Below are 57,671 nucleotides of genomic sequence, written 5' to 3'. Positions count from 1 at the left end.
GACGAGCTTCACCTTCTGCGCGCTCGAGATCCACACGTGCCCGGCGATGACCGGGATGTCGCGCGTCGTGAACACCGCGACGTCCGAGGGCGCGATGTAGCCGTCGATCCGCAGCGCAGGCGAGCTGTCCGACGTGCTCAGCCGCGCGCGGCCCGCCGCCGGATCCGCCGGGATCGCGCTCAGCGTCATCGGGACCAGCGCGCCGGTGAAGCTCGCGACCGTCCTGCCGCCGCTCGGCGCGTCATGCAGCCGGGCGCCCTTGGGCACCGGCGCCGTCCCCTTCAGCTTGCACGCCGGCCCCGACACCGCCTGGCCGACCGTCGCGGTCGCCTGCGCGGCCGCCCCCGTCACCTGCGCGGCCGACACCACCACCTGGGCGGGCTCTGCCTTCGCCTCGGAGACGGCCGGCGTGCCCGGGAGCCCCGCGCAGAGCACTCCCCCAAGAGCCAGAAGACCGAGTCCCAGAACGTCGCTTCTCATCCACTTCCTCCGACACAGGCCAGCAGCCCCGCTCGCGCGGCGAGCCCGAGCGCGGTCCCCACCTGTCGAGTCTCCCTGGAACCGCCGGCCTGCTCTGCGCGGCGGCGCACTCGCTGCGGGGCCGCCCGGCACGCCGAGCCGCCACTGCCGTTGGTCGGATCATCCTAGCGGATCATTCAGGCCTCGCCCGAGAAAGGTCCTCCGCCGCAGCGCTTCGACCGTTTCGGGTGTATGGAGCAGGGCGCCCGACGCGGCACGCGCCGGGTCGCCCGGCTGGACGGTACCTACCTCCCCGGGAAGCCACGCCATGCACGGATTCGATCTCGCCTTCGCCTCCCCCCGCAAGCTCCCCCGCGCCCGCGATCTGCGCGGCAACATCGCCGTTCTCGACATCGCCTTCGCCTCGGAGGCGGGGGGCAAGAGCTTCGAGACCGTCACGCTGCCCTTCATCCAGGACCTCGGGCCGCGGCTCGCCGCCTGGGTCGACCACCACGACAGCGCCCACCACGCGCGCTTCGCCGGCGACCCCCGCTTCGTCCTGTCGACCAAGGCCGAGCACGGCGCCTGCCCCGAGATGATCACGCCGGAGCTCGTCGCCCGCGCCGGGCGCGTCGACACCCTCGTCTGCCACGTCGACTTCGACGGCCTCGCCAGCGGCGCGAAGTGGATGCGCGGCGGCGTCGAGCCCTACCCCGGCTGCGACGACGACGCCCGCGCCATCGACACCCGCATCGGCGTCCCGGGCCCGGCCGCCACCCGCATGGACCGCGCGCTCCGCGCCCGCCCCCGCGATCAGGCCCTCTTCGGCCTCATCGTCCGGCACCTCGCGTCAGGCCTCTCCGACCCGTCGCTCTGGACTCCCATCGACCAGGCCGGCGCCGAGCTCGCCACCATGGAAGCCGAGACCCGCCGGATCGCGCTCCGCTACCAGCGCGTCGAGCCGGGCCTCGTCCTCGTCGACGCCTCCCAGCGGGGCGGGGCCTACGACAAGACCCTGCTCCTCCTCATCGGGCAGGAGCGCGCGCCCATCTCCGTCGTCGTCGACAACGACAGCATCACCTTCGCCGCCCGGTTCGACAGCGGGGTGAACTTCCTCGAGACGTTCAAGATCTCCGGAGGAATGCCGACCCGCATCTCCCTCCAGCGCTCCCGGCTCCAGGAGGCGCTCGTGGCCCTCGGGGTCAAGGCGACCGACGCGAGCCGGCTCGCCGCGACCCCCTGAGCCCGTCCTCACCGCGATCCCGCCGACATCGTTGACGCTGTGGGCCTCGACTGCTAGGGGGCATTGCAGATCTGCAATTTGCAATTCTGCAATGAACATCTGATCCGAGGCGTCACGTCTGCGCCGAGCGCGAGGGGGTATGGCAGCGACAAACTTGTCTTCGACGGCGAGCAGCGGTGTCGACGAGCTCCTGTTCCGGAACGACTCCGTCTCGCTCTGTCTGCTGGTCAATCGACGGCACCGGACGCTCCGCATCGTCGACTTCCGCGCGGGACCCACGCCGTCCAAGCGGAGCTTCGTCCTGTCGACCGCCAAGCGCGAGGGGGTCGAGAAGATCTTCACGCTGGTCGAGCGCGACGAGGTGCCGACGTGGACCCGCCTCGGGTTCACGCGGGAGGGGTCGATCCCCGGCTTTTACAAGCGCAGCGACGCCTGGATCCTCGGGGCGGTCGTGTCCGAGATGACGTCGCGGCTGTGCACGAGCGGCGACGGCGAGGAGGGCGGCGAGGGAGACGACGTCGCGGCCTCTCCGGCGGTCCTGCTCGCGGAGCGCACGATCGCCCGCGCGAGGCGGCTGCTCCGGGAGGCCGAGGGGCGGCCGCTGCCCGCGATCAAGATCGCGCCCGCGAGCGGCGTCGAGCTGCGGCGCGCGGTCGCGGCCGCGCAGCGGGCGGGGCGGGCGCTGACGGGCTTCGAGCCGTTCGGGCGCGACGCGGTGCGGACGGGCTACGTGCTGTCCGCGCGGGGCGGCTTCACGCTGCACGCCGCGTGGGAGATGCAGTCGTGCTTCGGCAACTCGTTCCTGGAGATCCTGTGCCCGCCGCGCCACGAGGCGGAGCGGCTCGCCACGACGGCCGCCATCGGCGCGCTCTGCGACCGCCTCGTCGAGGAGAAGGCCGTGAGCACGTTCACCTTCGCCCCCGCGGACGACCAGGAGCTGTGCGCCGCCCTCCTCGCGAACGGCTTCCGCCGCTCGGCCGTGCTGGCGCGGCACCTCGTCGTCGGCCGCGCCCGCAAGGACGCCATCCTCTGGGCGAAGAAGCTCGTCGCGCCTGAGGCCTGAGCCGCCGGCCCCGCGGGCCGGGCGAGGGCTACGGCGCGATCGTGACCTCGTAGTCCTCGATGACGGTGTTGGCGAGCATCTCGTCCGCCATCTTCTTCAGCCGCTGCTCGAGGTCGGGCGCGCTGCCGAGCGAGGGGTCGAGCTCTATCTCGATGAGCTTGCCCACGCGCACGCCCTTCACGCCGGGGAACCCGAGCGAGGTGAGGGCGCGCTTCACGGCGTCGCCCTGCGGATCGAGGACCTCTTTCTTCAGTCGGACGTTGACGACGGCTTTCACTGGCTTTGCTCCACGCGCTCTTCGCGCGACGCGATGGCGGTGCGCACCTGCGCCCCGCGACGATTCATGGGCGCGGCCGCGCCCGCCTCACGCCCCCAGGTTGCGCGGGATGCGCACCGCCGGGTCCTCGAGGTCGGGGACGAACGCCGCCCCGGTGATCCGCTCGAACGCCTCGATGTAGCGGCGGGACGCCTCGATCCGGACCTCGTCCGGGATCGAGGGGATCGGCCCGTCGCCCTGGAAGCCGCGCGCGGCGAGCCAGCGGCGCACGTACTCCTTGTCGAACGACTCCGGGTCCTCGCCGGCCGCGAAGCGCTCGCCGTAGGACGAGGCGAACCAGAAGCGGGACGAGTCGGGGGTGTGGATCTCGTCGATGACGACGATGTTCCCGTCCCGGTCCTTGCCGAACTCGTACTTGGTGTCGACGAGGATGAGCCCCTGCTCCGCGCACGCGCGGGCGCCGTGCTCGAAGAGCGCGAGGGCCATCTCGGCGGCGGCGTCGAAGTCGCGCGGCGCGATCGTGCCGAGGGCGAGGATCTCCTCGCGCGAGGCGGAGAGATCGTGCCCGCCCTTCGGCGCCTTGGTGCTCGGCGTCAGGATGGGCCGCGGCAGGCGCTCGTTCTTGCGGAGGCCCTCGGGGAGCCGGTGGCCGCAGAAGACGCGCTCGCCGCGCGCGTAGTGCGTCCAGATGCTGGTCGAGGTCACGCCCGTCACGTAGGCGCGCACCACCATCTCGACCGGCAGGGGCACACACTCGATCGCCTCGAGGACGTTCGGGTCGGGCTGGGAGATCATGTGGTTCGGCGCGACGCTCCGCGTGCGCTCGAACCAGAAGGCGGACAGCCGGTTCAGCACCTGGCCCTTCAGCGGCAGCGTGCCGAGCACGCGATCGAAGGCGCTGATGCGGTCGGTGACGACGAGCAGGCGGCGGCCGTCCGGCGTCGTGTAGCAGTCCCGCACCTTGCCCTCGTAGCGGGCGAAGGGGCCCGCGAGCGAGGTGCGTTCGAGCACCCTGCCGAGCGCGGTGCGCAGATCGTCCTCGGTGACCATGGGGCGCGGCTTACCCGGGCTCGCGGGCCGAGTCGACAGGTTTCGAAGACGCCGGCCGAGTTCCCTCCCCCGCGCCCGCCCTGGAGCCCCGTTGGTCTCCGGCCGGGGGGGTGGTAATAGGGCCGCCCATGGCAAACCGAAGAAAGATCGCCCTTATCGGCGCCGGCAACATCGGCGGGGAGCTCGCGGCCCTCATCGCGCGCAAGGAGCTCGGGGACGTCGTTCTGTTCGACATCCCGCAGAAGACGGACTTCGCGAAAGGCAAGGCGCTCGACCTCGAGCAGAACGGCGCCGTGCTGGGCTACGACGCCTCGATCAAGGGCACCTCGAGCTGGGCGGACTGTGCAGGGGCCGACGTCCTCATCGTCACGGCCGGCATCCCGCGCAAGCCGGGCCAGAGCCGTGACGACCTGGTCGCGACGAACCTGCCGATCATCCGCAGCGTGGCGGACGGCGCGAAGGAGCACTGCCCGAACGCGCTGGTGATCGTCATCTCGAACCCGATCGACGCGATGGTCTACGAGTTCAAGCGCCGCACCGGCTTCCCGCGCGAGCGCGTGCTCGGCATGGCGGGCGTGCTCGACAGCGCGCGCTTCCAGCTGTTCCTGGCGCGCGAGGCGAACGTGTCCGTGAAGGACGTGCGCGCGATGGTCCTCGGCGGCCACGGCGACGACATGGTGCCCATCCCGTCGGCGTGCACGATCAACGGCGTGCGCGCGACCGAGCTCATCAGCAAGGAGAAGCTCGACGCGCTCATCGCGAGGACCCGCAAGGGCGGCGGCGAGATCGTCCAGCTCATGGGGACGAGCGCCTACTACGCGCCCGCCTCGAGCGCCGTCGCGATGGCCGAGAGCTACCTGCTCGACCAGAAGCGGCTGCTCCCCGTCGCGGCCTACCTGGACGGCGAGTACGGCTACAAGGACATCTTCATGGGCGTGCCGGTCATCCTCGGCGGCAAGGGCATCGAGAAGATCGTCGAGCTGCCGCTGACCGCAGAAGAGAAGGAGATGCTCGCGAAGAGCGCGAAGAGCGTGCAGGGCATCACCGACGTGGTGAAGGCCTCGAGCTAGCGCCGGTCGCGCCGCCTGCGCTGGCGCGCCGCGCGTCACGAAGAGCACGGGCGGCAGGAGCGAAACGCGCGCCAGGAGCGGGAGGGAGAGGAGAGGGCGAAGGGCTCTCCCTCTCCCTCGGCGCTTCAGCGGTTCACATCACACCGCCGTAGAGGCCATCCAGCACGGCCGTCAGCTCGCGCCGAGGATCGCGGGCGAGCTCGCCGGGGCTCGCGCCGCCCGCCGGCATCTCGGCGGCCGCGTCGCCGTCCCCTGCAGCGATGTCGCTGATGCGCTGGCAGATCAGGTTCATCATCTGCCAGCCCTCGGTGAGCGCGCCCCGCAGCGGGCCGAGGTCCAGGCCGGGGAAGCCCTTCAGAAGGCTGTACCCGAGCTTGAAGTGCTCGGCGTCCACCTCGGCGTGCGTCGCGAAGTAGTCCGAGTCGGGGAAGATCTGCTGGGCCGCCGTGAGGAGGATGTCGGCGCAGCGCTCGATGACGAAGTGGACGAGGACCGTCCGCTCCTCGGTGGACGCCGAGCCCATCCGCTCGATGAACCAGGACGACGCCGCGGCGATGCCGCGGTCCCAGGACGGCGAGCTCCGCGGGTCGTGCATCCTGGAGAGCCTCCGGTTGTGCCCGACCTCGTCGGCCAGGTGGCGCTCGGCGATCGCGATGGCCCCAGGGTGCGACTCGAAGACGACCCTGGCGCACAGGACCTTCTGGAACGCGTTCGACCAGATCTGGAGCGCGCCGAGCATCCGCCGCTTCACGTCGTCCCGGAGGGCGCGCTCGGACCGGATGAGCTGCATCAAGGGGCTGCCCGCGAACTCCCGCGCGTGGACCTCGTTCTCCTCGACGAGGAGATCCACGGGGGACACGGCGCGATCCGGGGACGCCTCGTCCGCGCTGTCCTCCCGCCCGAGCGCAGCGCACAGACACGGCGTGTCCCACCGAGGCTCGCTTTCGTCGAGCTCCTCGAGATGGATGGATATCGCGGAGAGCCCGTCCGGCGCGCCGCCCACGAGCCCCTGCAGCCCGCCGGGAGGGACCATCACGACGTCTCCCGCCCGGACGCTGCTGGGCGAGTCCCCGATGACCTCGCCCGAGCCTTCGGTGACGACGATCATGCCTTTGCCGAGGAGCCCGCGAGGCCTGAGCGGCTGACCTTCGAGGAGGCGTACCCATCGCAAGGACAGGTGGCAGACTTCGGGCAGGTAAGCCGAGAGCTCCGAATGTTTCCGGAGCTCCTTGAACAGCCCCAGCAGGGTGCGCTCATCCGCCTTGAGAGACTCGATCGCGAGGATGTCGGCTGTGTTGACTACGCGCATCTACACGGTCCTCCGGGTCGACATGATGGTGCGTCGACTCTGCACGGCTTGATCGCCTGTGTCTAGATCACACTCGGGCATGAAGGCGAATCGCACGGGCCTGAAAAGGAAGAACTCCCGCGGTTCTTTTCATTCACGATTCCCGCTCCCTGCGCCGCTGCTTCTCAGCATCTCTATTTTTCTGCTCGTCTGTTTCTCTGCTCCTCTGCTCCTCTGCTCCCCTGCCCCTCTCCTGCCGTGATTCCGTGATTCCGCGATTCCGTGCGAGACCGCCATGTGTTGTGGCAGGATGCGTGCATGAGCCAGCCGCAGCTCGTACCCGCCATCCGCCGCGCCGCCGAGGCAGACCTGCCGGCGATCGTCCATCTCTTCTCGATCCCGGACGAGGGCAACGCGAAGACGGACCACCCCGGCCCGCCGCTCGATCCGCGCTACCGCGAGGCGCTCGCCGCCATCGCGGAAGATCCGAACAACGCGCTGCTCGTCGCGGAGGTCGAGGGGCGCGTCGCCGGCGCGTTCCACCTGACCATCATCCAGTACGTGGCGAACCGCGGAGCACGGGTGGCGCAGATCGAGAACGTCATCGTGGACCCGAGCCTGCGGGGCCGCGGGATCGGCGAGGCGATGATGCGATGGGCCATCGACGAGGCGCGGCGGCTCGGGTGCTTCCGGGTGCAGCTCACCTCGAACAAGGCGCGGCTGCGCGCGCACCGCTTCTACGAGCGGCTCGGCTTCGTGGCGAGCCACGAGGGGATGAAGCTGAAGCTGTAGACACGAGCAGCCGCGCGGCCAGCACGACCGCCACGGCACGAGGGGAGCCGCCTCAGCGGCCGCTCACGAGGAGCGGCTCCCCCTCGGCCCCGAGCAGCGACAGCGGGAAGACCTGCGCTCCGGCGAGCACGTCGCCGCAATAGAGCTCCACGTCGGGGCCGCGCAGCGGCAAGGCCGCGAGCTCCTCCAGCGTGACCCAGCGCGCCTCGAGCGAGTGCTCGTCCGGCTGGCTCTTCGGGGGCGTGGCGTCCCGAGGCCGCGCGAGGAAGATCACCCGGAAGCGCGCCTGCCAGGGGCCCGGGCTGTGCTCGATGCGCAGGATGCCCTCCAGCTCCACCGGGACGCCGGTCTCCTCGAGCGCCTCGCGCCGCGCCGCCTCCGCGAACGTCTCCCCGGGCTCGACGCGGCCCGCCGGCAGATACCAGAGCTGGTCGTGCTTGCGCTCGTGCACGAGGAGGAACCGGTTCCGGTGCCTCACCAGCACCACGGCGAAGCACCAGGTCGGGATGGCCGTGCGCGACATGATCGAACCTGCGACAGCTTATCCGGGGGCGCCGTTCGCCAGAAGGGGGGACGCGAGGATCACCCTGGCGCCGCGCCAGCCGGAGCCGCAGGCCCGGGGGGCTCGCTCGGCACCGCGAACGCGGCGATGGTGAGCACCGCCATGAGGGCGCCGAACACGAGGAGCCCCATGAACAAGGCGATCCCGGCGTGCAGCGCCACGGTGGCGACGACCCAGGGCAGCCGCGTGCGGCGCGGCCAGATCAGGAAGCCATAGCCGATCTCCACGAGCAGCACCGTCCACCCGGCGACCGCCGCGAGCCAGGGGGCGCCGGCGAGCCACGAGAGGTCGAACTGCCGGTATTCCGGCAACATGACCGAACGCCAGATCGCCTCGCCGTCCCACCACGCCTCGCCCGCTGCTTTTCCCAGCCCGCTGACGAGGTAAGCGAACGAGAGGTGCAGCTGCACCACGCGCAACCCGAGCCGGGCTGCCGGCGTGGGCCCTCCCCGCACGCGCCCGAGCCGGCGATCCATGGAGAAGGCGGCCTCCGAGGGCATCCAGAGGAGATAGAAGAGAAAGATGCTGGCGAAGCTGTCCACGCCATAGACGGTGGAGCTCGCCGTCGTCACCAGCATCAGGTGGGTGAGCCACGCCAGGGAGGCCGCGGCCCTGGTGCACCAACCGGCCAGGAGCGCGGCGAGGGCAACCACGTAGATCACCCCCGTGCCCACGATGACCGGATCCTCCCCGATCCCGAGCGGGGCAAGGAGCTCCACCGCCCAGCCGATGCGTGGCAGATCGGTCCTCGCGAACACGTCGCGCAGAGGCCCCTGGAGGATCCCGGACCGGCCGTAGAGCTCGAAGAGCGCGGGCGCGACGAGCGCCGCTTGAAGCAAGAGCACGGCCGCGAGCCCGATGCGGAGGGCCGCGAGCGGCGCCGCCGAGGCCGGCGCCAGCGCGAAGCGCTCGATCGCGCGGAGGACGCGCGCGGGCTCGCCGCCTGCGGCCGCCCCGCGGAGGCCGATCGAAGGGTCCTTCACCGCGCACCCCCGCTCGCCTCTCGAGAGGTCCGGAGCTTCGCGCGGATCATGAACTTCGCCTCGTACTGCAGGTTCCAGCTGGACCGCTTCCCCTCCCGGTACTCCCGCATCGACGGCAGATCGCACGTCTCCAGTCGGACGAGGATGCTCTCGGCCGCGGGGTGTCTCGCCATCACCTTGCCCGCCCACGAGGCGGCGATCGAGCGCTGGATCGTCGGGTCCTCCACGCTCAAGAAAGGCGTGATGAGGTTCAGTATCCGGATCTCCGTCTCGCGGCTGGCGCCCGACTCGAGGGCGTCGGTGAGGGTCGCACCGCCGGCATCCGAGACGTGAAAGCTGGCCCTGGGCAGCGGGGTGATGCTGTCCGCGAAGAAGGCATAGCCGCTCTCGGCCCCGGAGAGCGCGCCGTAAACCGCGAGCGCCCGCGCAAGCCAGCCGTCTCCCTCGGGATGGATCTGGAGAGCGCCCATGACGACGAGGCCTAGATGGCCCACGACGGCGACCAGGGCCGCGGCGTGACTCCGGCTGTTCCGCTTTCCCTCCATGCAGCTCCCTCCGGGTGTGCCCGCCTGCGAGCGCCCGCGAACCTGACCGACAAGAGCGAGACGGGGAGAGGGCCGCCCGTCCCGCTCTCCTGCCGCGGCGCCGGCGCCCTCGGCGATCCGTCCTGCCCCCCATCGGGCGTCCGCCGGCCGAGGGGGCGAGGCCCCCCATCGGACCGCCGCCGGTCATTGTCACCGCCAGTGCCCGTACCAGAGACCATGCCAATGACCGTGCCAGTGACCATGACCGTGCCAGTGACCATGACCGTGCCAGTGACCATGACCGTGCCAGTGACCGTGCCAGTACCCATGCCAGGGCCTGTACCAGTGACCATACCAGGACGCGTACCAGTGACCGTACCAGGGGCGCTGGCGTGCAGGACGAGCGTCGGCTGCATTCGCGGCGACGGGAGCTCGTGTTTCCGCGATGAGGACGAGCTCCTCGACGGGCGTCGTGGGTGAGGCCGAGGCGAGCTGCGCTGCCCCGAGGCATGCGAGCGGCGCGGCCAGCAGGCCGATGATGTTGATGCGCTTCATGTTCATCCCCCCGTGTGACCGCTGCTCATGACGAGCGCCGAACATGGCCGAGTGTCCTCAACACCCATGCAAGCCGCACGCCCCGGCTGCATCCGGCGGATGGTCGTCGCTTCCCCGATCTCGGGGCGACAATCACGATAAAGCGGAGCTCACGCACCTCGCCCGGCGCGCGGCTCGACGCCGACCGGCGACGGCAGATCCTGCGCTATTCCTGCGCTATTCCTGCGCTATTCCTGCGCTATTCCTGCGCTATTCCTGCCAAAGAACGCCGAGCTCGATCTCCACGGCGTCGAACGGCGCCGCGCGCACGGTGACGTCACCCTCCCACGCGCCCACGCGCGCGAACCGCCCACCGTCGATGCGGTAGACCTCCAGGAGCCGGAGCCGCGGGTCGATCAGCCAGTAGTGCGCCACGAGCTCGCGCGCGTAGATCTCCATCTTGTCGCGGCGATCGAGCGCCTCGGTGGACGGCGAGATCACCTCGCACACCCAGTCGGGCGCGAGGAAGATCGCCGCGTTCCGCATCGGGATCTGCGGCATCCGGTCGCGGCGCCACGCGGCGATGTCAGGGATCACGATGTCCGGATCGGTGCCGAGGTGCAGCTCGGGCTCGACCAGCAGCGCCCACCGGCCAGGCCCCTTGATGCCCCGACGAAATGGCAGGTAAAGCTCGCCCGCGAGCACCGACGTCACGTTGCGGGAGGACACGGAGGGCCGCGGCGTCGCGTGGAGGACGCCGTTCAGGACCTCCGCCACCTGATTCGGCGGCGTGTCAAGCACATCCTGGTACGTGGCGCGACGGGCGCAATCGGACATGGTCGGATGTTAGCATGCACGCCGCGCGCGGCGGCTCGCCAGGCGAAAATCCGTGAGCAGCCCCCCTCCGATCGCCGCGGGTTCGTTGTAGATTCCGCCGCCATGAGCGAAGCAGCCCCCTCCCCCACGCAACGCCCCCGTCCGCTCGTCCTCTGCATCCTCGATGGATTCGGCGAGCGCGAAGAAAAGGACCAGAACGCGATCGCCCTCGCGGCGATGCCGAACCTCGACGCGATCAAGCGCGACTCCGAGAAGACGCTGATCGGGACGAGCGGCCCGGACGTCGGGCTCCCGGTGGGGCAGATGGGCAACAGCGAGGTCGGCCACCTGAACTTCGGCGCGGGGAGGATCGCGCTGATGGACATCTCGCGCATCGACGTCGCGATCGCCGAGAACAAGCTCGGCTCGAACGAGATCATCGACCGGACGTTCCGGATCGCGCAGGACCGCAAGTGCCGGGTGCACCTCTTCGGGCTCGTCTCCGACGGCGGCGTCCACTCGTCGCTCGACCACTTCCTCGCGCTGATCAAGCTCGCGAAGTTCCACGAGGTGCCCCTCGTCCTGCACGCGTTCCTCGACGGCCGCGACACGCCGCCGAAGAGCGCGTGGGGCTACGTCGAGAAGATCGAGGAGGCGCTCCAGGGCATCGGCGTCATCGGCACCATCTCGGGCCGGTACTACGCCATGGACCGCGACAAGCGCTGGGACCGCGTCATGAAGGCCTACACCGCGATCGTGCGCGGCGACGCGCCGCGGGCCGACACGGCGTTCGACGCGATCCAGCAGTCGTACGCGGCCGGGAAGACGGACGAGTTCGTCGAGCCCGTCCGCATCGGCGACTATAACGGCATCAAGGGCGACTTCGTGGCCGACTTCGCCTCGCAGGAGCCCCGCTGGGAGTGGCAGGGAGAAGAGGTCGGCCTCTCCGTCAACTTCAGGCCCGACCGGATGCGCGAGATCTCGGCGATGCTCACGCGGCGGAACCTGCCGGCCGAGGTGCTGGAGCTCCTCTCGGACCGGGGCAAGCCGGTCTTCGCCTTCCAGGAGAACTGTTACAGCGGCATGACCGAGTACGACGCGGCGCTGAAGCTGCCGGTCGCGTTCCCGAAGGACGAGGTGACCGAGTCGTTCCCCGAGGTGATCGCCCGCGCCGGGCTCACGCAGCTCCGGTGCGCGGAGACCGAGAAGTACGCGCACGTCACGTACTTCTTCAACGGCGGCCGCGAGGAGACGTTCCCGGGCGAGGACAGGAAGCTCGTGCCCTCGCCGCGCGACGTCGCCACCTACGACAAGAAGCCGGAGATGAGCGCGGCGGGCGTCGCGAGCGAGGTCGTGGCCGCGATCAAGAGCGGCAAGTACGACTTCATCCTGGTGAACTTCGCGAACCCGGACATGGTCGGGCACACCGGCATCCTCGAGGCCGCCATCCACGCCAACGAGGCGGTCGACAAGGGGCTCGGCGCCATCGGGGACGCCGTGCGCGAGGCCGGCGGCGCGCTGATCATCACCGCGGACCACGGCAACTGCGAGCAGATGAAGGACGAGCACGGCAACCCGCACACGGCCCACACGCTCAACCCGGTGCCGCTCTACTACCTGAACAAGAACGACCCCGGCATCGTGCTCCGGTCCGGTGGCCGCATCTGCGACGTGGCGCCGACGATGCTCGAGATCCTCGGCCTCCCGCAGCCCGCGGCGATGACGGGGCGCACGCTCCGCGTCCGACAGCGGTAAGTGGGCGCCGACCAGAGGCAGCTCGGCCCGTACATCCTGCGCGAGGCCGTCTCGTCGCGGGCGCTCACCGTGACGTACCGGGCCGAGCACGCGGGGCTCGGCCGGGCGGCGCTGATCAAGACGCTCAAGCCCACGGTGTCGGCCGCGAGCGCGTTCGCGGCCGGCCTCGAGCGCGAGGCGAAGATCCTCGCGCGCATCCGGCACCCCAACATCATCGACATCCACGACTTCCAGCGCGACGAGGACCGGATATGGCTCGTGCTGGAGCCGCTCTCGGGGCCGACGCTCGCGGCCCTGTGCGCTCGCGCTGGCCGCCTCGAGGAGGGCGCCGCGGCGGCCATCGCGCTGGAGATCGCGCGCGGCCTCGGGCACGCGCATGAGCGGGGCGTCGTGCACCGCGAGCTGCGCCCCGAGCGCGTCATCGTCACGCCCGCGGGCGGCGTGAAGATCCTGGAGTTCGCGGCGGCGTCCGACGGCCGGCAGCCCTCGCTGCCAGAGCCGTTCGAGGGCAGCGACACGTTCGCGCGGCCCGACTACATGGCGCCGGAGCAGATCCTCGGGGCGGAGCCCGGGCCTCAGGCGGACGTGTTCGCGCTCGGCGTGGTGCTGTTCGAGATGCTCACCGGCGTGCGCCCGTTCGACGAGCCGAAGGCGGGGCCGGAGGATGCAAATCGTACGTCGAACCGCGCGTCGAACCGCGCGTCGGGCGCGCCCGGCGCGCCGCGCGAGCGCGACGAGGACCGGTGGGCCGAGGGCAGGGCCGTCGCCCACCGGATCCGCAACGCGCCGCCGCAGCCGCTGCGAGGGCTCGTGCCCGACGTGTCGCGCGGCCTGGAGCGCGTGGTGCTCCGGTGCCTCGAGAAAGAGCCGGAGCAGCGCTACGACAACGGCCGCGCCGTCGCGGACGCCCTGGCCGAGGAGCTCGCGGAGCGCGGCCATCCGCAGCCGCGCGCGCTCATCGCGAGGGCCCTCGCGGCGGCCAAGCTCGGCGGCGACGAGCTGCCGCCCGCGCAGGCGCCCTCCGCGCGCCCCGCCGTCGAGCAGCGCAGCGCGCCGTCGCTCGCGCCCGACGTGGGGCGGCTCGTCGGCATCTTCGCGCTGGTCGTCGCGGGCGGCGCGCTCATCGAGCTCAGCCTCCGCCAGCACGACGCCGCGGAGCCGCCCAGCGCCGAGGTCAGGCAGCCCGGCGCGCACTCGGAGGAGCGCGGCTACCTGAAGGTCCTCGCCAGGCCGTGGGCGGAGGTCGTCATCGATGGGGAGCTCATCGACGTGACGCCGATGGCGCGGGCGATCCCGCTCCAGGCCGGACGGCACTACGTCACGTTCCGGCACCCGAACGCGCCCGAGGAGAAGCGCACGATCACCGTCTCCGAGGGGCAGACGGTCACGCTCGACGTGAGCATGCGGATCGATCGCAGCGCGATCGACGCAGGCGCGCCGCCGGTGGAGGACAGGGACGCGTCGCCCTGACGGCGGCGCCGGCCGCCCACCTACACGGCGCCGCCCCCCACCCCCGCGCCGTTTGCGCCCCCCGCGTCTCCCTCGCCGCTCGCGCCGCCCGCGCGGCGGCGGAGCGCCTCGAGCGCGAGGAGCGGCCGCTCCCGCTTCTCGTGCAGCTCGCCGAGGCACGCGCCGCTGCCGCGCTCGAGCGCACGGCAGCAGTCGGGCCGCACCTCGTAGATCGAGCACAGGAAGCGGCCGTGCTCCGCGTCCAGCGTGAGCGCGGCGCAGCGGCCGTCCTCGATGCGCATGTAGCAGCGGTTGCCGATGAAGCGCGTGAGCCCCCGCGCGCGATCGTCCATGCGATCGTGGTCGCAGCCGAAGACCCGGACGTACTCCGGCAGGGCCGAGAAGCAGCAGGTGCCGCACGCGGTGCACTCGGGGACGACCACATCCCCCTCGCCGCGCGCGCCGCCCGCGCGCGCCGCGCCCCGCTCGCCCTTGCGCGTCAGAGCCGGACCTCCACGTGCGTCCCGCGCTTCAGATCGTCGAGCCACTTCTGCTTGGCCTTCGTCATGATCTCCGCCTGCAGCCGCTGGAGGACCTCCGGGCGAGCCGCCTCGAGCGTCGTGAAGCGGGACGGCTGGCGGCTCAGGAGCTTCATGACCACGAACGCGTCGCCCGCGCGCATCGGCCCGGTCACGCCGCCCGGCTCGATCGCCATCAGCGCGGCCTCGAGCTCCGGGGCCATCACCTCGCGCTGGCCGGTCGCCGCGGCCTGCGTCCCCTGCGGCGCGCGGACCCCGAGGTCGCCGCCCTCCTCGCGGGTCGCGGTGTCGTCCGAGAACTGCCGCGCGAGCGCCGCGAAATCCTCCCCGCCGCGCGCGCGCTCCGCGAGCGCGGCGGCGAGCGCGCGGCGCTCCTCGACCGCCTCGGCGCTCGATCCGGGCAGGACGCGCAGGACGATCCACGCCGGGTGGTAGTCGCGCCGCCGGCGCTCCTCGCGCACCAGCCGATCGAAGGCGGACCGCACGTCCTGCTCGGTGATGCGCACGCGGCCCTTCACCCGGAGCTGCAGCATCTTGCCCTCGAGGATCTGCCGGCGGATCTCGTCGCGGTACTCCTGCTCGGTGAGCCCCGAGCTCGCCCGCGCCGTCCGGAACAGCTCCTCGACCGTCATCTGCTCCGCGGCCGCGATGTTCCGGAAGGCGTTCTCGATCTCCTCGGAGGTCACGCGGACATTGGCCTTCTCGGCGGCCTGGCCCTCGAGCTCCTCGTCCACCATCTTCTGGAGGAGATCGCGGAAGACCTGGGACTCGGCCGCCGCCTGCTGCGCGCCCGGCGGGACCCGGGCCTGGATCTGCAGCAGGAAGGGGCGAGCCCGCTGCCGCAGATCCGAGAGCAGGATGGCGCGATCGCCTACGACGGCGACGATCCGCTCGCTCACGACCGCGTGGGCGAGCGGCGAGGCGAAGGCGGCGGCGGCGACGAGCCCGGCGAGGGCGAGGCGGAGCGGAACACGCATCGCGCGCCTCTACCACTGGGCCCCAGGCGGTTCCACGCGTTTCCGGCCCCGCGCGGCCCGGGTTGCCCCGGACTCAGCCGGAGCCGGGGTACACCGTCCGACGGGAGGCGCGCTCGCGAACGGCCTCGCGCGCGAGCGCGTCGGCGCGCTCGTTGAGCAGCACGCCGGCGTGCCCCGGCACATACACGAGGCGCGCGCGCGGCCGCGCGGCGAGCGCGCCTCGCAGCGAGGCGATGAGCTCGGCGTTCGCCTTCGCCTTCCACCCCTTCTGGAGCACGCCGATCGAGTACTGGCTGTCCGTGTGGATGACGATGGGCCGCCCCGGCTCGTCCACCTCCTCGAGCGAGCGGAGGATGGCCGTCAGCTCGGCGATGTTGTTGGTCGCGGTGCCGAGGAACTCGCTGCGCTCGATCCGCCGGCCGCCGTCGATGATCACCACGCCGAGCCCCGCGGGCCCCGGGTTCCCCGAGCACGCGCCGTCCGCGTAGACGATGACAGCCCCTTCCGGGACGGGCGCCGCGCCGGCCTCCCCCCGCGCCGGCGCCTTGCGCTGCGCGCGCCCGGCAGGCGCCGGGGCGGCCGCGCCCCCCTCGGGCTGCTCGCCGGCGCGCGCCTTCACGACCGCCTCCGCAGGCCCACAGGTGTCGTCGGGCAACACCTTCGGGTCGACCACGGTCAGGTTGTCGGCGCGCGCCTTGTATCTGCGGCCGTCGTGCGGCTTGTAGCGGATCTCGACGCCGCCGCCCTCCTCCGCGACCAGGGCGCCGGCGGCGTCGGCGCGAGCATAGACGGATTGACCTCGAAGCGATGCGCGGACCCAGGGCACGAGCGCACCCTGGCATGGATCGAAGGCCGCCGGTACGGGAGACCACGCCAGGCGAGCCCGGCCGATCGGGCCGGCCGGGCGCGGCCGCGCCTGCCCGCGCCTACCCTGATTGCAGCCCTCGCGACGCGCACGGCGGACAGCGTGGCGGACGGCGCGCGCGGCCGCGCCGCCCTGCGATCATCGGTCGATGCAGAGCGCGAGGGACCACGCGGTCAGCGTACCGGAGTCGGACCCGGCGTCGTCCCCGACCCGGAGCGTCCACGCGCCGTTCGCCGGCCCCGAGAGGAAGGCCGCGAACGACGACTCCGGGCGGAAGCAGCCGCGGAACGGCGCCATCGCTCCCGTGACCGCGGTCGCGCAGCCCATGTCGAAGACGGTCCTCCGGTAGTTGTCGCCGGAGCCGCCGTTGTCGCTCGACACATCGACCGTCGCGCCAGCCGGAGAGGTGAGCGAGATATCGAGATCTCCGTCGAACGAATGCGCGATGTCGAGCTCGAGCGTCACGCGCCGGATCGCGCCCCTCGAGACGACAGGGAGGACGCTGGCAGCGACGGCGCGATCCGTGACCGTCTTCGGGATGTCCGTGGACGACTGCACCCACAGCACCTGCCCGGGCGAGCACGCGCCGACGGCATCGTCGCAGCCGAGCGCGCAGTCCGGGTCGGCGCAGTCCGTCTCGCCGTCGAGGTCATCGTCCGCCGCGTCGCCGCAGTTGCGCTCCTTGGAGTACGTGCACACGCTCGGCGTGCCCCGGCAGGTGTACCGCGCTTCCACGACACAGCTCGCGCTGCAGCCGTCGCCGCTCGACGTGTTGGCGTCGTCGCAGCCCTCGACGCCGTCCCGCACGAAGCCGTCGCCGCACCTCGCGGCGCGACAGGTGATCGGGCAGCCGTCGGCGCTGTCGGCGTCGCCGTCGTCGCACTCCTCGCCGGCCTGGATCGCGCCGTCGCCGCAGCCGTCGAGGAGGCACCCTGGGCTGCACCCGTCGCCCGCGTTCCGGTTCCCGTCGTCGCACGCCTCGACGCCGGCACGGACGAACCCGTCCCCGCACACCGCGCGCGCGCAGCTCGTCGGACAGGCGTCGGTGTTGCTCGCGTTTCCGTCGTCGCACGCCTCGACGCCGGCGCGGACGAACCCGTCCCCGCACGAGGCGGCGACGCACGTGGTGAGGCACGCGTCCGTGGTGCTCGTATTGCCGTCATCACACGCCTCGGCGGCGGCGTTGACCACGCCGTCGCCGCAGACCGGCGCGGCGCAGGTGCCTGCCGAGCTGCACACGTGGCTCAGGCAATCGCGCCCGGCGGCGCAGCGCATTCCGGCGGCGCACCCGACGCACGCGGGGCCGCCGCAGTCGATATCGGTCTCCGCCCCGTTCCGGGCGATGTCGGTGCACGACGGGAGGCACGTCGTCCCTGAACAGCGGCCGCCCAGGCAGTCGCCGTCCGCGGCGCACGCCTTGCCGGTGGCGCAAGGCGAGCACGCCGGTCCGCCGCAGTCGACGTCGGTCTCCGCCCCGTTCGTCGCGCCGTCGGTGCACGACGACGCGCGGCACCTGCCGTCCGCGCAGATCCCGCTCCGGCAGTCCGCGCCGGTGAGGCAGGCCTCGAGATCCGCGCACCGCACGCAATCCGAGCCGCCGCAGTCGACGCCGGTCTCGGCGCCGTTCACCGCGCCATCGCCGCAATCGGGCGCGACGCAGCTGTTCTCGACGCAGATGTTGCTCAGGCAATCGCCTGCGACGAGACACTCGACACAAGCGCCGTTCCCATCACAATAGCGCGCTCCGGTCGCGTCGGATCCGCCGCACTCCGTGGTCGCCGGCGCCGGAAGGTTCTTCGGCGCCCCTGCGACGCACACGTCGGCCGAGCACGGGTCTCCGTCGGAGAAGGCGTCTTGGTCGTCGTCGAGCTCGATCACGGCGCCATGCCCATCGCAAACGCGCGCCTTGCAGTCGCCCAGCACCTGCTCGCCCACGGGCTTTCCCCGCGGCGCGGCGTCGAGGGCGCACCGGCCGCCTTCGCAGGTGCGCAGCTGACACGCGCCGTCGACCCCGGGGCAGTCCGCGGCCGTGACGCAAGGCGCTCCGTCCCCTCCGCCCCCTCCGCCCCCTCCGCCCCCGCCGCCTCCGCCGTTCCCGCCGTTCCCGCCGTTCCCGCCGTCGCCGGCCTCCGGTCCCGGCGCCTGCCGGGGACGATCGCAGTCGACCGCGGTCAAAGCAGCAGCGATGACGAGCGGCGACAGAACCTTCGTGAACGGAGCGCTTCTGAAGAGGTCCGCTCGCACTGACACCTCGATTCCTCTGCTTCTGGCGGGAACGGCGACGTCCCTTCGAGGCTCGATCCGAGCCTGACGGACGCGCAGGCGGTCGATCATCGGCGCACTAGACTGATATGGAATCGAGAGGACGCCAGCAGCCAAACGGATCGGGAGAGCCCCTATTGCGACGCGCGGCGCTCGCGGCGCGCCGGGCCCTCGGCCACGCCATGGCGGCGGCCAGCTCGCCGCCGCGTACGCCTCCCGGCCGCCGCGTGAGCTCAAGCGTCCACCGGGAACCGGGAACCGTGAGAGGAGCCGCCCGCGAGCGCGGCCGGGCGCGCCGCATGCCGATGTGAGGCAGCCCTCGCACTGCCGAGCAACGCGCCCGGCTGATGCTTGACATCTCCAGGCCGTTCTGGGTTTCATTCCCTCTTCTGCGCCCGTTCGGGATACCACCTTGCTCCTCCGAACCGCTTTGGATTTGATTCTCGCCCGAGCTGTTCCCGCTGGCGGAGACCCTGTGCGCTCTTCTGCCCACCACCGGACTCGATCCATGCAGGCGTAGGCGATGCAACCACTGTTGAGCACCTCGCTCCGCCCTGTATGGAGCAATCTACGCGCGACCCGGGCCTCGGTGCGCAATGCCCTCGCGCAGTACCCGAGCGCGCTCGTGGACGCGGCAGAGATGACGGCCTGCGAGCTGCTGGAGAACGCCATCAAGTACGGCGAGGAGGTCCCCGCAGCGCGCGCCATTCGCTTCACGCTCAGCCTGACCGAGGACAGGATCGAACTCGTCACGATCAACGGCTGCACCGATCGAGGGTCGGTCAATCGACTGCTCTGCCGGATAGAGTCCCTGCGCAGCGCCCCGAACAAGACGGAGCTCTACATCGAACAGCTGGAGGAGCTGCTCGTCAGCCCGCGCGAGGGCGCCAACGTGGGCATCTACAGGATCGCGATGGAAGGCGGCTTTGCGCTCGACGCAACGTACGCAGACGATACGGTCACCGTGACAGCCACCAGGAGAATCCATGACCGAGTCGACCTTTGAGCGCGACGGGCTGAAAGTACGCATCTCCGTGGCCGGCGATTCGTCGCGAATCGAGTGGTCGGGCGTCAGCGACATCCGCAGCCCCGCCATGTTCCTCAATCCCCTCTTCGAGGACTGGACCGGGAAGACCAGGAACACGTTCGTCACGGTGGATCTGACGAAGCTCGAGTACATGAACTCGGCCACGGTGAAGCCCCTGGTGGACCTGATAAAATTGCTGGATCAGACGAGCCTCGGCGTGGTCGTCGTCTTCCGCGACAACGACTGGCAGCGAGCGCACCGCAACTGCATGTCGGCCCTGGCGCGCACCCTGAAGAAGACAAAGGTGCAATGACCTGGAGCGACCAGGCCATCGGCGCGCTCACCGCTCAGATCTCGGAACGAAACCGATCCTCATGAATCCACCATGATCACCTTGTCCGACCGCTACACCCTGAACGCGAAGGTGCGCGAGACCCAGAGCTCCGAGGTGTACCGCGGCTATCGCGTCGTCGACGGGGCATCGGTGCTGGTGAAGCTGCTCAGGAGCGAGCGCCCGACCGCGCTCGAGGTGGGACGCCTCCGCCATGAATATGAAGTGTTGACGTGCCTCGACATGCCCGAGGTCGTCAAGGCCATCGGACTGGAGCGGCACGGGCACGGCCTGGCCCTGGTCATGGAGGACGCGGGAGACGTGTCCGTCGACAAGCTGATTCGATCGGGTCGCCTGGATCTGCTGCGCTCGCTCGAGCTTTCGCTGGCCATGGCGCGAACGCTCGCGGCGGTCCACCGCAGGCACGTCATTCACAAGGACATCAAACCCCATCACTTCTTCGTCACCGACGGCCCGAGCTCGATCGTGCTCGTCGACTTCGGGATCGCGACGCGCCGCTCCCAGAAAGTCGACGCGCTCTCGGGGGTCACGCAGCTGGAAGGCACGCTGGCGTACATCGCGCCCGAGCAGACGGGGCGGATGAACCGGAGCGTGGACTTTCGAGCCGACCTGTATTCGCTCGGGGTCACCCTGTACGAGCTCTTCACCGGCGCGCTGCCCTTCGACGCCAGCGATCCGCTGGAGCTGGTGCACAGCCACATCGCTCGCAGCCCCCGGGCGCCCCTGGCATCCAGGCCGGACTTGCCGCCGGTCCTGTCGGACGTGATCCTCAAGCTGCTCAGCAAGTCCGTGGAGCAGCGATACCAGACCGCAGCTGGGTTGCAGCACGATCTGCAGCAAATTCTGGGTCAGGTCAAGGGGGCTGGCGCGGCGGAGGTCTTCGGTCTGGGCCAGCGCGACAGATCCGATGAGCTCTCGATCCCCGAGAAGCTCTATGGCCGCGAGCGCGACCTCGAAGCGCTCCTGGAGAGCTTCGGCCGCGCCAGGCAGGGCAGGAGCGAGCTCGTCCTCCTGTCCGGACAGGCGGGCGTCGGGAAATCCGCGCTCGTCGAGGAGCTGCACCAGCACATCCTCGGCCGGGCGTACTTCGGCGCAGGAAAGTTCGACTCCCTGGCGCGGAGCGTCCCCTACGGCCCGATCGCCCGCGCTTGCCGTGCTCTCGTCCGGTCCGTGCTCGCGGAGCCCCCGGGCGTGCTCGAGCAGCGGCGACGTGAAATCCTCGAAGCGGTCGGCCCGAACGCGGCTCTCCTCACCGATCTGATCCCCGAGCTGAAGCACGTCGTCGGCGAACACCCCCCCGTGCCAGCGCTCGGTCCGACCGAGTCGCAGCGCCGCTTCGAACATGTCTTCTTGAGCTTTCTCCGTGCGCTGGCGGCTGAAGAGCACCCGCTCGTGCTCTTCCTGGATGACCTGCAGTGGGCGGACGCCAGCTCGACCCGGCTCTTGCAGCACGTGCTGACGGCCGCCGGCGCGCGCCACGTGCTCGTGATCGGAGCTTACCGAGAGCTCGAGATCGACGCCGCGCACCCGCTGTCTCTCATGCTCCAGGAGCTGCGCCAGGCCGGCGTCAGGAGGCATGAGATCACGCTCGGCCCGCTCGGCCGGCCGCACATCGCGGACCTCCTCGGCGACACGCTCGGGTGCGGCGCCGAGGCGGTGGGCGGGCTCAGCGCTGCCTTGTTCGAGAAGACCCGCGGAAACCCCTTCTTCCTCGCGCAGTTCTTGATCGCGCTGCACCGAGACGGCCTGCTGCGCTTCGACCACGGGGACCTCGCCTGGAGGTGGGACACGGCGCGGGTGTGGGAACGGCTGGCGACGGACAACGTGATCGATTTCATGGTGTCCGAGCTGCGGCGATTGCCGCAGTCGAGCCAGGACGTGCTGCGCTTCGCCGCCTGCGTCGGGCATAGCTTCGACATGGCCACGCTGGCCGCCGTGTCTCAGCGCTCTCACAGCGACGTGGCGGACCACCTCTGGGAAGCGCTGCGCCAGGGGTTCATCGCCTCGCTGGACGGCAAATACCGCTACAGGGCCGACGCTCATCACGACGCGACAGGGATCGTCGACGGCGCGCTCGACGCCGCGTTCCGCTTCTCGCACGATCGCGTCCAGCAGGCGGCCTACTCGCTGTTCGGCCCGGAGGAGCGGGACGCCATCCACCTGCGCATCGGTCGGCTGCTGCGGGAGCGCGGCGGCGCAGATCCGGGCGATCGTGAGCTGTTCGCGATCGTGGATCACCTGAACCGTGGCGCGAGCCTGATCGTCGAGCCCGCCGAGAGGCGCGGGCTCGCGCGCTTCAATTTGAACGCTGGCCGCAAGGCGCGCGCTCGAGCGGCGCCCGACGCGGCGGTGCATTACCTGAGGGCGGCGCTCGACGTGCTCGGGGAGACGGGGTGGATTGAAGAGTACGAGATCGTCTGCGCCGCTCACCTGACCATGGCGGAGTGCGAGTACCTCACCGGGAACCTGGATTCCGCGTTCGGGCTGCTCCAGGTCGTCGAGCGGAACGCGCGGTCGGTGGTGGATCGGGTCATGGGGCGCAACCTCGAGGTGCTCCTGCTCACCAACACGGGCAGGCTCGGTGCTGCGTGTGCGAAGGGCATCGACGCGCTGCGACTCCTGGACGTGGAGCTGCCTCCGCTGGCAGACAAGGCGGCCCTCGGCGCCGCGATCGGCGCCGAGTTCGGAGCGTATCAATCTGCGATAGCGGGGTCGGAGATCGAGTCTCTGGAGACAGTGTCGGTGATGGGCGACGCCCGCGAGCTAGCGGTGCTCCACACCCTGGCCACCAGCATTCCGGCAGCGTTCCAGGCCATTCCAGAGCTTCATTTCCTGCTCGTACTCAAGGGAGTCCAGCTGCTCCGTCGGGGCACGGCGCCGCTCGCGGGCTTCTTCTATGCGCAGTACGCGATCGTCCACCTCGCCATCACGGGGAGCCGGGAGGACGCGTTTCGCTTCGGCCGGCTGGGCCTGGAGCTAGCTACCCGTGGCGGCAGTCCAGCCAGCAAGGGTCAGGTTCATTTCCTCTTCGGGGTCTTCATCGCCCACTGGCGTCAACACATATCGCACAGCCTGGAGGTGTTGCGGTCAGGGCTGAGAATCAGCCTCGAGATGGGCGACCAGATCTACGCCTCTTACTGCGCTGCGTTCATCCTGTACTATCGCATGTACGCCGGCGAGAGCTTGCACGACCTGGAGGACAGCCTCTTGACCGCCCGCGACCTCGCGGACAGGACGGGTGACGTCGTCAACCAGGGCATCTGCAAGGTCGCCCAACAGGCCATCCGTGCGCTGACTGGCCAGACTCGACACCCCGCAACCCTGGAGAGCGCGGATTTCGAGGAGAGCACATTCATGGCCTCTACGCCGCCGCCGACGCTGGCGATCTACGGGGTCGCGAAGACGACCGCCCAGTATCTCGCTGGCCGCTTCCGAGATGCCCTGGCCACCAGCGACAGCTGCAAGCTGGTCCCTGGCTTCTTCTATCACGCTGACCACGTCTTCTATCGGGCTCTGATCCTGGCCGAGCTGACCCGCACCGCGGCTCCGGAAGAGCGCGCCGGACTCCTGGATCGCCTGCGTGCCGACGCTGCCACGCTCGAAGCTTGGGCGCTGTCCTCGCCCGCCAACTTCGCGCACCGCGCTGCGCTCGCGCAGGCGGAGATCTCGCGGATCGAGCGGCGCATCGAAGGCGCGCTGGATCTCTACGATCGCGCGATAGCCCTCGCCCAGGAGCACGGCTTCGTGCACGCCGAGGCCATCGGCAACGAGCTGGCAGGCCGATTTCACCTGGACGAGCGCAGGAACAGGGTGGCGAGCGCCTACCTGGCCGAGGCGATCTACGCGTACCAGCGCTGGGGGGCGACGTGCAAGGTCGAGGAGCTGAGGTCGAAGTACGCTCACGTGCTCCGGAGCAACGCGGCGCTCTCATCTCCGCTCAATCCAGCAGACGAGACGGCAGCGAGCTTGCAAAGAACGACTAGCCAGACGACTAGCCAGACGACTAGCCAGACGACCAGCCAGACGACCAGCCAGACCTCCAGCACGCTTCGATCACGCGAGAGCCTCGACCTCACGGCGGCCATCCGCGCGACCGAGGCGATTTCCACGGAGCTCGTCATCGATCGGCTGCTCGCGCGGCTGATGCGGACGCTGCTCGAGAACGCGGGAGCTCGACGGGGATGCTTGATCCTCGATCGCGCCGGGGTGCTCACCCTGGAGGCGAGCATGACCATCGATCCCGATACGATAACGCTGGACGCCCGTGCGCTGCGGGGCGGCTCGGAGGTCCCGGAGTCGCTCGTGCGCTACGTGGCGCGCACGCGCGAGCTGACGGTCCTCACGGACGCGCACCGCGACATGCGCTTCGCGTCTGACCGATATTTCACTCAGGCTCGGCCCAAGTCGGTGATGTGCGCTCCGATGCTCCAGGGCGGAAAGCTCACCGGCGTCCTGTACCTCGAGAACAGCATCACCGCGGAGGCGTTCAGCCCTGCGCGGTGCGGGCTCTTGCAATTTCTCGCGACCCAAGCCGCCGTGTCCCTCGAGAACGCGATGCTCTACGGGCGGCTGGAGGCCGCATCCCAGGAGCTCAGGCGCGCGAACGAGAACCTCGAAGCGCTCGTCGCCGAGCGCACCGCCGAGCTCAGGCGCCTCGTCGCGGAGCTGTGGAGCGAGATGGATCTCGCGCGCAAGATACAGACGGTGCTCCTGCCGCAGCAGAGTCGTTTGAAGGATTACGACATGGCCGCCCTGATGACGCCGGCCGAGAGCGTCGGAGGCGACTACTACGACGTGGTCCAGACGGGCGGGAGCAGCTGGGTCCTCATCGGCGATGTGTCCGGCCATGGAGTCACCGCCGGCCTGACGATGATGATGGTCCAGACCGCCGTACGGACCATCCTTACGACGTCGCCGCGCGACGGCGAGCCTCTCACGCCGGCGGTCGTGCTGAGCCGGGCGAACCGCGCGGTCCGGGAGAACTTGATCCGCGTCAGCCCCGATCAGTACATGACGATCGTCGCGCTGGAGCTCGGCCGCGGCACGGTCCGCTACGCGGGCCTTCACCTGGACATCTTGATCCACAGGGCGCTCTCCAACACCGTAGAGGTGGTGGAGACCAGGGGGATGTGGATCGGCATCGAAGACGACATCACGGCGCTGCTCCGGGATGATGTGATAGAGGTCGGCGTCGGGGACACGATGCTGCTGTACACCGATGGGCTCACCGAGTCTGTCACCGCCGACGGCGGAATGCTGGAGACCCGGGGGCTGACGGAGCGATTCCGCGCGCTCGCGGCGCAAGGGATGTCGCCGAGCGCCATCGTGAAGGGCCTCGTGGGCCCCATGGCGGGGCAGCAGCTGCGTGATGACGTCACCGTGATGGTGATCCGCTACTCTCCGACCGAACAGCCGGCGTCTGCAACCTAGGTGTTCCGGCGGCCACGCAATCCCTCGATGAGGGAGCCGGGGCCATGGAACCGTGCGGCCAATCATGATGAAATTGCTCCGCGCTTCGGTCTCTGCGGTCGCTTCGGCCTACGGCAATCACTTCTGGGTCGATCCGAGCGCGAAGCTCACGGTCGTCGTCCTGACCAACACCGCCTTCGCCGGCATGTTGGGCGAGTTTCCCGACGCCGTACGGCGCGCGGTCTACGGCCCCGCTCAGCCGTGATGTTCGTCCCGGGGCTCGGGACGCGAGGCGTCGGCCGCTGCGAGCTGCGCATACAGCGCGGCGTACTCCGCCATGATCGTCCGGCTCGCATAGCGGCGCACGGCGCGCCGGCGCGCGGCCTCGCCGAGCTGCGCCCGCAGGGAAGGGTCGTCGCGCAGGGAGCGGAGCGCGCCCCGCAGCGCGTCCTCGTCTCTCGGCGCCGCCAGGAGGGCCACCCGACCGCCCTCGCCCTGGATCACCTCCGGCACCGCGCCGACCGGCGTGACGACGCAGGGCAGGCCGCTGGCCATCGCCTCCAGCAACGCGTTGGGCAGCCCCTCGCCATGGCTCGGTAGGCAGAAGACGTCCGCGTCGCGGTAGACAGCGGGCATCGCGTCTTCAGGCACCTCGCCGAGCAGGCTCAGGCGGCCCTGACGCTCGAGCTCCGCGAGCGCCTCGTCGAGGCGGCGGGACGGGCCGGCAGCGCCGCCTGCGTCGCGCGGCCCCGCCAGCGCGAGGGTCAGGCCCTCGACCGCCAGCACGGCCCGCGCCAGCTCCAGGACCCCCTTCTGCGGCGTGACGAGCCCCGCGAAGAGCACCCGCAGCGGCTGGCCGGGCGAGCGCAGCGCGGCGGCGGGGTGGAAGCCGCCGGTGTCGACCGGGTTCGCGATCCGGAGGACGCGGCCCCCTGGAACCAAGGCCTGCACGTAACACCGCAGCTCCTCTGAGAGCGTGATGACGGCTGCGGCGCGGCCCAGCACGGCGCGCACGGCCTGCCGAGCCGGCCACGGCAGGGCCCGATGCCAGGCGATGATCTGCGGCGACAGGCGCAGGTGGAGCACGGCCGGCACACCCGCGCGACGGCACAGCTCCACCGCGAGGCCGTCGCGCGCGGTCGCCCAGAACAGGGTCGTGCACAGATGAACGACATCCGGCCGGCGTCGCGCGAGCAGCCGGTGAAGCGCAGCCAGCGCTTCGCCCGCGCGGATCACGCGCGCGGGGCGAAGCCTGCTCGTCGGATCGGTCGAGGCGCCTCGGGGCGAGGTGTCGATGACGTCCGCCTCGATGCCCGCCGCTGCCGCCGCGTCGAGGTAGTTCCGCATCCACCGCGTGATTCCGCCGGCGGGCGGCGGGAGGGGGCCCCAGAGCGCGACGCGCATGTCCCTAGAAGCGCGCGTCGGCCTCGATCTGGGCCCAGCGCTCGCGGAACCACGCCACGGTGCGCGCGAGCCCATCGCGCAGGCCCGTCTGCGCCTCGAAGCCGAGGACGCGACGGGCCTTGTCGGTGGACGCGACCCGACGGCGCTGCGTATCCCACGCCCGGCGCTCGACGAACCGGACGCCGGCACGGTTGCCCGTCAACTCGTTGATGGCTCTCGCGACGTCGAGGATGGCGATCTCCTCGCCAGAAGCCAGGTTGAACGCCTCACCCGAGGCGGACGCCGCGGTGCCCGCGCGGAGAAATCCATCGACGATGTCACCCACGTAGGTGAACGAGCGGGTCTCCTCTCCCGTCCCGGTGATCGGCAGCGGCTCGCCTCGCAGGGCCCAGTAGACGAAGTTGGGGATCACATTGCGGTATCGGCCAGGGACCTCGCCCGGACCATACGAGTTGAAGGGGCGGACCCGCACGGTGCTCAGCCCTTCGTGGCCGGCCGGATGACCGCAAAAGTAATTGCAATAGAGCTCGCCGAGCAGCTTGGTGGCCTGGTAAGGCGTGTGGACATCGAGCGCGAGGTGCTCCTCGTGGACGGGCCGCGGCGGGTCGCTGCCGTAGGGCGCGCACCCGGACGAGGCGAAGACGACGCGCTGCGCCCCGCTGCGCCGCGCGTGCTGCAGCACCCGCAATGTGCCGAGGCCGTTGACCTCGAGATCGCGCTCCGGGTTGTCCACCGAGTTCTGGTTCGCGAACAGCGCGGCGAGGTGGAAGACGTGCGATGGCTGCTCCCGGAACACCGCCGCGAGCAAGCCGTCATCAACGACGCTCCCCTCCACGAAGCGCACGTTGCGCCGCGCCGGGACGCCCCAGCGGGAGGAGGAGGAGAGGTCGTCCACCACGATCACCTCCGCGCCCGCGTCGGCCAGGGCCGCCGTGAGCGAGCCGCCGATCGCGCCCGCCCCACCGGTCACGATGATCCGCCGGTCCTTGTAACCCTGCATGGTGCCCACCGCTGTGCCTGTCGTCTCGCCCATGGAACGATGCTCACCGCAATGCCCCGGTGCATTGCGTCCTTAGATCCCCCCAGCCTCGCGCCGGTGCCCGAGGGCGCCGGCGTCCTCACGACGATGCTTCACCCGCTGCGCGCGCGAAGATCTCCTCATAACGACGCACGAGCGGCTCGCGCGTGAACCAGCGAAGGAAATAGAGCCGGCCGGCCTCCCCCATCGCGCGCCGCGCCTCCGGCGTCATGCCGTGAAACCGCCGCACGGCGTCCGCGAGCGCCGCCGGGTCCTCGGGCTCGCAGGCGAGCCCCGCCCCGCTGCTCCGCACCAGATCCGCTGGATCCCCGCCCGCCGCGACGAGCACCGGCCTGGCCGCGGCCATGTAGGCCGGGATCTTCGAGGGAATCGTGATCTCGAAGCGCGGATCGCGCCGGAGGTGCGCGAGCACCACATCGGCCAGCGCGAAGAAATGCGGCATGCGCTCATGGGGTTGCTGGCCGATGAAGACGACGTTCGAGAGGGCCCGCGCCGCAGCTTCGCCCCGGAGCCTGAGCGCGTCGTTCCCGTCCCCGACCATCACGAACCGCACGTCGGGGAGGTCGCGCAGCCGATCGGCCGCGTCGAGCACGCTGGAGAGGGCCTGGGCAGAGCCCATGTTGCCGGCAAAGAGGACGACGAACCGCCCTGACAACCCGTGCTCCGCTGCGAGCTGCGGGTCGGGCTCCACCGGCCTGTAGATCCGATCGTCGGCCCAGTTCGGGATCAGGTGCACCTTGTCTGTGGAGACGCCTCTGCGGGAGAGCTCGCGCTCGAGCCCCGGGCTGATGACGGTGATCGCCGCAGCGCGCCGGAAGAGGGCGCGGTTCACGCGATCGACGCCAGCGAATACAAGCCTGTTGTCGAGCATGCCCGAGGCCGCCGCGGTCTCGGGCCACAGATCCTGGACCTCATAGACCCACGGTATCCGGCGGAGCGCGGCGAGCCAGGAGGCGGCGATGGCGTGGCTCGGTGGGGGGTTATGGACCCAGGCGACGTCCGCCGGCCCGGAGAGGGCGGCCCCGAGCAGCGCGGTCGAGGCAGCGAAGCTCGCGTAGTTGAGCGTCCGCCGCACGCGCGATCGGCTGTGATCAGGGTAGCTCGGGAGGCGTATCACCCTGGTGCCGCTCGCGTGCTCCACGTCCCAGAGGCGCTGTCGGTACCCTGGATAGGTGCGGCCATGCGGGTAGTTCGGGAACGCGGTCACCACCGTCACCTGGTGCCCGCGCTCGGCCAGCGCCTCCGCGAGCAGATGGGGGCGCGCGATCGGCTCTGGGTGATACCACTGCGACAGGAGGAGAATCTTCACTCACCGCACTTCGATGCACCGGCGCTCGCGGGCATTCACCTGATGCACGGTGGGCGGCGCCGAGTTATCGCCGCCGGGTCCGACGGCCGGCGCCCGCCTCGATGGGACGGGCGACCATCACGCCTCGACAGCATCACGAGGGGCGGGGGGCGTCACGGTGATGTCGCTGGCGCCGCGGGTCGCGCCAGGCGGCTGCGACTCGCCCGCCGGGAGCGGCTCGAGCAGCACTGCGAAGATGCACCCCCGGCGGAGCCGCCGCCGCGTCAGTACTCGACGTCCTGCTTGAAGATGAGCTCCGAGGACGGCGACCCGGGATTGGCGGTCTTCTCGAGGCTGATGACGAGCTCGAACCGGGTGAGCGGCACGCTCACGTCCTTGAGCTTGCCGGTGCGGGCATCGGGGTCGAAGGTGAGCGCGCCGATCCGCTGCCAGGGCGAGTCGCTGTCCGGGCGCGCCCAGACGACGTAGGCGGTGCCGCTCGAGTCGAGGCGATCGGGCGGCGGGAGGTCCTTCGCGTTGATGTCGAGGCGGGTCATGGCCGCGTCGAAGTTGACGTCGGCGATGATCACGGCGTCCGCGCCCGGCGCCTTCCCCATGCCCTGCGGCGTGTAGCGCAGCGGGCCGCCGCAGCCCGCCATCAGCGCGCACGCAAACGCCACGACAGCGAGCCGCAGCACCCTGGAAACATGTCCTCTCATCTCGGTAGCTCCTCCTTCGTCTCTCTGCTGCGGGCGAAGACGCCTCGCGAGCCGCCAGCACCGGCCGGCGGCCGAAACAACCGCGGCATCATAGCCGCTTTCGGCCACGCCGACGGCGCTCGACGCAGCAGGAGGCGGCCTGGCCCGCCGGACGTGCTCGACGCGCCGGAAACCCCGCCGCCTCGCGCGCCCGGCCGGCGAGGCGCCGTCCGCGAGCGCAGCTCACGCCCCCGGCGTCGGGGAACGGAGCGGATCGGACGGATCGCGTGGCGGAGCGCCGCCCATAGACTAAAGTCTCGAAATCGAGATGGATTTGGCACACACACGGCTCGGAGCTCGGGGCGATCGCTGGTCGACCGGGCGGGGAGTCCTCGATGTTCGAACGCCGGCGTCCGACGTCGTGACGAGGCGCCTCGAGGGGTACGCGTCGCTCGATCTCATCGAGCCGGCGATCAGGCACCTGGAGACCCTCGTCGAGGCGGGCGTGCACCCGGTCGTGTTCGACGATTTCGAGCTCGGCACCGGCTATGACAGCGACGTCCGGGCCAGGCTCACGGCGTGGCACCTGCGGAACCCCGGCAAGCTGAAGGAGGTCCATATCCTCGTGCGGCCGGGGCTCGTCGCCATGGGCGTCACGGTCGCCAACCTCGCCACGGGCGGCCGCTTCAACGTGTACACCGACCGCTCCGCGTTCGAATGGGCGCTCGCGGGCGTGCTGACGACGAGGATCACGGCGGGGCCCGCCTCGTCGGTTCGCGCGCCGTCCCTGCGCTGACGAGCGCCCCCGGCGGCGCGCACGCGGCTCGCGCACGCGGCTCGCGCGCCGCCGACCCGAGCTCAGGGGTGCTGCACGGCCCCGTTCGCCGGAGCATCCCTGGCGCCGAGCGTGATCTCGCTCATTCGCTCCGGGTGCTTTCCTTCGATACCCTCGTAGAGACGGCGGATCGCCGCCATGTCGGCCTCGATGTCGCCCGTCGGGTGGAACACGTGGAGGATCCCGCCCCGCTTGCGGGGGAAGTCGAGGTATCCGAGGAGGATCGGGACGCCGGCGCCGAGCGCGACGTAGTAGAAGCCCGTCTTCCAGCGCTTCGTGCGCGAGCGCGTGCCCTCGGGCGCGATGATCAGGATGAGCTCGTCGCGCTCCTTCAGCACGTCGACCACGGCCGCGACGAGGTTGTTCCGGTCGCGGCGGTCGACGGGGACGCCGCCGAGCCACTTGAAGAAGAAGCCGAACGGCGGCTCGAAGAGCGTGTGCTTGCCGAGCCAGGAGAACTCGAGGTCGAGCACGTAGCTGACCGCGAGCGTGAACGGGAAATCCCAGTTCGAGGTGTGGGGCGCCGCGATGATCACCGCCTTCGACGGGAGCTCCGTCATGCCCTCCACGCGCCAGCCGAACACGGACAACCAGGTGCGGCCGACGAACCGGCGAACGGCGCGGCGCGCGGCGGAAAAACGTGGAGCGGGTGCGTTCGGCATGGAGGACCTCGACGGTAAGCAGCCGGAGGTTCGTCGCTGCCCGGGTGGAAGTCACGTCACCTTTCCGTCATCCCGCGCTCGATCAGCGCCGCTCGATCAACGCCGCTCGATCAACGACGCTCGATCAACGCCGTTCAATTCCGTGCGGCTTGCCCTCGCCGTAGCCCGCCAGCGTCTGCACCCCGATGACGGCCTTGTCGTGGAGCTCGTCGAGGTTCGCCGCGCCGGCGTAGGTGCACGCCGACTGCACGCCGGTGATCATCTCGATCAGGATGGCGCCGACGCTCTCGCGCCCCTCGTGGATGTAGATGCGCGACGTCGAGATGCCCTCGCGGAAAAAGGCCTTCTTGGCGCGCTCGAACGCGTCGAGGTCCGCGGTGCGCTCGCTGACCGCGCGGGCGCTCGCCATGCCGTAGTTCTCCTTGTAGAGCAGCCCGTCGCGGTCCTCCATGACGTCGCCCGGGCTCTCGTACGTGCCGGCGAGCGTCGTCCCGACCATGACGCGCGAGGCGCCGGCGGCGAGGTAGAGCGCCACGTCGCGCGGGTGACGGACGCCGCCGTCGGCCCAGACGCGCTTGCCGTGGCGGCGCGCCTCGCGGGCGCACGCGAGCACCGAGGAGAACGTCGGGCGGCCGGCGCCGGTCTGCATGCGCGTCGTGCACATCGCGCCGGGGCCGACGTTCACCTTCACGATGCCGGCGCCCGCCTCGATGAGAGCCCGCGTGCCCTCCGCCGTGCAGACGTTGCCGGCCACGAGCGGGACGGCGTCGCCGACGGCGCCCCGCACGGCGCGGATCGCCTCGATCATCCGGCGCTGGTGGCCGTGCGCGGTGTCGAGCACGATCGCAGAGACGCCGATCTCGAGCAGGCGCGCGGCGCTCTGGGCCGCCTGCGCGGAGATCCCGATCGCCGCCGCGACCATGAGCTCGCCGCCGCCGTCGAGCGTCGGCTTGAGCAGCTCGAGCCGCACGGCGTCGTCGCGCGTCAGCACGCCGTGGAGCCGCCCGTCCCCGTCGAGCACGGGGACCGCCTTCACGCGGGCGTCTTCCATCAGCAGGAAGGCCGTCCGGTTCGGCGTGCCGGCCGGGATGGTGATGAGGCGCGGCGACATGAGCGCGGACGCGGGCGTGTACTGATCCCGGTCGCGCAGGTCGGCGTGGGTGACGATGCCGATCGGCCGCCGCTCGTCGTCGACCACGACCACCATGTCGTGCGATCGCTTGCGGATGATGCCGTGCACGTCGCGGAGCGTCGCCCGCGGGGAGACCGAGAGGGGCGTGTCGTAGCGCGGGTCGGCGCGCTTGATGTGGCGGACGATGCGCTCGACCGTGTCGAGATCCATGTCCTGCGGGAGCACGCCGAGGCCGCCGAAGCGGGCCATCGTCTCCGCCATCCGCTTGCCGGTGACCGCGTTCATGTTCGCCGAGACGATCGGGTGCGAGCCGCCAGGGAAGTCCGCCGGGCGCAGGTCGGTCTCGAGGCGGGAGCCGCCGGCGAAGTACCCGGGGGTCAGGAACACGTCTTCGAGCGCGAGCTCCAGGCTCTCGTCATGCTCGGGGTGGAGAAAGCGCATGCACAGCTCCGAGGAAGGGGGATGGCGCCGTGAAGGCGGCGCGGCGCGCGCCAGTCTAGTGCCTGACGGCAGGGCGGGGTCGGCGCTGGTTGCGCGACGGCCCCCTCCCCGCCGGGCTACCATGTTCAAGCAGGCTGGCGGGCGCTACGCGCGGTCGCGTCGGTGATGACGCGGTCCAGTATCGCGGCGACGCTGGCCGCGGCCGCCTCGGACGACAGCTCCGCGGGCGGAGGCGCCGGGACCGGCAGCGCGCCCGTCTCCCGGAAGCGCGCGAGGTGGCGCGCGAGCGCGGCGGCGATGCCGTCCGCGTCGTCCGGCGCGACGCGCGCGTTGTCGCTCCGGTACGAGAGGAGCTCTTCGACCTCGCGGTTCGCGGTCACGCTGACGACGGGCATCCCCGACGCGGCGTAGTCGTAGGTCTTGGCCGAGACGCGCAGCACGACGTGGGGGCTGAGCATCGCGAGCAGCACGTGCGCCCGCCTGAGCTCGCCGAGCACGTCGCGCTGCGGGACCGGGGGGAGCGCCTCGATGTACGGCGTGAGCCCCATGCGCTCGAAGCAGGCGCGATCGTGGTCGGACATCCGGCCGATCTGCCGGAGGACGACGTCCTCGGGCGCGAGCCGCTCGCGGTCGATGAACCGCCGCAGCGCGGCGCCTATCTGGTCCGCCGAGGCCTCCTCGCGGATCGTGCCGAGGTGGAGCACGACGAAGCGGCGGGGCGGCTCCGGCACGGGCGGCGGCGCGTACAGCGCGAGATCGAAGTGGTTGCGCACGAACGAGGACTTCGACGAGAGCTCGGGGAAGCGCGCGCGGTAGGCCTCGAGCGCGGCCCGCGTGTTGAAGATCACGTGGTCGGCGCTCTCGAGCCAGCGACGCTCCAGGCGCGGGACGATGGCGCGCCGGGCCCGCTCGGCCAGGCCGGACGGCGGCCCGCTCCCCGTCTCGTGCAGCGAGTACGGGTCGCGCATATCGAGGACGAGCGGCACGCCGAGCGTCCGCTTCACGTGGAGGCCGACCGGGCAGGCCGAGTACGGCCCGGCGCTCACCACGACGGCCCGCGCGCCGGTGCGGCGGGCCAGGGCCACGGCCGCGCGCGCCCCGCGCGGCGCGTGCGCGATCCAGCGGTCGGTGATCGCCTGGAACGGGCGGAGCCCGACGAGCGGCCCCGCGCGCCCCGCGGGGAGCGGCGCCCGCGCGCGGAGGGCGCGCAGCGCGGCGCCCGCGGCGAGGACGGCCGGATCGAGGTACTCGTCGAAGACCTCGACCTCGGGCGGCAGCGCGGCGAGCAACCCGTCGTCGCGCGGATCCTCGGGAAAGGTCCCCGACAGGACGGCGACGCGGAAGCCGTGGCGCGGCAGGTGCCGCGCGAGCTTCACCCAGCGGAAGGCGCCGACGCTCGTCTGGGGCGCGAAGGCGGGGGAGATCAGCAGGAAGGGGCGCACGATCGATCCTCTCGCGTCCTCTCGCGTCCTCTCGCGGGCAAGCTGGCGTCCACGACGTCAGCCCTCGCCGCGCACGCCGCGCTCGAGCAGGTCCGCGTAGAGCGCGAACAGCGCTTCGAAGTGCTCGTCGCTCGTGGGCAGCCGCTCCCCCGCGGCCCGCGCCGCCGCGACGCGCTCCTCCCGCGGGCGCGCGAGCACCCGCTCGATCGCGGCGGCCACCTCGCCCGGCGAGGCGCGCGGCGCGTACACCTCGGCGGCGCCGGGCTGCACGAAATCCAGCGCGGCGCCGGCGGCCGGGACGACGAGCGGCAGGCCCGAGCACAGCGCCTCGCCCAGCACGAAGCCGAACGTCTCGGCGGCGCCGCCGTGGACGAAGACGTCGGCGCTGGCGTGCAGCGCGGCGTAGGTGGCGCGGTCCTTGGCGAAGCCGAGGAAGGTCACCTGCGGCAGGGCGGCCGCGCGGCGCTCGAGCCGCGCCCGCTCGGGCCCGTCGCCCAGCACCGCGAGGGCGACCGGGCGCCGCGCCGCGAGCTCCCGCACGGCGTCGATCACGAGCGCGACCCGCTTCTCGACGGCCAGCCGGCACGCGACGAGGAGCAGCGCGGCCGAGGGCTCGTCCGCGAACCGGCCGAGCAGGCCGCGGCGCAGCGCCGCGTCCGCGCGGGAGGGGTCGAAGTCGCCGCGCTTCACGCCGAAGGTGACGCGGTGGACGCGCTCGCAGCCGTGGCTGCGGAGCTGCTCCGCGATGAACGCCCCGGGGGCGATCGTCGCGTCGAACCGCCGCGACAGCGCGCGCGGCCAGGCGAACAGCGCGCCCTCGAGCGCCCGGGCGACCGCGCGCGGGCGCACCCGGTCGAGCAGCGGCGCCGCGTAGGTGCTGATCTGATCCGAGTGGTACACGAGCGTGCGGAGCGGGACCTCGCGGGCGCTCGCCGCGACGAGCGCGGCCGTGTACGGCGCGCTCGCCTGCACCACGTCCGGCGCCTCGCGGCGGATGATCGCCCGCGCCGCGCCGAGCCGGAGGAGCGCGTGGTAGGTCGGGTCGTACGGCATCGGCGGGCCGGCCACCCGCACGATGCGGCCCCCCTCGAGCGGCACCACCTCGTCGCGCGGCCCGGGCGCCACGACGACGATCTCGTGGCCGCGCCGGCTCCCCTGGCGCACGAGCTCCTCCAGGTACGACCGCACGCCGCCCCCGCGGGACGAGAAGAACTCCGCGACGTCGAGGATCTTCACGAATGGTTGCTCCCGCGCAGGAGGAGGCCGCCCTTCCACGAGCGCCGCATCCGCGCCGAGCGGTTCATGACGTGGAGCAGCGCCGGGAGGAACAGGAGCGCGCACGCGACGCACGCCAACTCGCCGCTGACCGCGACCCAGCCGAACGAGTTCAGCGCCTGGTTGTCGGCGAAGACGAGCGACCCGTAGCCCAGCACGGTCGTGTAGCTGCAGAGGGCCACGGGGCCGGCCGAGCGCTTGAGCGCGAGCGACACGTCGCCGCCGAGCAGCCGCGCGCGATCGAAGACGTTGAAGGGGTACTCGCAGCCGATGCCGAACGTGATCGGGAGCGCGATGAAGTTCAGGAAGTTGATCTTGACGTCGAGCGCCGCCATGGCGGTGGCCGTCGCGAGCACGCCGAGCACGAGGGCCAGGAGGACCGCGAGCGCGCCCGCGATGCTGCCCGTCGCGAGCACCACGACGGCCGTGACCGCGAGGAGCGAGGCCGCCGTCGCGAGCGGACCGTCGCGCTCCATCGACCGGATCATCTCGGCGAAGACCGTCGGCCTGCTCGCCGTGACGACGTGGGTCCCGTCAGGGAGGACCACGTTGCCGGTCGTGTCGGCCATCCGCAGGAGGTTCCTGCCGTTCGAGAACGAGACGTTGTTCTTGTACTTCACGTAGAACACCGTCCCCACGACGCCGTTGTTCTCCTCGAACCTGCGGCGGATGAGGTCGGGCAGGTCCTTCGGGCCGATGACGCGAAGGGTCTCCGGCGGCTTCATGCTGAGGACGCGCTCGCGTTCCTCGGGGCTCAGCGCTTTCAGCACCCGCGGGGTCAGCCGGTCCCGGATGCGCTCCAGGATCTCGATCTTCCGCTGCTGCTCCTCGGCCGTGCCGGGGAGGGCGTCGGCGATCGTCGCGACGTCGGCCACGAGCTGGCCCTGCGGATCCTTCGCGTCGTTCGCCAGGATCTGCGCCTTGATGGCCGGCACCTGCTCGGGGGTGTCCGCGAGCATCATCGCGCCGGCGACGTTCATCTTCCCGCCGAAGACCTCGGACGCCTTCAGCGACCAGCTCCCCGCGCCCTTCTCCCGCGAGCTCTTCGAGCCGAGGCGCGCGAAGTTGTACTCCCAGGGATCCCGGATGTACGCGGGGAGCTTCCACGCCGCGAGCGCGACGATGACCGGCGCGACCGCGAGGAACGCGAGCGGCCACCGCGACGTCACGCGCGCGAGCGCCCGCGCGCCGGGCCCCGCGGTGCCCTCGTCCGAGACGCGCGGCGCCGGATCGCGCAGCCAGCGCGGGAGCCTCGCCTGGATGCGCTCGATCGCGACGAGCGTCGCGGGCACGAGCGGCACGATGGACGCCCACACCATGAACATCCCGACGAAGCCGATCGTGCCGAACTGGCTGAACCCGCGGAAGTGCGTGATCGTGAGCGATCCGTAGGCGATCGCCGCCACGCTCGCCCCGACGAGCTCGGCGCGGAACGCGTTGATGACCGCCTCGCGCCGCGCCTCGTCTGCGGGCATGCCGCGCGCGCGGAAGTCGCGGTACCTCGACAGGAGCACGATCGGGTAATTGACCCCGTTGCCGACGATGATCGCCCCGAGGAAGGCGCCGACCGTGTTGACGTAGCCGTAGGTCAGGGTCGCGAACGCGTACCCCGCGCTGGCGCCGAGGGCCGTGGGGAGCAGGATCACCACGAGCGACCAGGGCGAGCGGTAGTAGATCATCACGCCGCCGACGATCAGCACGAGCGCGATGGCGGTGGCCCACACCGCCTCGCTCACGAGCGACTTCTGCTCGGCGATGGCGTTCGGGATGTCGCCCGCGTACCCGACCTGCATGGCCGGGTGGAACGCCGCAGGATCGAGGCGCGAGACGAGCGCGGTCACCTGGTCGAGGAGCTCCGCCGCGCGGCGATCGCCCATCCCGGCGCTGCGCGAGACGATGCGGAGCGCGACCATGCGCCCGTCGGGCGTGGCGAAGTAGCCGCTCGGGAACTCGTCGATCTTCTTCAGGCGCCGCTGGAGCTCCTGCCAGGTCTCGTCGAGCGACAGCCCCTTCTGGGCCGGCGCCGGCGTCCCCGCCGCGCCCGCGTCACCGCCGGGCGCCCCGGAAGCCTCCAGATCCTCGATGAGGCCGCTCCGCAGCGCGAGCTCCAGCTCGATCGCCTCGTCCGCCGCCTCGAGCTCGCGGACGCTCGCGTAGAGCCACTTGTTCGCGTCGAAGAAGCTGCGGACCTCCTTCGTGCCGGACTCCACGTAGCGGATGAGCGCCGGCGGCCCGCACGCCGCCCGGCAGGCGTCGTCGCCGCACGCCGCGGCGCAGGCCGCGCGCTTCCGGAGCGGCTCGTTCAGCTGCTCCGCGAGCGCGTCGATGAACCGCTCGTTCGCGCCGCGATCCGGCGACTCGGCGATGACGATGAGCTGCGCTCCACCGTCCACGCGCTGGGCCTGACGCTCGTAGGCCTGGAACGCCGGGCTGTCGCTCGGCAAGAGCTCGCGGAGCTCCGTGCGCAGCTCGAGCCGCGACGCGTACCCCCATAGCCCTGCCATGGAGAGGAGGGCGAGCGCGATGACGAGCCAGGGACGGCGCCCGCTGATATCGACGAGCGCACCGATCATCCTGAGGAGCATTCGAAGGACACCTCGAAACCGGGAACACCTCGAAGCGGCCGCGTGCGGGCCGGCTTCGGGCCGGTCTTACCACGCGCGCTAGGCGCAGAACGACGGCTGGATCCCCTTGGGCCGCGGCGCCGCCGCGGGGCGCAGGTGGCCGAACGCGAAGAGGCCGCCGGTGAAGCCCATCCAGGTGCGGAAGTGCCGGAAAGTCTCCAGCCACTGGAGCGCCTTCGGCCCGTCGACGAGCGGGCGCAGGTTGGATTGCCTCGCGTGCTCGCGCGCGTGCGCGAACGCGTTCGCGAGCATGCGCTGCACGACGAGGGGCGAGGACCGCTCGCGCGCCCGCTGCGCGGCCGCGTTTCCGAGCCGCGCGGCGGCGAGCGGGTCGCGCGTGAGCGCGAGCACGGCCTTGCCGAACGCGGCGTTCGCGCTCTCCTCGGCGATCGGCCCGCGGCCCGGGTCGATCAGCAGGCCGTTGTGGCCGCTCTGGATCTGCGAGCTCACGCCCATGCCGTCGGCGAACGCGACCGTCGGGGAGCCGCACCAGAGCGCCTCGCTGAGCACGTTTCCGAACGTCTCGCTCAGCGAGGCGTGCAGGAAGAGGTTCGCGTGCCGGTAGTAGTCCGAGATCTGGCTGTACGGCACCTCGCCCGTGAAGATGACCCGGCGCGCGACGCCCAGCTCACGCGCGAGCGCCGCGTACGCCACGCTGTCCGGCCCGTCGCCGACGAGCGTGAGCGTCGCCTGCGGCTCGTGCGGGGCGATGTGCTCGGCGAAGATGCGGATCAGCCGGTGCTGCGACTTCTCCCGGGTGTGGCGGCCCGCGCAGACGAGGCGGGGGCCGCGCGGGTCGAGCCCGCGCTCCTCGAGCAGCTGCACGTAGGGGTCGGGGCCGAGCGGGCGCTCGAACACGTCCTCGGGGACCATCCGCGGGATGACGTGGATGGGCACCGTCACGCCCCGTTCGCGCCAGTAATCGCGCAGGCCCTCGCTCAGCACGACGAGGCCGTCTCCCTGGTTGTACAGGTCCACGAAGAGCCGCTCCATCGGCGCGCGGAGCGTCTTGTGGAGCACCGTGTGGACCGCGCCGATCCGGGAGACCCGCTCCGGCAGGAGCACGTCGTACGCGGCCGCGAGGTGCGTCGTGTTCACGCAGAGCAGCGGGATGCCGCGCATCTTGCGCAGCCAGATGCCGAACTCGACGAGCAGGGTCGTGGTCTGCGCAAAGCAGATGTCAAAATCCCACCGCATCGGATCGAGCACCGAGGATCCCACGGGGATGGGCAGGTGCACCCCCGGGTAGGTGCGCAGCGGCAGGCTGGGCAAGGCGACGGTGCCGGGAGGGACCTCGTCGGCCGAGGCATCCGGATCCCGAGGTCCGATCAGTGTTGCCTGGTGACCACAGGTGTTGAGCGCGCGATACAGGGCCCGCGTCTGGAAGACCGCGCCATTCGCGTAAGGAATGCGCGTGAAATCGCTGAGGATGGCGACCTTGAGCGGCCGCCCGTTGGCGCCGGAGAGGGCAGCGAAGGGATTCTCTGGAATGGCCGCTTGCACCCTGACGGAGGAGAGCCCTCCCCGCGCGGGTCCCGTCGACGGCGTGGGACGCGCCGGCGCGATCGCCTCGTGCGGCGCGCGATCGCTCCGGTGGTCGCTGAGCGGCAGAATTGCATCCATCGTCATCTTCGTTGCTCCTGGAGAAGCGGCGCGAACCGTGGTCGATGACCGACCGAGGCGCGCAGCGTGACGGGCGGTAGGGCGCTCGTGTCGCGCCCGCGACAGCCGTGTCACGCTGCGGCCGCGAGCGCGGCCTGCTGCTCGGCACAGCAGCCATTCCTCGTCGGCCAATCGGCCTGTCGGCAGTGGGCGTAATTAGCAAAGCTCATGCCGCTTGTGTCGACTTCGGCCACGGTGCGAGGTGCGAACGTCGCGATGCACCTCGTCACGAGGCGCCCGCGCACGCCTCCTCCAGCAGGGTGAGCACGGCGGAAGGCGCGCTCGGCAGCGCGCGCTCCAGGTCGATGCGGGCGAAGTCGGCGGCGCGGCAGCGATCGAAGAAGCGCGCCACGACGTCCGGCGAGAGCGCCGCGAGCGAGCTCGCGACGGCGACGCCGGCCCGCTCGGCGAGGAGCGCGTTGAGCGTCTGCTCGTTGTGGCGGTCGTCGTAGAGCGCGAGCACGGGCTTGCCGGCGAGCACGCACTCGGCGAGGACGTTGCTGCCGGCGGTGGTCACGACCGCCGACGCGCCCTCGAGGTGACCGAGGAACGCGCCCGGATCGAAGGGGCGCGCCTCGACGCCGGGCACGTCGAGGCCCGGGTCGCCGAACGCGATGACGCGCCGGCCGTCGCGCGCGACGAGATCGAGCACGCGGCGCGCGTCGCACTCGCTGAAGTAGCAGACGACGGCCCCGGGCTCGCCGGCGCGCGCGGGGGCGAGCCGGCGCTCGGGCCGCGCGACGAGGGTGCCCGGCGTCTCCGGCTCGATCGGCAGGAAGTGGACGGCGACCGCGCGGCGCGCCCGGCTGGAGGCCCAGGTCGTGCGCCGGCACGCGAGCACCCGCAGCCTCGGCAGCCCCTCGGGCAGGCGGCAGCGCGAGAAGACGAGATCGTGGCCGAGCGCGACGGCGGGGATCCCGAGCGCGCGCGCGGCGAGCAGCGACGGGACGTCGCCGTCGCTCACGATGGCGTCGGGCCGGAAGCCCGCCTGCTCGACGATCTCCTTCGCCAGGCGGCGCGGGAGCTCGATCACGCCCGCGAGCCCGCGGTGGATCGGCCGCACGAGGCGGTGCTCCGGGAGCGCGCCGAGCAGGTCCGCCGCCTGGCCGCCGCCGTAGATCCGGAGCTCGTGGCCGCGCTCGCGGAGGGCTCCCACGATCGGGAGCGCGCGGCTCGCGTGCCCGCGCCCGCGCCCGTGGACGTAGTAGCCGATCTTCGCCACGGGCCGTCAGCGCACCGGCGCGCCGCAGCAGCCGCGCGCGCGAGAGAGGGCCCGTCCCAGGATCGCGCGCGGGCCCATGGCCGCCCGCGCGGGGGCCGCGCCGGCGAGCACGCCATTGCGGACCGCGATGATCATGAGCGCACGTCTCTGCTTCATCCCATTTCCCCGCGGATCGCCGCCGAGATCGCCGCCATGGCGGGGGTCTCGGAGCGAGCGCGGAGCGCCTCTACAACGAACGCCCCGCCGGCGGAACCCCGGAGGCGCGCTCGCCGCGCCGCGCCCGGGCGGCGCCCGCGTGGTGCGTACGACGTGGGCAACGCGTACGACGTGTGTGATGCGCGCGATGCGCGCCACACGTACGTTGCGTGCGACACGTGCGATGCGTCATTTCTCGCTCCTCCCGACGGGCGACGTGCGCTTTGACTCCGCGCCAGCGCAGGGCTCCAATGGCCTGCGATACGGCCCGCGCCGCACCATGACCGCCTCGAGCAGCTTCCATTCGACGGGATCCCAGGGACCTCGAGGCGTCAGCTCGGCGGACGAGCGCCGCGCGATGGCGCGGGGCCTCCCCACGGCGCTCGTGACCTGGCCCACGTTCGCGGCGCTCGACGTGTTCGTGGTGCTCGCCGTGTTTCCGAGCGCCTCGGTCACCCGGCTGCTGCTCTACCGGTTGCTCGGCGAGGTCATCCTGCTCTGGCTGTACCTCCTCGCCCGGCGCGAGCAGACCTCGGCCGAGCTCCTCGACGCGGCGCACGTCTTCGCGGTCTGGAGCACGGGGGGGCTCATCTCCGTGATGGCGCTGGAGTTCGGGGATCTGACCTGGAACTACATGCACGGGCTGTCGATCGTGATGCTCGTCGACGCGACGATCCTGCCCACGCACTTCTCGCGATCGCTCCGGATGACGATCCCGGTGGCGCTCAGCTTCCCCATCATCATGGGCGCGGGGGCGTCCCTCGACCCGGCGCTGGCTGCGCAGTGGACGTCGCCGCGGTCGCTCGTGATCTTCGCCTGCAACTACATCTTCGTGCTCGCCACCGCGATCCTGGTGTCGGCGGCGAGCCACGGCCTCTGGTCGGCGCGCCAGCAGGTCTACGAGGCCCGCAAGCTCGGCCGCTACCGGCTCGTGGCGCCGGTCGGTCGGGGCGGGCAGAACGAGGTGTGGCTCGCCTGGGACGAGTCGCTGCGCCGCGACGTGGCGCTGAAGCTGCTCCGCAGCGAGAGCAAGTCCGAGGGCGACGTGCGCAGCTTCGAGCGCGAGGCGCGCGCGACGAGCCGGCTCACGTCGCCGCACACGATCCGGATCTTCGATTTCGGCGCGAGCAGCGACGGCATCTTCTACATCGCGATGGAGCACCTGGCCGGCGCCGACCTGGCCACCCTGGTGCGCGATCACGGCCCGATGCCGCCCTCCCGGGTCGTCCACTTCGCGCGGCAGGCCTGCCTCTCGCTGGCGGAGGCGCACGACGCGGGCGTCATCCACCGCGACATCAAGCCCCACAACCTCTACATCACGCGCGTGGGGGACGAGCACGACGTGCTCAAGGTGCTCGACTTCGGGATCGCGAAGCAGGTGAGCCTGGAGGGAGACGCGAGCATGACGGACGTCGGCGTGATCAAGGGAACGCCGACGTACATGTCCCCGGAGATGATCTCGGCCGGCGCCGTGGACGCCCGGAGCGACATCTACTCGCTCGGGGTCACGCTCTATTACCTGCTGACGGGCGTGGCCCCCTTCGACGGCCGGAGCTTCGGCAAGCTCGTCTACTCGCACCTGACGATGCCGCCGATCCCGCCGTCGCTGCGCGCGCCCTGGCCGCTGTCGTCGGAGCTGGAAGAGGTGGTGATGCGGTGCCTCGCCAAGCGGCCAGGCGACCGTTACCAGAGCGCGCGCGAGCTGCTCGCCGCGCTCGACGCATGCGAGCCGGCGCCAGCGTGGACGCCGGACGACGCAAGGAGCTTCTGGACGGCGCGCGCCGCGATGCCGCGCGCCGAGCCGCCGCCCCCGGATCCCGGCCCCACCGTTCGCCTGCGGCCAGAAAAGGCCGTGCCCGTGGCCTGAGGCGGGGCCAGGGCGAGCGCGCGGCCCTTCAGGCCTGGCCGACCCCGAGCTGCGCGCCGTCGGGGAACCGCCGCGAGGGGGGCGGCGCCCGTCGCACGGACGCAGGGGGTTGCGCGTCCGCCTGGAGCGCGGGGCCCTTGTCGATCACGGGCACGCGCAGCGGCGCGGGCGCTGGTGAGCGCCGCTCGCTCCGCGCCAGGACGAGCGTGTCGTGGAGCGCGCGAGCGCTCTCGTCCCACCCCTTGCACCCGGCGAGCGCCGAGATCCGCTCGGGATCGTAGGGCGCGTGCGCCGCGCGCGCCATGGCGCCGGCCAGGGCGGGGAGATCGCCGGGCGAGACGAGCTCGCCGAGCTCGGGGCGGCTGATCACGTCGGGGATGCCCCCGACCCGCGTCGCGACCACCCGGCGGCCCGACGCGAGCGACTCGATCACGACGTTGGGCGTGCCCTCGTGATGGCTCGGCAGGACGAGCGCATCGCAGGCGGCGACCCAGCGCGCCACCTCGTGGTGCGGCAGGCGACCGGTCATCAGGACGCGCCCGCCGAGCCGCTCCGCCGCCGACCTGCAGGCCTGCTCGTCCGCGCCGCTCCCGACCAGCGCGAGGTCGATGTCGGGGTGCGCGGCGGCGATGCGCTCGAACGCGGCGATCGCGTCGAGCGCGCCCTTGTCGCGGAGCAGGTGGCCGACGTAGAGCAGCAGCCGGCGCTCCGCGGGGCGGCCCAGGGCGGCGCGGGCCTCGCCCCGGTCGCGCGGGTAGAACACGCCTCGATCGACGCCGTTCATGACGACATCGATGCGGTCGCGCCGGACGCCGAGCGCGTGCACCCCCTCGGCCAGCTGCTTGCTCACGGCGACGACGCGGGTCGCGCGCTGGAGACCCCACTCGAGCGAGGGCCTGACCGCCGGTTGCTGCGAGAGCACGTCGACGTCCGAGCCATGCACCTTGACGACCGCCGGGACGCCGAGCAGCTCCGCGAGGCACACCGCGGCGAATCCGTCCGGATAGGCGAACGAGCCCACGATGACGTCCGGCGCGGGACGGTGGCGCGCCAGCTCGACGAGCATGGACGCCGCATAGAGCGGGCCATTGAGATACGGCGCCACCTTGGGCACATAGAGGAATCGCGGGTGGCGCACCGGCAACCCCTCGATCACGTCCTCGCGAGGCGCGTCGCTCGACATGGACCACCGGGAGAACCTGGAAGCCCCCGGAAACCAGGGGATCGTCGCGAAGACGTCGATGTCGCAATACCTCGAGAGCGCGGCGAACTGCCGCCGGTTGAACGGCGCCTGTCCCGGGTTCGTCGCGTTCGGGAAGATCTTGGTGATAAGCAGGATGCGCATACCTCTGCTCCTTCGGACTCGCCCGCTCGGCTCGACGGAAATCCTGCGATCAGGGGAGCATCTCGCCGCGCGGTCGAGCGGTGTCGAGCAGAGAACATGCCACTCCGAGAAAACTGGAAACGAGGCAAGGAATGGGAGCAGCGTGCCCAGACGAGCGATGAGCGAACAGCCATGCTGCCCCAGCGAGGCAAATTGCCACGCGCCGTAGGTGACCTTGGCAGACGAGGTGGGCAAACAGCGCGCAGCGCTAGCGAGCGAGCGCGGCATTTGCAACGAGAACGGTATTTATAAAGAGAGCTTCGCGACGAACGCGTCGCCCTGGCCTGCGCTCGAGAGCCCCCCTTGACCGAAGTTGATGGCGCCGTAGAAACGGCCGGCGATCAGCACGCTCGCGCCTGAGCCCGCCGCCACGTCGAGGCCGACCTGCGTCTGGACGTCGCCGAACAGCTTGCTGAACACGTGATCGCCCGAGGCGCCGAGCTTGACCAGGTAGACATCGGTCTTGCCTCGGCTCGTCAGCGGCCCTCCGCCGAAGTCCGCCGAGCCGAACAGCGGCCCTGCGAGCAGGAGATTGCCGGCGGAGTCCACCGCGACGCTCGCGCGCGCCCCGGTCTCGAAATCGGTGAGCAGCTGGTCCTCGTCGTCGCCGAAGCGCCGGCTCATGAGGTGCGCGCCGGCGCCGGAGAGCCTGGCGACGAACAGATCCCGCCCGCCGGCGCTCACCATCGGCTCGCCGCCGAGGTCGATGGTCGACGCGAACGTGCCCGTGAGCGCCACGTCGCCCGTCGCCTGGTGGACCGCGACGTCGTGGGCCTCGTCCGCCTCGGCGCCGCCGAACCGGGCGCTCCAGACGTGGTCGCCGGAAGGACGGAGCTTGGCGAGGAAGATGTCGGAGAGGCCGGCGCTCACGAGCTGCGCGCCGCCCAGATCGATGGATCCCTCGAAATACCCCGCGACGAGCAGGTTGCCGTCGGCGTCGACCGCGATCCCGTGGGCGTAATCGTCGCCTTCGCCGCCGGCGCGCATGGCGAGGAGCGTCCGGCCGTCGTCCGAGGCGAGGCGCAGCACGAAGGCGTCGCGCATGCCCGCGCTCGTGAGCTCGCCGGCGCCGAAGTCGACGGCGCCGTGGTAGCCGCCCGCCACGAGGACGTTGCCCGCCGCGTCGACGGCGATGCGGTCGCAGCGATCCGCGCCGGATCCGCCGAAGATCCTGCTCCAGATGTGCTCGCCGCGGCCGCCCAGCTTGACAACGAAGACGTCGTCGCTTCCGTGCGACGCGAGCTCGCCGCCGCCGAGATCGACGCGGCCGAAGGCGCGGCCGGCCACGAGGACGCTGCCCGCCGCGTCGACCGCGAGCGCCATCGCGAACTGGTTGCCCTCGCCCGGGAACACCTTGCTCCAGAGGTGCGCGCCGAACCTGTCGAACTTCGCCACGAAGGCGTCCGTGCCGGTGGCCGTGAGCGGGCCGCCGCCGAAATCGACGGTCCCCTCCAGCTGGCCGGCCACGACCACGTTGCCGTCCGCATCGAACGCGACGGATCGGGCGTACTGGCCGGTCGCGTCGCCGAAGCCGCGGCTCCACACGTCCTCGCAGGCGGGCGTCGCGCCGTCGCAGTCCTCGTCGTCGGGCGTGTCGCACGCGTCGAACGCGGGCAGGACCTCCCCCATGCACGGGCCCCACGACGTGCCCTCCGCGTTGCAGACGCGCGTGCCGGCCGCGCAGCGCCCGACGCCGTCCGTCCCCTCCGGGCCCGTGTAGCACGCCTCCTGCGCGCTGGGCGTACACACGCAGCCGGGACAGCCGCAGTCGAGGCCGCTGCACGCGGCCGGCGTGAGCTCCGCGATCCAGGCGGCGACACACGCGATCTCCTCGGAGGAGTACGGGGCCCCCCCGAGCGGCATGCGCGCGCCGCACGAGGGCGCGTCGGTGAGCCGCACGTAGAGCGCGCTCTCCTCCGGCCGATCGGGGTCGGCGAGCACGCCGGCGCAGCTCGTGGCCGGGCGGCCGGCGACGCGATCGCCGACGCCGAGCGTGACGAGGTCGAGGCCAGCCGCGGGCTCGCCCGGCCCGTGGCAGCTCGCGCCGCCGCACCGCTCGGCGAACACCGCGGGCACGTCGGCGCACGCGGCCTGCGGGCCGCCGCCGCCGTGCCGCCGATCGAACCGCTCCTGATCGTCGATCGTCCCCGGACACCCCGCGAGCAGCGACAAGGCCGGAGCGATGAGCGCCGCCGCCGCCGTCGCCGCCGTCGCCGCCGTGAAGCGCCCGCCGCGACGGGCAGACCCGGCGCGCGCCGCGCGCGATGAGCGCACCTCACTCCCCATGATAAGCCACCCCCAGGTGAACGCTGAAGAGCTGGTCGAGCGCCCCGCCCGCGATGTACGTGTCCTCTGGCTCGGAGTCGAAGTCGTAGAAGAACCGCGCGTACGACGCGCCGGCGCGCGCCTCGAGCCCCGGCGCGAACGGGGCGGCGACCGCGACGCGGAGATCGACGCCGCCGGCGCTCGGCGCGCGGAAATGAGACGCGAGGGCTCCCATCGAGAGGGGCGCCTGGACCCCTCCCCCGGCCTCCAGCGCGACCGGGCCGACCGGCACTCGCCCGTCCACCCCCACGCGCAAGGCGACGTAAGACACCGACGCGGCGTCGCGCGACGGGTCGCCCGTCGACTCGATATCGAAGTCGGTCCAGCGGAGTCCGCCGCCCGCGAACAGGACCGGCCCGTCCTGCCCGGCGAGGCGGTAACGGCCCCGGAGGCCGGCGTGGAGCCGGCTCCACGAGGTCGATACGCTCGCTCCGCCGGCGCCCTCCGAGTCGAGGCCGAGGGCGCGAGCGTACGAGAGCTCGACACCGAGGTCGCGGAGCACCGGGACGGCGCTTCGCGCGAACGGGTACAGCTCGCCCCGGAGGGACGGCATGGGCACGCCCAGCACCTCGTAGGTGCGGAGGTTGTCGGAGAGCAGATCGCTATAGGACAGCGTACGACCCGCGATCTCGAGATCGACACCCGCGCTGAAGAGCGCGGTCCCCGCGGCGGGCGGGCGGGCGCCTTCATCGCGCTCGGCGCGATCGGCGCTGGACGCCGCGCTGGGATCGGCGAGCGCTGAGCCTGGCGAAAGGAGCGCCAGGAGCATCGACAGCGCCGAGAGCGCCGCGCCGAGCGGCGCGGCCGCAGAAGAGCGGCGCGCGCGGCGCCGCGGCGCCCGAGGAGAGAGAGGAGAGACAGGACAGGCGAGCGTTCGCCTTTGCATTGGGCGCGAGCATAGTCGCTCCGTACACCGCAGGTCGAGCCGCCTTCGAAGGCCGGAGTCCGCGGCAACGCCGTAAGACACGCGCACACGGGATGATCACATCGGCCCCGTGCTCCCACTTGATTCGGCCGCTCCGAGCGCGGCTCCTATCCGGGAGCGACGGTTTGCCATACGCTCCTTGAAGATGGCGAGATGGCGCGCCACGCACACGGCCGCGCCGCGCGCGCTGCACGGAGGGGAACGCGCCGTGCCCTGCTCGCGCTCGCCGACGAGGCACTATGGCTGAACCAAGAGCTCTCCGCTGGCCCATCGGCCTGCTCCTCCTCGCCTCCTGCTCAGGGCAGTTCGGCGATCTCCCCGCGAACGACGACGACGACGACGGCGAGGCGACGGCACCGCTCTGCGCCTCGATCGAGCCAGGCGAGTCGCCGCTCCGCCGCATGACACGGGTGGAGTACGACAATACGATACTCGATCTCCTCGGCGACGACAGCCGCCCTGCGAGGGGCTTCGTGCCCGAGGAGGAGTCGCTCGGCTTCAACAACCAGGCGGCGGCGCTCGTGGTGAGCCCGCTGCTCGCGGAGCAGTACATGACCGCCGCCGAGGGCATCGCGGCGCGCGCGGCGGGCAAGCTGCTCGGCGAGGCGCCCTCGTGCCGCGGGGCCGCGGCGGGCGCCGCGTGCCGCGGCGAGATCACGGCGCTCATCGCGTCGCTCGGCAAGCGGGCGTTCCGCCGGCCCCTCGCCGAGGACGAGATCGCCGAGCTCGCGGCGCTCTTCGACCGCGGGCTCGGCCTCGGGGACACGCCCGACGACGCGTCGACCGGCCTCTCGCTCGTCGTCCAGGCGATGCTCCAGTCGCCGCACTTCCTCTACCGCGTCGAGCTCGGCATGCCGGATCCGGTGGAGGGCGACGTCGTGCCGCTGACCTCGTACGAGATCGCCTCGCGGCTCTCGTACCTGCTCTGGGGCACGATGCCCGACGACGCGCTCTTCGCGGCCGCCGAGGAGGGGGCGCTCGGCACCGCCGCGGAGATCGCGGCGCAGGCGCGGCGCATGCTGGACGATCCGCGGGCGCGCGAGGCCGCGAAGAACTTCCACCGCCAGTGGCTCGGGCTCTCGAAGATCGACGAGATCGCCGCGGGCGGGAGGGACCCGGAGCTCTACCCCGAGTACCGGGACGAGCTCCTGCCGCTGTTCCAGGCCGAGACCGAGGCGTTCCTGGATCACGCGATCTTCGAGGAGGACGCGAGCGTGAGCACGCTGTTCACGGCGTCCTATTCGATGATGAACCGGGAGCTCGCCGAGCTCTACGGCGTCGAGGGAGGCCCGAAGGGCGAGGCGTTCGAGCGGGTGGAGCTCGATCCGTCGCAGCGCGCCGGCTTCCTGACGCACGCCGGGCTGCTCTCGCTCTACGCGAAGCCGAACCGGTCCTCGCCGGTGCACCGCGGCCGGTTCGTGCGCCAGAGCCTGCTCTGCCAGATCCCGCCGCCGCCGCCGGACGTGGTCCCGGAGCCGCCGATGGTCGACCGGACGAAGACGACGCGCGAGCAGTTCTCGCAGCACGTGTCCGACCCGGGCTGCAGGAGCTGCCACACGCTGCTCGACCCGATCGGGTTCGGCTTCGAGCACTACGACGCGCTCGGCCGCTGGCGGGACGCCGAGAACGGCATCCCGGTCGACGCCAGCGGCGAGCTCACGCAGACCGACATCGACGGGCCGTTCGACGGGGCGGTCGAGCTCGCGCAGCGGCTCGCGGAGAGCGAGCAGGTGCGCGCGTGCGTCGTGAAGCAGTGGTTCCGCTTCGGTTATGGCCGCGCCGAGCAGCGCGAGGACGCCTGCAGCCTCTCGCAGGCGACGGAGGCGTTCGAGGCGTCCCGGTACAACATCAGGGCGCTGCTCGTGGCGCTCACCCAGACCGACGCGTTCCGCTACCGGCGCGAGATCAACGTGGGAGACGACGCAGGGGGCGCCTCGGAGAGCGCCCCGGGAGGAGAGCCGTGATGAAGCCGTACCGACTCAGCCGCCGCGCCGTGCTCAGGGGCCTCGGCGGCGCGGCGCTCGCGCTGCCGTTCCTCGAGGCAATGGGCTGCTCGAAGCGGCTCGCGCCGGCGTCGGAGCAGACGGGGCGGGCCGCGTTCGGGCTCGAGTTCCCGAAGCGGTTCATCGTGCTCTACACGCCGAACGGGACCGTCCCGCCGGACTTCTGGCCGTCGTCCTCGACGTTCCAGGACGGCGAGGAGCTGTCGCCCATCCTCGCGCCGCTCAAGGACCACAACAGGGATCTGCTGGTCCTCGGCAACGTGAGCGCGCTGTCGGCGCTGACGGGGCCGGGCGACGCGCACCAGAAGGGCACGGGGCAGTGCCTGACCGCGCGCGCGATGCAGGAGGGCGACTTCCCCGGCGACGCCGGGCTGTCGTGCGGCTGGGCCGACGGCATCTCGCTCGACCAGGAGATCGCGAACCACATCGGCACGAAGACCAAGTTCCTCTCGCTCGAGCTCGGCGTGCTCGTCTACGGGGCGACCGTGGGCGCGCGCCTCGCGTACCGCGGGCCGGCGCAGCCGCTGCCGCCGGAGAACAGCCCGTACGCCGCGTTCGACCGGCTCTTCTCCGACCTGTCGGTCGCGCCCGCCGACGCGACGCGGAAGACCGAGCAGCGCAGGGCGGTGCTCGGCAAGGTGGCCTCGGACTACGACCGGCTGCGCAAGCGGCTGGGCGCCGCGGATCGGCTGAAGCTCGACGGGCACCTCGCGTCGGTGGAGGACATCGCGTCGCGCCTGGATCGCGGCTCGGCGCCGACCTCGCCGGCGTGCGCCGCGCCGGCGCTGACGCCGGATCTCGACGTCGACAAGGTCGCCAGCATGCCGGAGCTCTGCCGGCTCCAGCTGGATCTCATCGCGATGTCCCTCGCCTGCGATCTGACGCGGGTCGCGAGCCTGCACTTCACGAACTCCGCGACGACCAAGGTGCTGAGCTTCCTCGGGCCGGACATCACCGAGGGCCACCACCCGATGGCGCACAACGGCTACGCCGATCAGGTGAACCGCGAGCGGCTCACCAGGATCAGCCGCTTCTACGCCGAGCAGCTCGCGTACTTGATCGCCAAGCTGAAGAGCATGCCGGAGGGCGACGGCACGGTCTTCGACAACACGGTGATCTTCTGGACCAACGAGCACGCGGACGGCAATCACCTGCGCAAGAACATCCCTTATGTCGTCGCCGGGAGCGCAGGAGGTCATTTCAAGACGGGCCGATACGTCGTCCAGCAGAAGGAGGTCGCGCACAACGACCTGCTCCTGTCGCTGCTCCACGCGATGGGCATCGAGGCCGACACGTTCGGCGACCCGGACTTCTGCACAGGACCGCTGGTAGGGATGATCTGACGGCGGCCTGCCGGCCGCGCTCGCCAGCGCGAGGCGCAGGTTCGTGGGCGAGCGCCGCCGTGGACCGCGGCGGCCCCCTCAAAACCGGCCACCGAATCCGGTCGGGCGGCCCTCGCTGGGGGCTCCCTGGCCCGCCCCCACCTGCTCGGGATGGGGGTCGTGCGCGAGGAGGAGGCCGGCCGACAAGGCCGCGGCGACGACCGCCCCGGCGCCGGCGATCCATACCCACGACGGCGTCCCGCCGCGCTTCTCGGCCGGCACCAGGCCGACGCGGACGCTGCTCAGCGCCTCGTCCTGAATCCGTATCTGAGCCTGGTAGGGCACCTTCCCCGGCGCCGACACCCTCACCACGTGACGGCCGCTCGGCACGATGCCCTCCCACTGCCCTTCGCCCAGGAACTCGCCGTCGAGCGCGAGGCGATCGCCCGGAGAGGCAAGGATGGAGAGCCTGCCGCCGTTCATCGGCCGCGCCAGCCGGACGTCGAGCGCCAGCTGCGCGCCAGGGGACACGCTCTCCACGCGGAGGTGCTCCTTGAACCCCGGCTTGAAGACACGGATTCGCCTCGTGCCGGCGTCGACGATCACCTTGCCCGGGAGCGGCGTCTTCCCGATCAGCTCGCCGTCGATCGTCACCTCCGCGTCCCGCTCGCTCGCGGCGATGTCCAGGTGACCGACGAGGGCGCTGGCGTTCCGCTCGACCTCGGCGATCGTCGCCCAGTCCTCCGGGAGCAGGACGCCCCGGTCCTCCTGCTTCAACCTCTCCACCAGCGCAAGGAGCTGGCTGTACCGGTGCATCTTGGAGGTGCAGGCGATCATGTTCCAGAGGAGGCGCGCGTCCTTCGAGCTCTCGTAGGCGCTCTGGAACTTGAGGAAGGCGCTGGCGAAGTCGCCGTTGCGAAAGAGCGTCTTGCCGGACTCGTAATCGGCCCTGGCCTCACCGCTCAGCCGCTCGCGGGCGGGCGCAGAAGCAGCCTCGCCCGGCGCGGAAGGGGCCGGCGGGGGAGCGGCCGGCGCGGGAGCCGCCGCCGGCGCGGGAGCGGCATTCGCAAGAGCCGCCGGCGCGGGAGCGGTCGGCGCAAGAGGCGCGGGCGCGGGAGCGGCCGGCGCAGGAGCCGCCGCAGGGGCGGGCTGGGGTTGCTGCGCGGCCGCGCCGCCGGCCGTGGTCAACACCACGATGGCGACCGCTGGCGCGAGCCCCGTCACCGGGCGGCGCGAACGCACCGGCGCCTCGCCTGTATCCGGCTGGAATGCGGGGTGCCGCCGGTCGGAGGCCGGAGGTTCCTGTCTCATTTGATCGGTAGTTCCAAGGGATTCGTCCCTCCGGGCGCCGACGGCGCCTTCAGCGTCGCCGACGCGCTCGTCGCCGGGGGCGCGCGCCGGCCCTCGAGCGCCGCCCCGGAGGGCGCCGCGTCGTTGGCCGGCGCGACGACCGGGGAGACCGACGGCGGCTGTGGCGGCGAGGCGTCACGGACGGCCGGCGGCGGCTCCGGCGCGATCAGCGGGTCCGCGCCGCGCGCCGCGGTGTCCTGCCGCGCGCGCCGCGGCGCCGTGTCGTCCCGCGAGGCCGCCGCGGCCTGCAGCGCCGCCGCCTCCGGCGCTCTGCCTGGCAACGCGACCGCGCCCCAGAGGGCGAGCGCGAGCACGGCGATCGCGACCGCCCCGAGCGCCGCCCCGAGGATCCTGCGCGACCCGGGCCGCGCGGACGTCCGCGTGAGCCCCCGCGTCGTGGGCAGGAGGCTCGCCATCGCGCCGGACGGGGCGCTCGGAGGGCCGCTGGCCGTCACGAGCCGCGGCGGCGGCACCGAACCGGTCGGCGGCGGCGTCGCCTGCGCCCCCGCCCCGAGGATCCGCGCGGCGCGCTCCGCGCGCTCCTGCCCGCCCGCCGTCGCGAAGGGCACCAGCGCGCGCGCCAGGTCGGCCACGGTCTGCGGCCGCCGGGCCGGATCCTTCTGGAGGCAATGGAGGATCGCGGCCTCGAGCCCCGGTGGGATGTCGCTCCTGAGCGCGGTGGGCGGGATCGGCTCGGCGCTCGCGACCTGCAGCACGAGCTCGGCGAGCGCCGGGGCCTCGAACGGCGGCTGCCCTACCAGGAGGCGGTAGAGCAGCGCGCCGAGCGCCCACACGTCCGAGCGGGCGTCGACCGAGCGCGACGACCGCATCTGCTCCGGGGACATGTAGATGGGCGAGCCGAGCATCTCCCGCGTCTGCGTCAACGATACGCCGACGCCCTCGGTGCTGCCCGGCACCTCCTTCGAGATCCCGAAGTCGAGGACCTTGATGAGCGTCGCCCCGCCGGGCGTCGTCGTGAGGAAGAGGTTCGCCGGCTTGAGATCGCGGTGCACGATGCCCGCGGCGTGCGCCTCGGCCATCGCCAGGCAGGCCTGCAGGACGTAGTCGGCCGCGTCCACGACGCTGAGCGTGCCGCGGGCGCGGAGCACATCGGAGAGATCTTCGCCCTCCAGGTACTCCATCACGATGTACGGGATGCCCGAGCCGAGCTCGCCGACGTCGAACACCCGCACGACGTGCTCGCCCTTGAGGCGGACCACCGCGCGCGCCTCGCGGAGAAACCGCTGCACGAGCGCCGGGCTCTCCGTGCTGAGAAGGAGCTTGATCGCGACACGCTGCGGAAGGAACAGGTGGCTCGCCGCGACCACGATGCCCATGCCGCCTCGGCCCACGACGCGATCGACCCGGTACTTGCCGGCGATGACGTCTCCTTCGACGACAGGTGGCTTCATGAGAGCTCCGTGCTTCACGCCCGGCCACGGGGCGCGCCGCCATCCGAGCCTGCTGTGGTCGACGGTAGCACAGGTGCCCCCCGGCCGGTCCATCGACGGAGGCGTGCCCTCGTCTGCGATCGCGGGCCGGAGGGCGATACGATGCGACGATGAAGCGCTCACCTCGATGCATCTCAATGGCGGTAGGCTCGCTCGCGCTGCTCGTCCAAAGCGCGTGCGGCGGCGCGGTGATCATGGACGGCGGAGGAGGCGGGGCCGGCGGCGCGGGCAGCACGACCGGCCAGGGCAGCACGACCGGCCAGGGCAGCCCGGATGGCCCGGATGGCCCGGATGGCCCGGATGGCCCGATCTCGACGACGAGCTCGGTCGCGCCGTCGCCGACGACCTCGGGCGGCGGTGGGCGCCGGGTGAGCGCGATCGTCTTCGGCGACTCGTCGAGCGTGACGCTCCGTGTCTCCACCCTGGCCCTGTCCTGCAGCGATCCCGACGCGAACCCCACGTACGAGCCCTGCAGCGACTGGTGGGACCTGGAGCTGCGCATGCCCGAGTCGATGCTCGCCGTGGGCGAGGTGGACACGGCGAGCGGAGATCTCACGATCTTCGGGACGTCCTCTCGCGCGGACTGCAGCAGCACGGGGGCCGTCACCGGCGGCGGCGACGCGGGATTCGGCAGGCTCACCATCACGGCGATCGACCCGAGATCGGTCAGCTTCGAGCTCTCCGACGTGGGTCCCGTGTTCGTCGACGACGACCCGAACGGCCGCTACGTCGCGCCCCGGTGCGCCGCGCGGTAGCACCGCGCCGCCGGAGAAAGAATTCACGGCGATTGGACGGGCTGCTCACCGGTCGCGCTGGACCGGACCTGCGCTCGCATGCTCGATGTGAGCAGCGGCTCGATGGGCAGGGTTCTTCACTCCAGCACGACGCTCACGCTCTTCGTGCCCTCGTATCCGTCGCCGCGCACGGTCACCGCGATCTCCAGCTTCTGACCTTCGAGCGTCTCGCGATCCCACGCGAAAGGGTGGTAGAACGCGCCGTCCGAGACCAGGAAAGAACCGGTCTTGATGAACTGGACGTTGAACTGCGCGGCGGCGAGCCCGCGGGGATCGTCGGCGAGCGGACCCTCGAACTCGTTCGCGAGGCGCACCACATGGCACGTCTCCTCCGCGTCGCCGGGCAGGGCCTCCACCTGGACCCAGGGCGTGATCATCATCGAGCCCTGGTTGCCGAGGATCAGTTGCACGCTGGCGCCGTCGGCGTAGGGCACGAACGTCCCGGACGACGCGTCGCCGATGTCGACGGCGCGGGTCTCGGTGAAGTCCTCGCCGAACAGCGCGGGACAATCGCTGGCTTCCGCGGGGATCGACGGCTCACGGTCGACAGGGCCACACCCGGAGAGGGACGCGAGAAAAGAGAAGGCGGACGGTAAAAGGCAGGATCGCATTGCGCGCGCAGAGCTCCGAAAAACGCCGGGACGAGCCGGACAGGAGAGACGCCGGCTCGCAGAGGCGCGAGGGCGAGGGCGAGGGCGAGCTGTAGCACGCCGGGTCCGGAGCAACCTCGGCGAGCAAAGCGCGTCCGAGTGGCACGCGCGCTGCTATCGGCTCGCGGCGATGCTGAACTCATCACGGCGAAACGCCGGCGGCCCCGCAGGTGCTCTGACGTTGGTGTCGCGGTCACGACAATCTGTGTCGCCTCGATTCGCGGTCCTCCGCCACCCCCTCTTCCTTGGCGCCCTGGCGCTCCTGGTGGTCAACGACCACCTCCTGAAAGGCGCCGGGCTCTTGCCAGGCGCGCTCACCGGCAAGCTCAGCGACCTCGCCGGCCTCGTGGTCGCCCCCGTCCTCGCAGCGGCGCTCGTGGACACGCGCACCTCGCGCGGGCGAGCGCTGGCGTTCGCGGCGGTGGTCGCGCCGTTCGCGGCGATCAAGCTCTCGGCCGCTGCCGCGCAGCTCCTCGTGGGGCTCGTGGGGCTCGCGGGGATCACGTGGCGTATCTGGCAAGATCCGACGGACCTGGCCGCGCTCGTGGTTCTCGTCCCGGCATGGCGCCTCTCGGCGCGCGCGGCTTCCAGCCGGGAGCTCTCGGCCCGGAGCGCCGAGGAAGGCTCGCGCACAGCCTGGGTGCTCGAGCGCACGATCCTGGGGGCGTCCGCCGTCGCCTGCGTCGCGACCGGCACCCCCGCACCCGAGGGCTATTCCACGGACGCCTATCTCATCAATGCCACGTCCGGGATCGTGGACGTTCGCGTGCGCTGGGTGGACGCGTCGCTCGATTGCTCTGCCGTCACCTCCGGCGATCCGACACGCATGTTCGGGCCGAGCGCGTTCAACCTCGGGATCACGTATCGGCTGGACCCGCAGGACACGCTCCCGCTCAACCGGGCCGTGGCCCACCTCGCCGCAGGCAACTTCGAGGAGACGGTGCCGGCCTCGGAAGAGCCTTGCGAGGTGGTGCTGCTCGAGACGGATGGAATGCGGCCTGTGATGGCATGGTGGTCCGACCTGCAATTCGTCCTGATTCCGCAGAACGTGAACGACAACAGGGATTTCTGGGAGGACACGGAGATGTTGGCGGGGCGCGTCGCGCTGAAGCCGCTCACGGTGGTGGCGCCCGGACAGGTGAAGACGGGCGCGCTGCAGACGAACGTCGTGCCCTCGGTGTGCGCTGGCGCACCTCAATCGTCCTTCCAGTGGGCGGGCCCCTGGTCGAAGCAGGTGGTCGGCGAGATCGCGAACATCGATGGACTGTCGGATGGCTGCATCGAATTGACCATGAACTACCCGCGGCTCGGCCCCGGCAATGGCTCGGGCGGCGCTGGCGGCGCGGGCACTGGCGGCGCGGGTGCCGGCGGAGCCGGCGGCAGCGGCGCTGGCGGCGCGGGCACTGGCGGCGCGGGTGCCGGCGGAGCCGACGTTGGAGGCGCTGGCGGCGCGGGTGCCGGCGGAGCCGACGTTGGAGGCGCTGGCGGCGCGGGTGCCGGCGGAGCGGGCGGTGATGATGGAATGGGCACCGGCGGCGAGGGCAGCGGCGAGCCGGACCCGAGCTTCACCCGTCAGACTCACTACCTGTGCATTCCGATCGAAGACTTCCCGTTCTCGGCGGGCGAAACGGTAGAATGGTTCGACAAGGGCGACCACCTCGAGGTCTCGGCCGTCGACTCGACGAAGCGGCTCGAGGTCTATCTCAACGTTGTCGAGCTCCAGCGCGCGGACCTCGCTGCCTCGCTCGAGGCAACCGAGTGCGAGGGCGACCGGCTGAGCTGCGGCGCCTACGTCACCGACGCGGTGGTGGCGGTGCAGAGCGGCGGCGAGAAGACCCTGCTGGGCCCTGGAGACGCCCTCGAAGGGCCGGATTTCCGCGTGCGGGTCGGCCGCGCCGAGCGCGTGCTCGCCGGGCGTGACGAGTGCGACGCGGGGTACCAGACGCCCAGCGCGTCCGCGGACCTGTTGATTGTTTACGAATGAGGAGAGGTCATATGTTGTCGAAGATGAAGCTGGTCTCACTCGGCCTCTGCGCCGCCGCCGTCGGTTGCGGCACCGACAGCAGCGACGGCGCGGGCAGCGACGTCCCCACAGGCTCGGTCAACGTGGCCCAGGGCGGGGCGCAGGACATTTCCCAGTTCCGCGCGATCGTGAAGGCGGGGAAGGTGCCCGCGCTCGACACGCTGGATCCGATCGGGTTCTTCGCCGAGCACGCGATCGACCTGCCCCACGCCGACTGCGGCAAGGACGTCTGCATTCACCCGTTCCTCGCGGTGGCGCCGCGCTTCAACGAGGGTAACTGGACGATGGCCTTCGTCGCGATGAACACCGCGGTCGACCCTTCGATGCTGGACAGGCCGCCGGTTCACCTGGCGATCGCCGTC

At 71.6% G+C, this 57,671-nt stretch carries 48 protein-coding genes (2 of these 48 cut by a window edge); 17 read left to right on the top strand and 31 right to left on the bottom strand.

Annotated elements, in window-relative coordinates; translation table 11 throughout:
• Positions 1–480: the beginning of a hypothetical protein gene (locus WMF12_RS05445; protein ID WP_437867627.1), read on the bottom strand. Its footprint begins 621 nt before the window's first position; only the first 480 of its 1,101 coding nucleotides appear in the window; the start codon lies at positions 478–480; its stop codon lies beyond the left edge, outside the window.
• Positions 481–787: 307 nt separating this feature from the next.
• Between WMF12_RS05445 and WMF12_RS05440 the strand changes: the two genes are divergently transcribed.
• Both WMF12_RS05440 and WMF12_RS05435 read left to right on the top strand, forming a co-directional pair.
• Positions 788–1,702: a hypothetical protein gene (locus tag WMF12_RS05440; RefSeq protein WP_437867623.1), complete on the top strand. Its 915-nt coding sequence runs from the start codon at positions 788–790 to the stop codon at positions 1,700–1,702.
• Positions 1,703–1,841: 139 nt separating this feature from the next.
• Positions 1,842–2,765, top strand: coding sequence for a hypothetical protein (locus WMF12_RS05435; RefSeq protein ID WP_437867618.1), 924 nt, complete (start codon positions 1,842–1,844; stop codon positions 2,763–2,765).
• A 28-nt stretch (positions 2,766–2,793) separates the two neighbouring features.
• On the opposite strand, the gene purS is transcribed toward WMF12_RS05435, so the two are convergent.
• Both purS and WMF12_RS05425 read right to left on the bottom strand, forming a co-directional pair.
• A complete protein-coding gene (purS, locus tag WMF12_RS05430) occupies positions 2,794–3,042 on the bottom strand; it encodes a phosphoribosylformylglycinamidine synthase subunit PurS (protein ID WP_437532982.1) in 249 nt (82 codons plus the stop codon).
• A gap of 87 nt (positions 3,043–3,129) precedes the next feature.
• On the bottom strand, positions 3,130–4,092 hold the full coding sequence (locus tag WMF12_RS05425) for a phosphoribosylaminoimidazolesuccinocarboxamide synthase (protein WP_437867600.1): 963 nt from the start codon (positions 4,090–4,092) through the stop codon (positions 3,130–3,132).
• A gap of 128 nt (positions 4,093–4,220) precedes the next feature.
• On the opposite strand from WMF12_RS05425, the gene mdh reads away from it, so the two are divergent.
• Entirely contained in the window at positions 4,221–5,162 is a 942-nt protein-coding gene (gene mdh / locus WMF12_RS05420; protein WP_012233684.1) for a malate dehydrogenase, read from the top strand.
• 133 nt (positions 5,163–5,295) lie between these two features.
• Here mdh and WMF12_RS05415 read toward each other — a convergent pair whose 3' ends face one another.
• Positions 5,296–6,471: a hypothetical protein gene (locus WMF12_RS05415; RefSeq protein WP_437867590.1), complete on the bottom strand. Its 1,176-nt coding sequence runs from the start codon at positions 6,469–6,471 to the stop codon at positions 5,296–5,298.
• A 297-nt stretch (positions 6,472–6,768) separates the two neighbouring features.
• Here WMF12_RS05415 and WMF12_RS05410 point away from each other — a divergent pair, with 297 nt between their 5' ends.
• Positions 6,769–7,242: an N-acetyltransferase family protein gene (locus WMF12_RS05410; RefSeq protein ID WP_437867586.1), complete on the top strand. Its 474-nt coding sequence runs from the start codon at positions 6,769–6,771 to the stop codon at positions 7,240–7,242.
• A 52-nt stretch (positions 7,243–7,294) separates the two neighbouring features.
• Here WMF12_RS05410 and WMF12_RS05405 read toward each other — a convergent pair whose 3' ends face one another.
• From WMF12_RS05405 to WMF12_RS05385, 5 genes are all read right to left on the bottom strand, one after another.
• A complete protein-coding gene (locus WMF12_RS05405) occupies positions 7,295–7,765 on the bottom strand; it encodes an NUDIX domain-containing protein (RefSeq protein WP_437867579.1) in 471 nt (156 codons plus the stop codon).
• Between the two features lie 59 nt (positions 7,766–7,824).
• Positions 7,825–8,787, bottom strand: a complete 963-nt coding sequence (locus WMF12_RS05400) for an HTTM domain-containing protein (protein WP_437867573.1) — start codon at positions 8,785–8,787, stop codon at positions 7,825–7,827.
• Positions 8,784–9,332 (bottom strand): hypothetical protein, encoded by a 549-nt coding sequence (locus WMF12_RS05395; RefSeq protein ID WP_437867563.1) that lies wholly within the window; start codon positions 9,330–9,332, stop codon positions 8,784–8,786. The genes WMF12_RS05400 and WMF12_RS05395 overlap by 4 nt, the downstream gene beginning before the upstream one ends.
• A 189-nt stretch (positions 9,333–9,521) precedes the next feature.
• Complete coding sequence (locus WMF12_RS05390; RefSeq protein ID WP_437867559.1) at positions 9,522–9,866, bottom strand: hypothetical protein; 345 nt, start codon at positions 9,864–9,866, stop codon at positions 9,522–9,524.
• 249 nt (positions 9,867–10,115) lie between these two features.
• Entirely contained in the window at positions 10,116–10,682 is a 567-nt protein-coding gene (locus WMF12_RS05385; protein ID WP_437744540.1) for a Uma2 family endonuclease, read from the bottom strand.
• 102 nt (positions 10,683–10,784) lie between these two features.
• On the opposite strand from WMF12_RS05385, the gene gpmI reads away from it, so the two are divergent.
• Both gpmI and WMF12_RS05375 read left to right on the top strand, forming a co-directional pair.
• Positions 10,785–12,416 carry a 2,3-bisphosphoglycerate-independent phosphoglycerate mutase gene (gpmI, locus tag WMF12_RS05380; RefSeq protein WP_437867549.1) on the top strand — a complete coding sequence of 544 codons (1,632 nt, stop codon included), beginning with the start codon at positions 10,785–10,787 and terminating at the stop codon, positions 12,414–12,416.
• On the top strand, positions 12,417–13,886 hold the full coding sequence (locus tag WMF12_RS05375; RefSeq protein WP_437867542.1) for a serine/threonine protein kinase: 1,470 nt from the start codon (positions 12,417–12,419) through the stop codon (positions 13,884–13,886).
• A gap of 20 nt (positions 13,887–13,906) precedes the next feature.
• Here the strand turns inward: WMF12_RS05375 and WMF12_RS05370 are convergent, their stop codons facing one another.
• From WMF12_RS05370 to WMF12_RS05355, 4 genes are all read right to left on the bottom strand, one after another.
• Positions 13,907–14,308: a YkgJ family cysteine cluster protein gene (locus WMF12_RS05370; RefSeq protein WP_437867533.1), complete on the bottom strand. Its 402-nt coding sequence runs from the start codon at positions 14,306–14,308 to the stop codon at positions 13,907–13,909.
• 56 nt (positions 14,309–14,364) lie between these two features.
• Entirely contained in the window at positions 14,365–15,381 is a 1,017-nt protein-coding gene (locus tag WMF12_RS05365) for a peptidylprolyl isomerase (protein WP_437867522.1), read from the bottom strand.
• A 73-nt stretch (positions 15,382–15,454) separates the two neighbouring features.
• A complete protein-coding gene (locus WMF12_RS05360; protein ID WP_437867514.1) occupies positions 15,455–16,207 on the bottom strand; it encodes a ribonuclease HI in 753 nt (250 codons plus the stop codon).
• A gap of 177 nt (positions 16,208–16,384) precedes the next feature.
• A complete protein-coding gene (locus tag WMF12_RS05355; protein ID WP_437867508.1) occupies positions 16,385–18,496 on the bottom strand; it encodes a DUF4215 domain-containing protein in 2,112 nt (703 codons plus the stop codon).
• A gap of 637 nt (positions 18,497–19,133) precedes the next feature.
• Here WMF12_RS05355 and WMF12_RS05350 point away from each other — a divergent pair.
• The 4 genes from WMF12_RS05350 to WMF12_RS05335 all read left to right on the top strand — a co-directional run bounded on the left by WMF12_RS05350 (position 19,134) and on the right by WMF12_RS05335 (position 25,561).
• Positions 19,134–19,514, top strand: coding sequence for a hypothetical protein (locus WMF12_RS05350; RefSeq protein WP_437867502.1), 381 nt, complete (start codon positions 19,134–19,136; stop codon positions 19,512–19,514).
• Positions 19,495–19,848 carry a hypothetical protein gene (locus tag WMF12_RS05345; protein ID WP_437867498.1) on the top strand — a complete coding sequence of 118 codons (354 nt, stop codon included), beginning with the start codon at positions 19,495–19,497 and terminating at the stop codon, positions 19,846–19,848. Before WMF12_RS05350 ends, WMF12_RS05345 begins: the two co-directional genes overlap by 20 nt.
• A gap of 72 nt (positions 19,849–19,920) precedes the next feature.
• The gene (locus WMF12_RS05340; RefSeq protein WP_437867494.1) at positions 19,921–25,317 is read left to right on the top strand and encodes an AAA family ATPase; all 5,397 of its coding nucleotides are present in this window, start codon (positions 19,921–19,923) and stop codon (positions 25,315–25,317) included.
• Between the two features lie 64 nt (positions 25,318–25,381).
• Complete coding sequence (locus WMF12_RS05335; protein ID WP_437867489.1) at positions 25,382–25,561, top strand: hypothetical protein; 180 nt, start codon at positions 25,382–25,384, stop codon at positions 25,559–25,561.
• On the opposite strand, the gene WMF12_RS05330 is transcribed toward WMF12_RS05335, so the two are convergent.
• The 4 genes from WMF12_RS05330 to WMF12_RS05315 all read right to left on the bottom strand — a co-directional run bounded on the left by WMF12_RS05330 (position 25,552) and on the right by WMF12_RS05315 (position 29,746).
• Positions 25,552–26,700: a glycosyltransferase family 4 protein gene (locus WMF12_RS05330; RefSeq protein ID WP_437867483.1), complete on the bottom strand. Its 1,149-nt coding sequence runs from the start codon at positions 26,698–26,700 to the stop codon at positions 25,552–25,554. The two genes, WMF12_RS05335 and WMF12_RS05330, sit on opposite strands and share 10 nt — an antisense overlap.
• 4 nt (positions 26,701–26,704) lie before the next feature.
• Positions 26,705–27,733, bottom strand: coding sequence for an NAD-dependent epimerase/dehydratase family protein (locus WMF12_RS05325; protein ID WP_437867473.1), 1,029 nt, complete (start codon positions 27,731–27,733; stop codon positions 26,705–26,707).
• 85 nt (positions 27,734–27,818) lie between these two features.
• A complete protein-coding gene (locus WMF12_RS05320) occupies positions 27,819–29,048 on the bottom strand; it encodes a glycosyltransferase family 4 protein (RefSeq protein ID WP_437867464.1) in 1,230 nt (409 codons plus the stop codon).
• Between the two features lie 263 nt (positions 29,049–29,311).
• Positions 29,312–29,746: a hypothetical protein gene (locus tag WMF12_RS05315; RefSeq protein ID WP_437550047.1), complete on the bottom strand. Its 435-nt coding sequence runs from the start codon at positions 29,744–29,746 to the stop codon at positions 29,312–29,314.
• 307 nt (positions 29,747–30,053) lie between these two features.
• Here WMF12_RS05315 and WMF12_RS05310 point away from each other — a divergent pair, with 307 nt between their 5' ends.
• Positions 30,054–30,521, top strand: coding sequence for a hypothetical protein (locus tag WMF12_RS05310; protein ID WP_437867452.1), 468 nt, complete (start codon positions 30,054–30,056; stop codon positions 30,519–30,521).
• 62 nt (positions 30,522–30,583) lie between these two features.
• On the opposite strand, the gene WMF12_RS05305 is transcribed toward WMF12_RS05310, so the two are convergent.
• From WMF12_RS05305 to WMF12_RS05270, 8 genes are all read right to left on the bottom strand, one after another.
• Complete coding sequence (locus WMF12_RS05305; protein WP_437867449.1) at positions 30,584–31,222, bottom strand: lysophospholipid acyltransferase family protein; 639 nt, start codon at positions 31,220–31,222, stop codon at positions 30,584–30,586.
• Positions 31,223–31,346: 124 nt separating this feature from the next.
• Positions 31,347–32,795, bottom strand: a complete 1,449-nt coding sequence (locus tag WMF12_RS05300) for a GuaB1 family IMP dehydrogenase-related protein (RefSeq protein ID WP_437744523.1) — start codon at positions 32,793–32,795, stop codon at positions 31,347–31,349.
• Positions 32,796–32,920: 125 nt separating this feature from the next.
• Positions 32,921–34,237, bottom strand: a complete 1,317-nt coding sequence (locus tag WMF12_RS05295) for a glycosyltransferase (protein WP_437867441.1) — start codon at positions 34,235–34,237, stop codon at positions 32,921–32,923.
• Between the two features lie 57 nt (positions 34,238–34,294).
• Positions 34,295–35,473 carry a glycosyltransferase family 4 protein gene (locus WMF12_RS05290; RefSeq protein ID WP_437867433.1) on the bottom strand — a complete coding sequence of 393 codons (1,179 nt, stop codon included), beginning with the start codon at positions 35,471–35,473 and terminating at the stop codon, positions 34,295–34,297.
• Positions 35,470–38,097 carry an MMPL family transporter gene (locus WMF12_RS05285; RefSeq protein WP_437867423.1) on the bottom strand — a complete coding sequence of 876 codons (2,628 nt, stop codon included), beginning with the start codon at positions 38,095–38,097 and terminating at the stop codon, positions 35,470–35,472. The genes WMF12_RS05290 and WMF12_RS05285 overlap by 4 nt, the downstream gene beginning before the upstream one ends.
• 78 nt (positions 38,098–38,175) lie before the next feature.
• Positions 38,176–39,765, bottom strand: a complete 1,590-nt coding sequence (locus tag WMF12_RS05280; RefSeq protein WP_437867415.1) for a glycosyltransferase — start codon at positions 39,763–39,765, stop codon at positions 38,176–38,178.
• Positions 39,766–40,024: 259 nt separating this feature from the next.
• The gene (locus WMF12_RS05275) at positions 40,025–41,020 is read right to left on the bottom strand and encodes a glycosyltransferase family protein (protein WP_437744518.1); all 996 of its coding nucleotides are present in this window, start codon (positions 41,018–41,020) and stop codon (positions 40,025–40,027) included.
• Between the two features lie 6 nt (positions 41,021–41,026).
• The gene (locus tag WMF12_RS05270) at positions 41,027–41,176 is read right to left on the bottom strand and encodes a hypothetical protein (RefSeq protein WP_437744517.1); all 150 of its coding nucleotides are present in this window, start codon (positions 41,174–41,176) and stop codon (positions 41,027–41,029) included.
• A 397-nt stretch (positions 41,177–41,573) separates the two neighbouring features.
• On the opposite strand from WMF12_RS05270, the gene WMF12_RS05265 reads away from it, so the two are divergent.
• Positions 41,574–43,082 carry a serine/threonine-protein kinase gene (locus WMF12_RS05265; protein ID WP_437867402.1) on the top strand — a complete coding sequence of 503 codons (1,509 nt, stop codon included), beginning with the start codon at positions 41,574–41,576 and terminating at the stop codon, positions 43,080–43,082.
• A gap of 28 nt (positions 43,083–43,110) precedes the next feature.
• Here the strand turns inward: WMF12_RS05265 and WMF12_RS05260 are convergent, their stop codons facing one another.
• The 3 genes from WMF12_RS05260 to WMF12_RS05250 all read right to left on the bottom strand — a co-directional run bounded on the left by WMF12_RS05260 (position 43,111) and on the right by WMF12_RS05250 (position 47,677).
• A complete protein-coding gene (locus WMF12_RS05260; RefSeq protein WP_437867391.1) occupies positions 43,111–44,427 on the bottom strand; it encodes a glycosyltransferase family 4 protein in 1,317 nt (438 codons plus the stop codon).
• Between the two features lie 285 nt (positions 44,428–44,712).
• Positions 44,713–46,740 carry an SBBP repeat-containing protein gene (locus WMF12_RS05255; protein WP_437867386.1) on the bottom strand — a complete coding sequence of 676 codons (2,028 nt, stop codon included), beginning with the start codon at positions 46,738–46,740 and terminating at the stop codon, positions 44,713–44,715.
• Between the two features lies 1 nt (position 46,741).
• Entirely contained in the window at positions 46,742–47,677 is a 936-nt protein-coding gene (locus WMF12_RS05250) for a hypothetical protein (RefSeq protein ID WP_437867380.1), read from the bottom strand.
• A 278-nt stretch (positions 47,678–47,955) separates the two neighbouring features.
• Between WMF12_RS05250 and WMF12_RS05245 the strand changes: the two genes are divergently transcribed.
• On the top strand, positions 47,956–49,680 hold the full coding sequence (locus WMF12_RS05245) for a DUF1592 domain-containing protein (protein ID WP_437867374.1): 1,725 nt from the start codon (positions 47,956–47,958) through the stop codon (positions 49,678–49,680).
• Positions 49,680–51,062: a DUF1552 domain-containing protein gene (locus WMF12_RS05240; protein WP_437867367.1), complete on the top strand. Its 1,383-nt coding sequence runs from the start codon at positions 49,680–49,682 to the stop codon at positions 51,060–51,062. The genes WMF12_RS05245 and WMF12_RS05240 overlap by 1 nt, the downstream gene beginning before the upstream one ends.
• A gap of 78 nt (positions 51,063–51,140) precedes the next feature.
• Here the strand turns inward: WMF12_RS05240 and WMF12_RS05235 are convergent, their stop codons facing one another.
• Together WMF12_RS05235 and WMF12_RS05230 are read right to left on the bottom strand one after the other, a co-directional pair.
• Positions 51,141–52,352 (bottom strand): PEGA domain-containing protein, encoded by a 1,212-nt coding sequence (locus WMF12_RS05235; protein WP_437867361.1) that lies wholly within the window; start codon positions 52,350–52,352, stop codon positions 51,141–51,143.
• The gene (locus WMF12_RS05230) at positions 52,349–53,803 is read right to left on the bottom strand and encodes a serine/threonine-protein kinase (protein ID WP_437867356.1); all 1,455 of its coding nucleotides are present in this window, start codon (positions 53,801–53,803) and stop codon (positions 52,349–52,351) included. Before WMF12_RS05230 ends, WMF12_RS05235 begins: the two co-directional genes overlap by 4 nt.
• 176 nt (positions 53,804–53,979) lie before the next feature.
• Here WMF12_RS05230 and WMF12_RS05225 point away from each other — a divergent pair, with 176 nt between their 5' ends.
• Positions 53,980–54,597, top strand: coding sequence for a hypothetical protein (locus tag WMF12_RS05225; protein ID WP_437867348.1), 618 nt, complete (start codon positions 53,980–53,982; stop codon positions 54,595–54,597).
• A gap of 116 nt (positions 54,598–54,713) precedes the next feature.
• Here WMF12_RS05225 and WMF12_RS05220 read toward each other — a convergent pair whose 3' ends face one another.
• Complete coding sequence (locus WMF12_RS05220) at positions 54,714–55,247, bottom strand: hypothetical protein (RefSeq protein WP_437867344.1); 534 nt, start codon at positions 55,245–55,247, stop codon at positions 54,714–54,716.
• A gap of 244 nt (positions 55,248–55,491) precedes the next feature.
• Here WMF12_RS05220 and WMF12_RS05215 point away from each other — a divergent pair, with 244 nt between their 5' ends.
• Positions 55,492–57,270 (top strand): hypothetical protein, encoded by a 1,779-nt coding sequence (locus WMF12_RS05215; RefSeq protein ID WP_437867340.1) that lies wholly within the window; start codon positions 55,492–55,494, stop codon positions 57,268–57,270.
• 11 nt (positions 57,271–57,281) lie between these two features.
• A protein-coding gene (locus WMF12_RS05210; RefSeq protein ID WP_437867331.1) for a hypothetical protein crosses the window boundary here: on the top strand, positions 57,282–57,671 show its start. Its footprint extends 1,185 nt past the window's final position; 390 of the gene's 1,575 nt are visible here — the first part of the coding sequence; it begins with the start codon at positions 57,282–57,284; its stop codon lies off the right edge, out of view.

The organism is Sorangium sp. So ce363, from assembly GCF_051520435.1.
Classification (GTDB): domain Bacteria; phylum Myxococcota_A; class Polyangia; order Polyangiales; family Polyangiaceae; genus Sorangium; species Sorangium cellulosum_B.
The sequence above is the reverse complement of the archived record's forward strand: the minus strand, read 5'-3'. Positions and strand labels throughout refer to the sequence as shown.

Bases quoted from the DNA above. Each gene is read 5' to 3' on its own strand.
- WMF12_RS05440 (WP_437867623.1), top strand. From the start codon at position 788: ATGCACGGATTCGATCTCGCCTTCGCCTCCCCCCGCAAGCTCCCCCGC.
- WMF12_RS05435 (WP_437867618.1), top strand. From the start codon at position 1,842: ATGGCAGCGACAAACTTGTCTTCGACGGCGAGCAGCGGTGTCGACGAG.
- WMF12_RS05425 (WP_437867600.1), bottom strand. From the start codon at position 4,092: ATGGTCACCGAGGACGATCTGCGCACCGCGCTCGGCAGGGTGCTCGAA.
- mdh (WP_012233684.1), top strand. From the start codon at position 4,221: ATGGCAAACCGAAGAAAGATCGCCCTTATCGGCGCCGGCAACATCGGC.
- WMF12_RS05415 (WP_437867590.1), bottom strand. From the start codon at position 6,471: ATGCGCGTAGTCAACACAGCCGACATCCTCGCGATCGAGTCTCTCAAG.
- WMF12_RS05410 (WP_437867586.1), top strand. From the start codon at position 6,769: ATGAGCCAGCCGCAGCTCGTACCCGCCATCCGCCGCGCCGCCGAGGCA.
- WMF12_RS05405 (WP_437867579.1), bottom strand. From the start codon at position 7,765: ATGTCGCGCACGGCCATCCCGACCTGGTGCTTCGCCGTGGTGCTGGTG.
- WMF12_RS05395 (WP_437867563.1), bottom strand. From the start codon at position 9,332: ATGGAGGGAAAGCGGAACAGCCGGAGTCACGCCGCGGCCCTGGTCGCC.
- WMF12_RS05390 (WP_437867559.1), bottom strand. From the start codon at position 9,866: ATGAAGCGCATCAACATCATCGGCCTGCTGGCCGCGCCGCTCGCATGC.
- WMF12_RS05385 (WP_437744540.1), bottom strand. From the start codon at position 10,682: ATGTCCGATTGCGCCCGTCGCGCCACGTACCAGGATGTGCTTGACACG.
- gpmI (WP_437867549.1), top strand. From the start codon at position 10,785: ATGAGCGAAGCAGCCCCCTCCCCCACGCAACGCCCCCGTCCGCTCGTC.
- WMF12_RS05365 (WP_437867522.1), bottom strand. From the start codon at position 15,381: ATGCGTGTTCCGCTCCGCCTCGCCCTCGCCGGGCTCGTCGCCGCCGCC.
- WMF12_RS05345 (WP_437867498.1), top strand. From the start codon at position 19,495: ATGACCGAGTCGACCTTTGAGCGCGACGGGCTGAAAGTACGCATCTCC.
- WMF12_RS05340 (WP_437867494.1), top strand. From the start codon at position 19,921: ATGATCACCTTGTCCGACCGCTACACCCTGAACGCGAAGGTGCGCGAG.
- WMF12_RS05335 (WP_437867489.1), top strand. From the start codon at position 25,382: ATGATGAAATTGCTCCGCGCTTCGGTCTCTGCGGTCGCTTCGGCCTAC.
- WMF12_RS05330 (WP_437867483.1), bottom strand. From the start codon at position 26,700: ATGCGCGTCGCGCTCTGGGGCCCCCTCCCGCCGCCCGCCGGCGGAATC.
- WMF12_RS05325 (WP_437867473.1), bottom strand. From the start codon at position 27,733: ATGGGCGAGACGACAGGCACAGCGGTGGGCACCATGCAGGGTTACAAG.
- WMF12_RS05315 (WP_437550047.1), bottom strand. From the start codon at position 29,746: ATGAGAGGACATGTTTCCAGGGTGCTGCGGCTCGCTGTCGTGGCGTTT.
- WMF12_RS05310 (WP_437867452.1), top strand. From the start codon at position 30,054: ATGGATTTGGCACACACACGGCTCGGAGCTCGGGGCGATCGCTGGTCG.
- WMF12_RS05305 (WP_437867449.1), bottom strand. From the start codon at position 31,222: ATGCCGAACGCACCCGCTCCACGTTTTTCCGCCGCGCGCCGCGCCGTT.
- WMF12_RS05300 (WP_437744523.1), bottom strand. From the start codon at position 32,795: ATGCGCTTTCTCCACCCCGAGCATGACGAGAGCCTGGAGCTCGCGCTC.
- WMF12_RS05285 (WP_437867423.1), bottom strand. From the start codon at position 38,097: ATGCTCCTCAGGATGATCGGTGCGCTCGTCGATATCAGCGGGCGCCGT.
- WMF12_RS05280 (WP_437867415.1), bottom strand. From the start codon at position 39,765: ATGACGATGGATGCAATTCTGCCGCTCAGCGACCACCGGAGCGATCGC.
- WMF12_RS05270 (WP_437744517.1), bottom strand. From the start codon at position 41,176: ATGAAGCAGAGACGTGCGCTCATGATCATCGCGGTCCGCAATGGCGTG.
- WMF12_RS05265 (WP_437867402.1), top strand. From the start codon at position 41,574: ATGGCGCGGGGCCTCCCCACGGCGCTCGTGACCTGGCCCACGTTCGCG.
- WMF12_RS05260 (WP_437867391.1), bottom strand. From the start codon at position 44,427: ATGCGCATCCTGCTTATCACCAAGATCTTCCCGAACGCGACGAACCCG.
- WMF12_RS05250 (WP_437867380.1), bottom strand. From the start codon at position 47,677: ATGCAAAGGCGAACGCTCGCCTGTCCTGTCTCTCCTCTCTCTCCTCGG.
- WMF12_RS05245 (WP_437867374.1), top strand. From the start codon at position 47,956: ATGGCTGAACCAAGAGCTCTCCGCTGGCCCATCGGCCTGCTCCTCCTC.
- WMF12_RS05240 (WP_437867367.1), top strand. From the start codon at position 49,680: ATGAAGCCGTACCGACTCAGCCGCCGCGCCGTGCTCAGGGGCCTCGGC.
- WMF12_RS05235 (WP_437867361.1), bottom strand. From the start codon at position 52,352: ATGAGACAGGAACCTCCGGCCTCCGACCGGCGGCACCCCGCATTCCAG.
- WMF12_RS05230 (WP_437867356.1), bottom strand. From the start codon at position 53,803: ATGAAGCCACCTGTCGTCGAAGGAGACGTCATCGCCGGCAAGTACCGG.
- WMF12_RS05225 (WP_437867348.1), top strand. From the start codon at position 53,980: ATGGCGGTAGGCTCGCTCGCGCTGCTCGTCCAAAGCGCGTGCGGCGGC.
- WMF12_RS05220 (WP_437867344.1), bottom strand. From the start codon at position 55,247: ATGCGATCCTGCCTTTTACCGTCCGCCTTCTCTTTTCTCGCGTCCCTC.